General features: G+C 36.0%; 48 protein-coding genes and 1 pseudogene (2 of these 49 cut by a window edge). 6 read left to right on the top strand and 43 right to left on the bottom strand.

Features of this window, described 5'->3' with window-relative positions; translation table 11 throughout:
- From LD272_RS09375 to LD272_RS09365, 3 genes and pseudogenes are all read right to left on the bottom strand, one after another.
- Positions 1-1,116 (bottom strand): annotated as a pseudogene (locus tag LD272_RS09375) (CDP-glycerol glycerophosphotransferase family protein) (its annotated part extends 99 nt beyond the left edge of the window); the annotation flags it as partial.
- Between the two features lie 134 nt (positions 1,117-1,250).
- Complete coding sequence (locus LD272_RS09370) at positions 1,251-3,437, bottom strand: bifunctional glycosyltransferase/CDP-glycerol:glycerophosphate glycerophosphotransferase (RefSeq protein WP_226036369.1); 2,187 nt, start codon at positions 3,435-3,437, stop codon at positions 1,251-1,253.
- A 289-nt stretch (positions 3,438-3,726) separates the two neighbouring features.
- Positions 3,727-7,074, bottom strand: a complete 3,348-nt coding sequence (locus LD272_RS09365; protein WP_226036343.1) for a CDP-glycerol glycerophosphotransferase family protein — start codon at positions 7,072-7,074, stop codon at positions 3,727-3,729.
- A 419-nt stretch (positions 7,075-7,493) separates the two neighbouring features.
- Between LD272_RS09365 and LD272_RS21620 the strand changes: the two genes are divergently transcribed.
- From LD272_RS21620 to LD272_RS09350, 3 genes are all read left to right on the top strand, one after another.
- On the top strand, positions 7,494-10,022 hold the full coding sequence (locus tag LD272_RS21620) for a glucosaminidase domain-containing protein (protein WP_226036342.1): 2,529 nt from the start codon (positions 7,494-7,496) through the stop codon (positions 10,020-10,022).
- Positions 10,023-10,338: 316 nt separating this feature from the next.
- Positions 10,339-10,737 carry a glycerol-3-phosphate cytidylyltransferase gene (gene tagD, locus LD272_RS09355; protein WP_226036341.1) on the top strand — a complete coding sequence of 133 codons (399 nt, stop codon included), beginning with the start codon at positions 10,339-10,341 and terminating at the stop codon, positions 10,735-10,737.
- A complete protein-coding gene (locus tag LD272_RS09350; protein ID WP_226036340.1) occupies positions 10,730-11,911 on the top strand; it encodes a CDP-glycerol glycerophosphotransferase family protein in 1,182 nt (393 codons plus the stop codon). Before tagD ends, LD272_RS09350 begins: the two co-directional genes overlap by 8 nt.
- Before the next feature lie 163 nt (positions 11,912-12,074).
- Here LD272_RS09350 and LD272_RS09345 read toward each other — a convergent pair whose 3' ends face one another.
- The 5 genes from LD272_RS09345 to LD272_RS09325 all read right to left on the bottom strand — a co-directional run bounded on the left by LD272_RS09345 (position 12,075) and on the right by LD272_RS09325 (position 17,944).
- On the bottom strand, positions 12,075-12,866 hold the full coding sequence (locus LD272_RS09345) for a glycerophosphodiester phosphodiesterase family protein (RefSeq protein WP_226036339.1): 792 nt from the start codon (positions 12,864-12,866) through the stop codon (positions 12,075-12,077).
- A 248-nt stretch (positions 12,867-13,114) separates the two neighbouring features.
- Complete coding sequence (locus LD272_RS09340; protein WP_226036338.1) at positions 13,115-14,164, bottom strand: MraY family glycosyltransferase; 1,050 nt, start codon at positions 14,162-14,164, stop codon at positions 13,115-13,117.
- A gap of 426 nt (positions 14,165-14,590) precedes the next feature.
- Positions 14,591-15,874 carry a phenylacetate--CoA ligase family protein gene (locus LD272_RS09335; protein ID WP_226036337.1) on the bottom strand — a complete coding sequence of 428 codons (1,284 nt, stop codon included), beginning with the start codon at positions 15,872-15,874 and terminating at the stop codon, positions 14,591-14,593.
- A 130-nt stretch (positions 15,875-16,004) separates the two neighbouring features.
- Entirely contained in the window at positions 16,005-16,772 is a 768-nt protein-coding gene (locus tag LD272_RS09330) for a glycosyltransferase family 2 protein (RefSeq protein WP_226036336.1), read from the bottom strand.
- The gene (locus LD272_RS09325) at positions 16,772-17,944 is read right to left on the bottom strand and encodes a glycosyltransferase family 4 protein (RefSeq protein ID WP_226036335.1); all 1,173 of its coding nucleotides are present in this window, start codon (positions 17,942-17,944) and stop codon (positions 16,772-16,774) included. Before LD272_RS09325 ends, LD272_RS09330 begins: the two co-directional genes overlap by 1 nt.
- Positions 17,945-18,275: 331 nt before the next feature.
- Between LD272_RS09325 and LD272_RS09320 the strand changes: the two genes are divergently transcribed.
- Positions 18,276-19,061 carry a glycosyltransferase family 2 protein gene (locus LD272_RS09320; RefSeq protein ID WP_226036334.1) on the top strand — a complete coding sequence of 262 codons (786 nt, stop codon included), beginning with the start codon at positions 18,276-18,278 and terminating at the stop codon, positions 19,059-19,061.
- A 53-nt stretch (positions 19,062-19,114) separates the two neighbouring features.
- On the top strand, positions 19,115-20,476 hold the full coding sequence (locus tag LD272_RS09315; protein ID WP_226036333.1) for an O-antigen ligase family protein: 1,362 nt from the start codon (positions 19,115-19,117) through the stop codon (positions 20,474-20,476).
- Between the two features lie 107 nt (positions 20,477-20,583).
- On the opposite strand, the gene LD272_RS09310 is transcribed toward LD272_RS09315, so the two are convergent.
- Together LD272_RS09310 and LD272_RS09305 are read right to left on the bottom strand one after the other, a co-directional pair.
- A complete protein-coding gene (locus LD272_RS09310) occupies positions 20,584-22,002 on the bottom strand; it encodes a lipopolysaccharide biosynthesis protein (RefSeq protein ID WP_226036332.1) in 1,419 nt (472 codons plus the stop codon).
- An 8-nt stretch (positions 22,003-22,010) separates the two neighbouring features.
- A complete protein-coding gene (locus LD272_RS09305) occupies positions 22,011-22,907 on the bottom strand; it encodes a hypothetical protein (RefSeq protein ID WP_226036331.1) in 897 nt (298 codons plus the stop codon).
- A gap of 380 nt (positions 22,908-23,287) precedes the next feature.
- On the opposite strand from LD272_RS09305, the gene LD272_RS09300 reads away from it, so the two are divergent.
- Positions 23,288-24,262, top strand: a complete 975-nt coding sequence (locus LD272_RS09300; RefSeq protein ID WP_226036330.1) for an LCP family protein — start codon at positions 23,288-23,290, stop codon at positions 24,260-24,262.
- 6 nt (positions 24,263-24,268) lie between these two features.
- On the opposite strand, the gene LD272_RS09295 is transcribed toward LD272_RS09300, so the two are convergent.
- The 33 genes from LD272_RS09295 to LD272_RS21430 all read right to left on the bottom strand — a co-directional run.
- The gene (locus LD272_RS09295; RefSeq protein WP_439647391.1) at positions 24,269-25,342 is read right to left on the bottom strand and encodes an MraY family glycosyltransferase; all 1,074 of its coding nucleotides are present in this window, start codon (positions 25,340-25,342) and stop codon (positions 24,269-24,271) included.
- 313 nt (positions 25,343-25,655) lie between these two features.
- Positions 25,656-28,745 carry an efflux RND transporter permease subunit gene (locus LD272_RS09290; protein WP_226036328.1) on the bottom strand — a complete coding sequence of 1,030 codons (3,090 nt, stop codon included), beginning with the start codon at positions 28,743-28,745 and terminating at the stop codon, positions 25,656-25,658.
- Between the two features lie 2 nt (positions 28,746-28,747).
- Complete coding sequence (locus LD272_RS09285) at positions 28,748-29,614, bottom strand: efflux RND transporter periplasmic adaptor subunit (RefSeq protein WP_226036327.1); 867 nt, start codon at positions 29,612-29,614, stop codon at positions 28,748-28,750.
- Between the two features lie 15 nt (positions 29,615-29,629).
- The gene (locus tag LD272_RS09280) at positions 29,630-30,520 is read right to left on the bottom strand and encodes a TetR/AcrR family transcriptional regulator (protein WP_226036326.1); all 891 of its coding nucleotides are present in this window, start codon (positions 30,518-30,520) and stop codon (positions 29,630-29,632) included.
- Between the two features lie 175 nt (positions 30,521-30,695).
- Complete coding sequence (locus tag LD272_RS09275; RefSeq protein WP_226036325.1) at positions 30,696-31,337, bottom strand: hypothetical protein; 642 nt, start codon at positions 31,335-31,337, stop codon at positions 30,696-30,698.
- A 233-nt stretch (positions 31,338-31,570) separates the two neighbouring features.
- Positions 31,571-32,038 carry a competence protein ComK gene (locus LD272_RS09270; RefSeq protein WP_226036324.1) on the bottom strand — a complete coding sequence of 156 codons (468 nt, stop codon included), beginning with the start codon at positions 32,036-32,038 and terminating at the stop codon, positions 31,571-31,573.
- A 267-nt stretch (positions 32,039-32,305) separates the two neighbouring features.
- Complete coding sequence (locus LD272_RS09265) at positions 32,306-32,683, bottom strand: hypothetical protein (protein WP_226036323.1); 378 nt, start codon at positions 32,681-32,683, stop codon at positions 32,306-32,308.
- A gap of 673 nt (positions 32,684-33,356) precedes the next feature.
- The gene (gene fabZ, locus LD272_RS09260) at positions 33,357-33,779 is read right to left on the bottom strand and encodes a 3-hydroxyacyl-ACP dehydratase FabZ (protein WP_226036322.1); all 423 of its coding nucleotides are present in this window, start codon (positions 33,777-33,779) and stop codon (positions 33,357-33,359) included.
- Positions 33,780-33,896: 117 nt separating this feature from the next.
- A complete protein-coding gene (locus tag LD272_RS09255) occupies positions 33,897-34,253 on the bottom strand; it encodes a DNA-directed RNA polymerase subunit beta (protein ID WP_226036321.1) in 357 nt (118 codons plus the stop codon).
- 143 nt (positions 34,254-34,396) lie between these two features.
- Complete coding sequence (locus LD272_RS09250; protein WP_226036320.1) at positions 34,397-35,224, bottom strand: flagellar hook-basal body protein; 828 nt, start codon at positions 35,222-35,224, stop codon at positions 34,397-34,399.
- A 12-nt stretch (positions 35,225-35,236) separates the two neighbouring features.
- Positions 35,237-36,061, bottom strand: a complete 825-nt coding sequence (locus tag LD272_RS09245; protein ID WP_226036319.1) for a flagellar hook-basal body protein — start codon at positions 36,059-36,061, stop codon at positions 35,237-35,239.
- Between the two features lie 85 nt (positions 36,062-36,146).
- Positions 36,147-37,148, bottom strand: coding sequence for a rod shape-determining protein (locus LD272_RS09240; protein ID WP_226036318.1), 1,002 nt, complete (start codon positions 37,146-37,148; stop codon positions 36,147-36,149).
- A gap of 232 nt (positions 37,149-37,380) precedes the next feature.
- Positions 37,381-37,665, bottom strand: a complete 285-nt coding sequence (gene spoIIID / locus LD272_RS09235) for a sporulation transcriptional regulator SpoIIID (protein WP_369413957.1) — start codon at positions 37,663-37,665, stop codon at positions 37,381-37,383.
- A 423-nt stretch (positions 37,666-38,088) separates the two neighbouring features.
- On the bottom strand, positions 38,089-39,111 hold the full coding sequence (locus tag LD272_RS09230; RefSeq protein ID WP_226036317.1) for an AimR family lysis-lysogeny pheromone receptor: 1,023 nt from the start codon (positions 39,109-39,111) through the stop codon (positions 38,089-38,091).
- Positions 39,112-39,396: 285 nt separating this feature from the next.
- Positions 39,397-39,498, bottom strand: coding sequence for a hypothetical protein (locus LD272_RS21615; RefSeq protein WP_226036368.1), 102 nt, complete (start codon positions 39,496-39,498; stop codon positions 39,397-39,399).
- A gap of 40 nt (positions 39,499-39,538) precedes the next feature.
- On the bottom strand, positions 39,539-40,147 hold the full coding sequence (locus LD272_RS09220) for a spore coat protein (protein WP_226036367.1): 609 nt from the start codon (positions 40,145-40,147) through the stop codon (positions 39,539-39,541).
- A gap of 318 nt (positions 40,148-40,465) precedes the next feature.
- On the bottom strand, positions 40,466-41,320 hold the full coding sequence (gene spoIIQ, locus LD272_RS09215) for a stage II sporulation protein SpoIIQ (RefSeq protein WP_226036316.1): 855 nt from the start codon (positions 41,318-41,320) through the stop codon (positions 40,466-40,468).
- 409 nt (positions 41,321-41,729) lie between these two features.
- Entirely contained in the window at positions 41,730-42,800 is a 1,071-nt protein-coding gene (gene spoIID, locus LD272_RS09210) for a stage II sporulation protein D (protein WP_226036315.1), read from the bottom strand.
- 136 nt (positions 42,801-42,936) lie between these two features.
- The gene (locus tag LD272_RS09205) at positions 42,937-43,857 is read right to left on the bottom strand and encodes a S66 peptidase family protein (protein ID WP_226036366.1); all 921 of its coding nucleotides are present in this window, start codon (positions 43,855-43,857) and stop codon (positions 42,937-42,939) included.
- A gap of 814 nt (positions 43,858-44,671) precedes the next feature.
- Entirely contained in the window at positions 44,672-45,982 is a 1,311-nt protein-coding gene (gene murA, locus LD272_RS09200) for a UDP-N-acetylglucosamine 1-carboxyvinyltransferase (protein WP_226036314.1), read from the bottom strand.
- A gap of 34 nt (positions 45,983-46,016) precedes the next feature.
- Complete coding sequence (locus tag LD272_RS09195; RefSeq protein WP_226036313.1) at positions 46,017-46,739, bottom strand: YwmB family TATA-box binding protein; 723 nt, start codon at positions 46,737-46,739, stop codon at positions 46,017-46,019.
- Between the two features lie 100 nt (positions 46,740-46,839).
- Positions 46,840-47,076, bottom strand: a complete 237-nt coding sequence (locus LD272_RS09190) for a DUF1146 family protein (RefSeq protein WP_439647390.1) — start codon at positions 47,074-47,076, stop codon at positions 46,840-46,842.
- Between the two features lie 616 nt (positions 47,077-47,692).
- On the bottom strand, positions 47,693-48,097 hold the full coding sequence (locus LD272_RS09185; RefSeq protein WP_226036312.1) for a F0F1 ATP synthase subunit epsilon: 405 nt from the start codon (positions 48,095-48,097) through the stop codon (positions 47,693-47,695).
- Between the two features lie 393 nt (positions 48,098-48,490).
- Positions 48,491-49,891: a F0F1 ATP synthase subunit beta gene (gene atpD, locus LD272_RS09180; protein WP_226036311.1), complete on the bottom strand. Its 1,401-nt coding sequence runs from the start codon at positions 49,889-49,891 to the stop codon at positions 48,491-48,493.
- Between the two features lie 165 nt (positions 49,892-50,056).
- Positions 50,057-50,920: an ATP synthase F1 subunit gamma gene (gene atpG, locus LD272_RS09175; RefSeq protein WP_226036310.1), complete on the bottom strand. Its 864-nt coding sequence runs from the start codon at positions 50,918-50,920 to the stop codon at positions 50,057-50,059.
- Positions 50,921-51,205: 285 nt separating this feature from the next.
- Positions 51,206-52,714, bottom strand: coding sequence for a F0F1 ATP synthase subunit alpha (gene atpA / locus LD272_RS09170; RefSeq protein ID WP_226036309.1), 1,509 nt, complete (start codon positions 52,712-52,714; stop codon positions 51,206-51,208).
- A 22-nt stretch (positions 52,715-52,736) separates the two neighbouring features.
- Positions 52,737-53,279 (bottom strand): F0F1 ATP synthase subunit delta, encoded by a 543-nt coding sequence (locus LD272_RS09165; RefSeq protein ID WP_226036308.1) that lies wholly within the window; start codon positions 53,277-53,279, stop codon positions 52,737-52,739.
- On the bottom strand, positions 53,276-53,803 hold the full coding sequence (gene atpF / locus LD272_RS09160; protein ID WP_226036307.1) for a F0F1 ATP synthase subunit B: 528 nt from the start codon (positions 53,801-53,803) through the stop codon (positions 53,276-53,278). Before atpF ends, LD272_RS09165 begins: the two co-directional genes overlap by 4 nt.
- A gap of 213 nt (positions 53,804-54,016) precedes the next feature.
- Complete coding sequence (gene atpE / locus LD272_RS09155) at positions 54,017-54,223, bottom strand: F0F1 ATP synthase subunit C (protein WP_226036306.1); 207 nt, start codon at positions 54,221-54,223, stop codon at positions 54,017-54,019.
- Between the two features lie 52 nt (positions 54,224-54,275).
- Positions 54,276-55,001, bottom strand: a complete 726-nt coding sequence (gene atpB, locus LD272_RS09150) for a F0F1 ATP synthase subunit A (protein WP_226036305.1) — start codon at positions 54,999-55,001, stop codon at positions 54,276-54,278.
- Between the two features lie 23 nt (positions 55,002-55,024).
- Positions 55,025-55,393, bottom strand: coding sequence for an ATP synthase subunit I (locus LD272_RS09145; RefSeq protein ID WP_226036304.1), 369 nt, complete (start codon positions 55,391-55,393; stop codon positions 55,025-55,027).
- Positions 55,394-55,395: 2 nt separating this feature from the next.
- Entirely contained in the window at positions 55,396-55,617 is a 222-nt protein-coding gene (locus tag LD272_RS09140) for an AtpZ/AtpI family protein (protein ID WP_226036303.1), read from the bottom strand.
- A 302-nt stretch (positions 55,618-55,919) separates the two neighbouring features.
- Positions 55,920-57,671: the 3' portion of a S8 family serine peptidase gene (locus LD272_RS21430; RefSeq protein ID WP_304511937.1), read on the bottom strand. Its footprint extends 435 nt past the window's final position; the window shows 1,752 of its 2,187 coding nt (coding positions 436-2,187); its start codon lies beyond the right edge, outside the window; it ends in the stop codon at positions 55,920-55,922.

Genomic DNA, 57,671 nt, shown 5'->3' with positions numbered 1-57,671 from the left:
ATATCCCTCAATATCAATAGTCTTAATGCAACTGATTACCTCATCCGTCTCTCGAACTAAAGGTCCAGGCGCATTTTCTTCAAAGTCAAAATAAAAACCTCTTAGTTTATCTCGATATTCTTCTATATCATAAACAAAAAATATTATCGGCCGCTTTAAGTTCGCATAATCAAAAAACACAGATGAATAGTCTGTTATGAGTATATCAGATACTAAATACAACTCTCTTATATCCTCATAATAAGAAAAGTCATAAGCAAAACCCTCAAAAGGTGTTAGATCCATGTTCTCAGCGACTAAGTAATGCATTCGCAATACTATTATGTAGTTATCGCCTAACTCATTCCTGAGTTGTTCTAGGTCAAGTTGTAAATCAAATTTATACTTCCCTCGCTCATGAAACTGATTATCACGCCAAGTTGGAGCATATAAGATAACCTTTTTGTCAAATGGCAAATTATTTTTCAATTTTATTAAATCAATCGTTTCTGCTGTATTACTATTAATAAGAAAATCGTTACGGGGATATCCGGATTCAATCATTTCATTATTAAAAGCAAAAGCTCTTCTGAAAATATCTGTAGAATACCGATTCGGTGATATTAGATAATCCCATTTGTTTGATTCCTTTATGAAATCCTGCTTGTATTCTTTTGTATCTGTGCCCGGCATATGGATATCATTAATATCAATTGCAAGTTTTTTCAATGGAGTTCCATGCCAAGTTTGCAAGTACGTTGTATGTTTCGGTTTAGGAATCCATAGTGGTAATCTACTATTCGTAACCCAATACTTTGCCCTCGGCATAACTAATAACCATTTTAACGATAACCGCTTTATAGTATGGATCTTTTTATCTTCAAATTTGTCTGCATTACTTTTATCAAAACTCCAGAGTATTTTATAATCGGCATTACTTTGGACTAGATATTCATAAATAGCCCTTGGATTATCACTATATTGCTTTCCTAAAAAACTTTCGAAGACAATAAGTTTTTCATGTACTGGTAGATAGCCAACCAGCTTAAAAGCGAGATTATATGTTTTTTGTAATAGTATTGATCTTCTTATAACTATACTTAATTTAGATACAATTTTTAAAGGATTGCATTTCAATAAAGTCACCCCTAATTCCCCTAGAAACGGACTTGAATATATTAATTATATTAAATTTAGTAAAAAAGTTCGTTTCTTCTATAAGAATTAAAATTCCATCAAGTTAAATAGCCAAGTTTATAAAGTTTCAATTTTCAATTCTTATTAAAAACCTTTTTAACGACTTTTTCAGAAGCGTGACCGTCATCCCATGAACAAAATTTATCATAAAATCTTTGATATCTTTCTTTATAATCGACATTTAACTCGTCCACATTATGAATCGAATCAATCACTTGATTTGTTGTCTTTAATAACGGTCCAGGCGCTTCTTTTTCGATATCAAAATAGAAACCTCTTAGTGTATCTTGATATAACTCTAAATCGTAGGTAAAAAATAATATCGGCCTTTTAAGATTTGCGTAATCGAAAAATACGGATGAATAATCAGTTATTAAAATATCGGAGATTAAATACAATTCAGCTATATCATCATATTTCGACAAGTCATAGGCAAAGTTTTCAAACTCCGAAATATCAAGTTGATTTGCAATAAAGTAGTGCATTCGAAGAACAACTACATATTCATCGCCTAGTTGTTGATTCATTTTTTCTAAATCAAGTTTTAAGGTAAACTTATATTTGCCAGCACCAAAATACTCGTTGTCTCTCCAAGTAGGAGCATATAGTATGACTTTTTTGTTGGCAGGTATTTTAAGTTTCTTTTTTAATTCTTGAATTCGACTCGCATTATTTTGTGTATATAAAATATCATTTCTGGGATATCCGAATTCTAGTAATTTTTCTTCATATTTAAATGCACTTTTAAAAACTTCAGAGGAATATTTATTTGGAGATACTAAATAATCCCACCTTCTTGATTGAATATAAAAATCGCGTTTATAGTTCGGATTAGCTGAATGGACATCCTTCATATCAAATACTAACTTTTTCAAGGGTGTTCCATGCCAGGTTTGTAAATATATATTACCTTCTCGTTTGTTCAATTGTTTCGGCATTCTAGAGTTGCTAACCCAATACTTCGCTCTTGCCAAATAGTAATAATATTTCAAACTAGACCTTTTCACCTGCTTAGCATTTCCAGGGATTTCTTTATCTGTTTCATTAAAAATCCACACATATTCACAATTGTAATTATTTTTAACCATATATTCATATATGTGTTTTGGATTATCTGAATAATTCTTCCCTAAGAAACTTTCAAACACAACTAGATTCTCTTTAATCGGCTGTCTCATAAATATCGTTCTATATAGATAAAGATATAATTTTTGTCTACTTCTAATTGCTTGTTTTAGATATCTTAATCGATGATGATTTTTACTTATTGATTTATATTTATCAATGTCTCCAATTTTCAAAGCATTAACTTCTCGCCTTAAGATTATGCCATTCGACTTTATTCTTTTGGAATCTACTTTAATTATGCATTTTTTAAGTTGATCAAATAAATAGTCTATGTTTTCGGGGTTTTTAAATGCCGTTACGATTTGTTTTCTATAAATTTCCAGTAAATGATTATCTAAATATGCAGTTGCCACATCATCAGATTGGTACTTTTCTCTCAGTATTAAATAACTTGTTAAGAAATCACTTATCCTTTGTTCTATAGGCAACTGAGAAATTGATGGGTTTGAAATTGGGTCATTTCGCCTTCTTTTGAAGTAAACCGAGCTAGATTGATAAGGTATTTCCTCGTTGTGAACTAAAATAGGTATTATTAAGCTGAAATCGGAGTAGTTTGTAATTTCCTCAGAAAACTTTAAATCATACTTTTCAACAAATTTTTTAGCGATTAATCGATGTATTATAGACCCATTCCTAAAAACTTCCCCTCTTTTTTTTTGATACACATAAGCATCACTTATATCCAAGTTTACACTTTCACTGCCCTGGAGAGAAGGTATGTATCCTAATTCATTTTCATCTTCATTTAAGTCTTTTTCTAGAACCTCTGAACGACTCAAATTAGTCTTTTTCATTTTTCCTGAGATGATATCTCTTCCTTTAATGCTATTTACAAGTATTTCAATACCGTCCTCGGCAAGATAATCATCACTATCTAAAAAGTAAATATATTCTCCCGTAGATTTTTTAATTCCATAATTCCGAGCAGCACCAACCCCACTTTTCTGAGCAAGACTGAAATACTTTATCCGAGAATCCTTGTCTTGAATTTCTTTGCATTTCTCACTAGAAGATTCATCAGAACCGTCATTAACAACTAGAATTTCTAATTCCTGGTATGTTTGATTGATTATAGAACTAATGCAATCGTCTAGGAACTCAGAAGTATTATATACCGGAACTATAATAGACACTTTCTTCAAAATATTCACCTCGTGTTCAATTATCAATCTGATATAACATTTCATTTTATACTTTCTCTATTAAGTTATTCGCTTGAATTATATACTACACTAAGCATGAAGAGGAATGAATACTTCATTTTATACTTATAATCCAGTTTCATGATTTTTTAAATAACAGTTAATTGCTTTTTCTGAATATAAAACACTTTCTTCTTGCGTGTTGAACAATTATTTATATAAAAAACAAGTTGTTTCACAGAAAGAAACAATCAATAAACTTGATTGTTTCTTTCTAGTCCTATTTTGACTTATCAAATATTAAGTTTACTAAACGTGCACTAGCATTCCCATCTTCCAATGCACAATAATTCTCAACAAAGCTATCATATAAATCTTTATATTCATCTGAAACAGACTTTATATTGTTAATACTATTAACTACTTCATCGGTTGATTTTAAGAGTGGACCTGGCGCTTCCTTTTCAAAATTCATATAAAATCCTCTAATTTGGTCACGGTATAAATCTAAGTCATACGTGAAGTAAAGAATTGGCTTCCTAGTATTCGCAAAATCAAACATTACCGATGAGTAATCGGTAACTAATACATCAGTTATTAGGTATAGCTCTTGTATGTCTGAGTATTTCGAAGCATCAATTGCAAAATCAGTTAACTCTTTAGGGATTTTTAATTTATTACTAACCACAACATGCATTCTGAGTAATAAAACATATTCATCACCTAATGTTTCTTTCATTTTCTCTAGATCAAGTTGAATCTCAAATAAAAACTTGTTCTTTTTTGATGTTTGATCATCTCTAAATGTTGGTGCATAAAGAATTACTTTTTTGTCTTTAGGAATGTTCAATTTACTTTTAACTCTACTTGCTATATCTAAGGATGCACTATTATAAAAAATATCGTTTCTAGGATAACCTATTTCCATGATATTTCCTTCATATTTAAATGCACTTCTGAAAGCTTCCGATGCATATGGACTAGGTGATATCAGATAATCCCACGTTTGTGTAGCCCGGTAGACTCGATCCAGATAATCATCACTACGCCCTTGAACATTTTCTATATCAAACAGCATCTTTTTCAGTGGTGTTCCATGCCAAGTTTGAATATAAGTAGTTTCTGGCCTTTTTATAATATAAGTAGGGAAGTTCTGATTATTAACCCAAAACCTTGCTTTTACCAAATAATAAAAATACGATGGGCTTAACCGTTTGATTTTAATTGTATTATTGTCATGAAAAGGTATTTTTTGGTTGGTAACCCAGACAAATTTATAACCTAAATTCCTCCTTACTAATTCCTCATAAATGTAGCGCGGGCTGTCTGAGTATTGTTTACCAACCCCACTTTCAAACAATATTAATTTTTCATCTACCGGAAGAATTTTCTTACCTAAGTTATAAAACAATCGCATACTAGGATAATAATATTTGCTTTTTCTATAGCGTTTAAATATTTTTTTGTAAATATTGCTTTCTAGAATACGATTACCTTTATCTTTTGTAAAGTTGTCTATTGCCTGATAAATTCTTTCTGAAGATAATTGGTCTTTATAATCTAAGAATTTTGCTGCTCTAATTCTTAACGATTCCTTCATTTTGAAATTCGATTTAGCATACTCCTCAACCAGTCCTAATATTGCTTCATGTTCATAAACAATATCTCCAGGTAAATCATTATCTAAATCTAAATGAGAGCCTTTTTTTCCAATAAATCTTTGACGGTCAAATTGATAATACACAATTGGTTTTTCCAAGAAGCTAAAGTCAAAAGCTACACTTGAGTAATCAGTTATCATCATAGAACTTTCTTTTAATAAATCCTGGACATCCTCTTCCCCTTGATTAATTACTTTAACCGGGGCATCTTTAAAATATGATGTGAATTTTTGCATGTTCGGGTGTAGACAAAAAACAACTTCAAAATTGTATTCTTTAGCTAATTGATGCAAGTAGGGATCATTTACCAAGCTTCTATATCGTTCAAAATATATACTAGCTAAAAATTTTTCATCCGTTACTAACCACTCACGCCATGTTGGTATAATCAATAATTGACGTTCTTCTTTAATATCAGAATTAAATAGGGAATCGAATCTTGATAAACCCGTCACCTCTACTTCGCTTGGTTTATAACCGAAGTCGTTTATAATAAGATTTTTTTCGAATTTTGAACTTGTTAGAAATAAATCTGTATAAAAGCTAGGAGATTTTTTCCCATAAAAATGAACAGTATTTTTCGTTCCAATTACTCCATGTTGAAGAAAAACCTTATATGCTTTCACCTTATTCTTAAATTCACTTGTTCTTAAAGGATAAATGTAATCTGGATGATGAGAAGAAATAACACGTGTTGACATCAGTGTGTACTTAATATGCTTTTTGGATTTATAGTATAGAATGTTACCAAGATCTTTAATGTTTTTCAGTTCAGGTGAATTCTCATCAATGACATAATATATATTTTTATTCTTATGTTTTTCTCTTGAATATTTAAAAAAATGATATCCAGTATCTTGTGCTTTATAAGGTCTTTCTCCTACAATCCAAATGTTTTTGTTTTTATAAAATGGTCTGATTAACCAAGACCACCTCATCATTCTCTGTAAATAGTTGTATTCAGAGCGATCAAATTGGTCTATTTGTAAAGACAAATTAAATTTTTTGACAGTGTAGTATGGACTAATAGCAAAAACATCCCTATTTCTTATAGCACTAATATCTTTTTTAAACTTGATGTTTTTATACGTTGGATTACCAACTCTTATGAGTATGGGGTCTTCATGGTCATGTAATTCCAACTCCAAATATATATCATATATATCTTCGTTCAGTTGATTTTCGTTGAATAACTCATTGAAATTTATATGATTATTAAATTGATATCTATTTAGCCCAAATTTTCTCTTTATTTCTTCCACAATTGGATTAAGCGTGGTTGGATATTCTACTCTACTATTATTATCTCTACCCCTGATAACCAGCTTGGCATTTGTTACATCGGAATTTTTAGTAAATACTTTTCCACTTATGTCCATAGAATGTTTATTTGTAGTTATAGATTGTAGTTTCATTTTTAGATTTGGTCTGACATCATGATTTATTTTTACCGAGATATTCCCTTTTGTAGAGATATAAAACAAATACTTAGAATCAAAAATTTCAATAGGTTGGAATCCTTTACGAATCGTTTCTTCAAATTTCCCTAGTCTAACTCTATATTCAAAAGTTTCCTCAAGCTCTTGGATAACTGTTTCAGACTTAGTTTGTAATGAGTTATACTCCCTTTCATCAATATCATCTTTAGAAATTATGATATTCAAGTATAGATCAAAAACATCTCTTTCTCCCCATTGATTCATATCAATTAACTGTTCATAATCAATTTCAAAACTAAATTCAGAGGAGATTGATTTCATAGGTATTTTAATGACTCTACCTCTGTCGATACGAGATACAAACCATAATTCCTTAACCTGATAATGGGGTTTTCTCAAACAACCATTAATCGTCAATCTTTGATTAGCTTGTATAATAGTAAGTTTCTGCTTTAACTTTATAGGTGACTTCTTTGGACTTTTAGTTCCCTTCAAGATTTGACGAACCTTGGACTTTATTTTGTTCATACTAACCCCTTCTTTTTATGTAATCTTTATAGTTTAGTTTGATTTTTTATTTCTGAAAGATAATTATAATTCTTATCATCATTAAATTCAACTTATGTCACAATATGTATATTCCTTTTAATATTTAAGACAAAAACTACCAAAATAGACCATCAAAAGTTTCATTTTCTACAAAAAAAATTAAAGAATGTCAAAATATACTTAACATTTTTTGTAATAACTGGGATAATAGATTCTGAGAAATATTAACTTTAATATAGTAGGGAGGAATATAAATATAAACATCATCTTACATGTAACATTTCTAATGTTGGCATAGTGAATCTATTATTTTTCAAGATTATCTTTTAAAGTTGAATTCTCTTATTAATAGATAATCAACATTATAGAAATGAAACCATGGATTGGAGGCCTAATAAGTGAGTAAACTAAAATTAAATATCGTCTTTGTTATTACACTACTTTTAATCGGATTTATCTTTCCAACCAATACTTTAGGTGCTACAACTTATTATGGAGTTAGTATAGCTGAACAAACTATAGTTTATGCAAATACATCATCAAGTTCCGAAAAGTTAAAGTCGTATGACAAGGGATCTATCTTAAAATACCAATCCTATTCAGATGATTGGTATAAAGCCACCGTCTATATTAACGGAAAGCCTCATACTGGTTACATCCAGAAGAAAGATGTCGAAAATGGAGATGTTAATCCTAGTACGCTTCATGGTGTTACTACTGAAGCTCCGACTACTGTTTATTCAAAAGGGTCTACGGATTCTAATAAACTGAAGTCTTATGACAAAGGATCCATCTTAAAGTACGAATCTTTCACTTCTGAATGGTATAAAGCTAGTGTCTATATTAATGGTAGCCTTAAAGATGGTTACATCCAGAAGAAAGATGTCGAAACTGGTGATGTTAATCCTAGTACACTTTATGGTGTTGCTACTGAAGCTCCGACTACTGTTTATTCAAAAGGGTCTACGTATACTAATAAACTGAAGTCTTATGACAAAGGATCCATCTTAAAGTACGAATCTTTCACTTCTGAATTGTATAAAGCTAGTGTCTATATTAATGGTAGCCTTAAAGATGGTTACATCCAGAAGAAAGACGTCGAAACTGGTGACACTAATCCTAGTACACTTTATGGTGTTGCTACTGAAGCCCCGACTACTGTTTATTCAAAAGGGTCTACGTATTCTAGTAAACTGAAGTCTTATGACAAAGGGTCCATCTTAAAGTACGAATCTTTCACTTCTGAATTGTATAAAGCTAGTGTCTATATTAATGGTAGCCTTAAAGATGGTTACATCCAGAAGAAAGATGTCGAAACTGGTGACACTAATCCTAGTACACTTTATGGTGTTGCTACTGAAGCTCCGACTACTGTTTATTCAAAAGGGTCTACGTATTCTAGTAAACTGAAGTCTTATGACAAAGGGTCCATCTTAAAGTATGAATCTTTCACTTCTGAATTGTATAAAGCTAGCGTCTATATTAATGGTAGCCTTAAAGATGGTTACATCCAGAAGAGAGATGTCGAAACTGGTGACACTAATCCAGATACCTTGTATGGTTACGCTAAACCAACTACTATTTATTCCAAAGCTAGTACCTATTCAAATAAATTAAAATCCTATAGTAGGGGGGAAAAGTTGAAATACCAATCTTTCACTTCTGAATGGTATAAAGCTACCGTCTACATTAACGGAAAAACCCATACTGGCTACATTACTAAGTCAGATGTCAGTCAGGAAAAAGAAACTTCTACTACCACTACTTATAACCATACCTTAGACGAATTTGTTACTGCACAACTAAACAAAGGTGGACCACAAACAGATAAATATCGTAATAATCCCGCCTATGTTCACAGTTCACTTGTTAATATTGAAACTAGTGATGCTATCTCAGGTGATGGCGTTCGACTTCGTACAGAACCCAATACCAGTGGCGGGGATGCAACTGTAGAATATAAAGTTAACACTGGGACAGCTATTGAAGTTGTTAAAGAGGTTGAAGGTGAATCTATAGGTGGTGATACGAAGTGGTATGAGATAAAATATAAAGATGCCACATTGTATGTTCACAGCTCTTTAGTTGTTAAAGAAACAAAAGCAGCAAAATTAACTACTACCAGCAACATCCGAGAAGAAGCAAATACAAGTAGTCATATCTATGCTAAACTTAGTAGTGGAACTGAAGTCGGTATTCTCAGTGAAGTTACTGGTAGTGCGGTGAGTGGGGACACAAAATGGTACAAAATTGGCATTGGACCTTGGCGGAATGCCAAACGTAACGATGTAAAATATTATGCTAATCCAAGTAATCAAGATGAATTTCAATTTCTAGTGTTGTCAGGATCTGCTGGCTTATCAGCTAATGATTTAAAGCCAGTTTTAGCTAACAAAGGAATTCTTGACGGAACAGCAGAAACCTTTATTTCTGCTAGTAATAATTCCAATGTCAACGAAGTGTACCTCGTTGCTCATGCATTTTTAGAGACAGGTAACGGTGGTTCTACACTTGCCAACGGTATTTATGTAGATCAAAATGGTAATGTACTTCGAGATAGTAATGGTAACCTTATTACTAAGAGCAGTAGTGCTCCTTCTGGTTCAACCAAAGTTTATAATATGTTTGGTATAGCTGCCTATGATAGCAATCCAATCAACGGAGCAACAAAGAAAGCCTTCCAAGAGGGATGGACAACTAAAGAAAAAGCAATTATTGGTGGAGCGAAATGGATATCCAATAAATATATGGATAATAAATACAACCAAAACACTTTATACAAAATGAAATGGAATCCTATTAGTCCTGGAACTCATCAATATGCGACCGACATTGGTTGGCCGTCGAAGCAAGTAGCTAGAATTAAATCTTTGTATGATATGCTACCAAATGCAACCTTGAATTTTGATATACCTAAATTCAAGTAAATATCTAGCCTAAGTCTATATAGACTTAGGCTTTTTAAAACTCTATAATCCTCTATGATTCCTTCCATGCATGGAACTTATAATAATTTAATATTTTCACTCTCTTAAAATAAATGATAATTACATAGCAATTTTTCACTACTATCATCTAAACACAACTTTTACCACTTGTATGTTCAATCGAGAAAGATTACAATGAACTAATAAGAATTGTAAAGTTAGTGTAAACACACTGTAAAGTTCATGTGTTAATATAGTTTTAAGTTTTAATAGATATTTGATAATACTAATATCTTTATCTTAGGAGGAATAGAAATTGAAGAAAATAATCACTTATGGCACATTCGATTTAATTCATAATGGACATATAAATATTCTGCGTCGTGCTAAAGAGCTTGGTGACCATTTAACTGTTGCCATTTCTTCTGATGAATTCAATGCAATTAAAAATAAAAAAGCTTTTCATAGCTATGAAAATAGAAAAATAATCTTAGAAGCAATCCGATATGTAGATGCGGTTATACCTGAACATGAATGGGAACAAAAAATTGATGATGTGAAAAAACACGAGATTGATATATTTGTCATGGGAGATGACTGGGAAGGTAAATTTGACTTCTTGGAAGACTATTGTGAAGTTATTTACTTACCACGTACGGTTGGTATCTCCACTACTCAAATCAAAACTGAACTTGGTAAAGCAAACAATGGCTAGAGAATTAATTATCTCTAGCTATCTATTTATTTTCAGGATAATCTTTAACATTTGCAAACTATTTTCATTAAAAGAGAAAACAACTTTTGTTGCATCATTTGGTGATAATGTAGAATATGTTTCTGAACAACTACAGAAATCATCAAACGAACAGATCATTATTTTAAAGAAGGCTAGTTGTCGAGTAACATTCGAAGAAAGTGAAAATCTGAAAGTACTAGACTTTGAAACAGGGAATCTTAATCATTTCTTTCAATCAATCTATCACTTAGCCACGTCCAAAGTAGTGTTTACTGACAATTACTTTGGATTTTTATCTGTAACAGACTTTAAGTCAAACGTTGTTTGTGTACAATTGTGGCATGCAGCAGGCGCTATCAAGAAGTTTGGATTAATGGATCCCTCTATTCAACTTCGTAGTGAACGAGCAAAACAACGCTTTAAAGATGTATATGAAAGATTTGACTATGTCGTTGTTGGTTCAGAGAAAATGAGTACTATTTTCCGACAAAGTTTCGGATTAACTAATGAGAACATTTTGCGTACTGGGATACCACGGACTGACTTCTTTTTTGACACTGATAAGGTGAATAGGAGCAAAAGTGCTGTATATTCATCCTTGCCAGCTATAAAGGGGAAAAAGGTAATAATGTATGCACCTACCTTTAGAGATGGAGAGTTGAATTCTCCTAATATCTTTTTAGAGGTTGAACAAATGTATCAGGAATTAAGCGATGACTATGTGCTCTTACTGCGTTTACACCCAGCAGTCAAGTTTAGGTTAGAAAATAAATATCCTGATTTTGTTTATGATGTATCTGGTTATCAAAATATTAATCAACTACTTTTAGTGACTGATTTATTGATTACTGATTATTCGTCGATTCCATTCGAGTATTCACTTCTAGGCAAGCCAATGATATTTTTCACTTATGACTTAGATAGTTATACAACTTCACGAGGTTTCTGGGAAGATTATCAGTCCAATTTACCTGGACCAGTAGCTAAAACTACAGGTGAGGTTATCAAAGAGATCAAGAAAAATCAATTTGACATGGACAAAGTAAGTGCTTATGCAACGCAGTGGAACCAGTATTCCAGAGGGAATGCTAGCGAAAACATTATTAAATCGGTTTATGGTCAAGAAGAAGAACAAGTTGAGGCAACTAATTAAAATAGTATTTAAATTCGGATGAGAAAAGATTACTACCCCCTATAACAAATCAAATTCAAATTGTAATTGATTTCCCCTTGATTTTACCATAGGTAGAATCAAGGGTTTGCTTCATCCCTCTTACATGTACATTGATATGTCTCTCATCATCTCCAAATTCGTCTTAGAAAGTATCTGGTTTAACTAAATCCGTAAAATAGCCATGAACGCCTATCTCTTTATAACTTTTCATTTCATCTACATCATTAAGAGTGTAAATATAAACATTTATATCCTTAACAGCCAACTTTTGAATGAACCTTTCATTCGCTCTCTTTCGAGATAGGCTTACGACACGAATATCATTGTCTTCACAAAACTGAATAATAGAACTATTTGTGTACTCTTCACGACCTATTACATAAATCAAATCATGAAATCCATATTGCCTAATAACTGAAAGATTGTCTTCGTAAAATAATTGTGGAATAAGTCTGTTAAAATCACTCTTGGCCATATCTCTAGTAGCTTCTCCAACCTCTTTATAAATTACTTTTGTATCTTCTACAGATGTGACTTTTCCATCTAAAATTAAATAAATATCTTTAAATTCTTCTAACAATTTGATAATCATTTTAAAATCCATAGCCGTGTACTTGTCATAGTATGGAAGACTCATAAACTTCTCATAAGAAAGAGGTTTGTTTGTCACAAAATTATCCTGTCCGTAGTTTTCTTCCCAACCATGACGAGCAACTAATTCACCATCACTTGTTATTGAAATATCAATTTCAAATAACCTATAACCTTCCTCATAACTTTTTCGAAAGGCCTCAAGGCTGTTTGTGTACACGACACCATCTATATCACCAGCCGCATGAGCAATAAATTTATTTTCGGTCCAAGAATATGAATCATTTATTTCATTCCCAGTACAACCAGTGAAGATTAATAATAAAGAAATAACAATTATCATCTTTCCCAGAGGTAACCACCACCTTATAAAGAAGTAATTTCATTATATCAGAAGTTTTAGATACGATCTTTAGAGTATGAAAGATTATCTCTAAAGTAAATAGATAACTGAATATCGCACTAATGAATTCCAAATTCATACAACGTGAGATTCTACCGTTGAATCCTGCTAATGAAAGACTAGTTCTTACCAAGAACGTTACAGAAAGTGCTATGTAAATGCAAAAAAACCACCTCTTTTGAGATGGTTTATTTTTTCACTTTACTTCCTTTTACCAAACTAAGTATCGGTCTGTATTTATCACTAATAATACCTGTCATTTCAACTGTTATTTCAATAAGTAATGCAAGCGCAAAGAATGTAATCATTGATCCCCACATCGTCGACTTCGTGAAGATAATTGCTGCTACACTAAATAATGCGCTCATCGCATAAATTAAAATTACTGTTTGACGGTGTCCAAATCCAAGTTTAAGTAAGCAATGATGTAAATGTAACTTATCTGGTGAAGACAACGGCTTTTTTTGAATGTAACGACGGACAATTGCAAAAAATGTGTCTAAAATTGGTACACCTAAAATGGTAATCGGAACGATAAGAGAAAATAACGTTGCATTTTTAAATCCTAAAACAGACAAGACACCTATCATATAACCTAAAAATAAAGCACCGGTATCACCCATAAATATCTTTGCTGGATGGAAATTATACGCAAGAAATCCTAGTGTGCTACCTAAAAGCATAAATCCAATAAAGGCAACAAAAATATCTCCTAGTGAGATTGCCAGTCCTGCAATTGTAAGTAACGCAATTGAGGATACTCCAGCAGCTAACCCATCTAGACCATCAAGTAAATTTATCGCATTAGTAATCCCAACAATCCAGAGGATCGAAATAGGAATAGCAAAGTAACCAAACTCGAGTGTCTCTCCAAAAGGTAAGTTGATGAAATTAATTTGAGCTCCACCTAGAACGACAATGCTTGCTGCTACTATTTGACTTACAAACTTAATCTTTGCTGATAAATTATATAAATCATCTAGTATTCCTGTTGCCGTAATCAGTATTGCACCAGCTAGAATTGGCCAAAAGTAGGGACTATCTGGATTAAAGACCACAAACCCAACCATAAAGCTAATAAAAATCGCCAATCCGCCTAAACGTGGCATTGTCTTTAAATGGACTTTCCTATGATCTGGTTGATCAACTGCTCCAATATAAAGTGCGAATTTTTTTATAAATGGTGTTATCGAAATTGATATAATCAAGCATATTAATACTATAGCTACATATTCCATCTTAACTTTCCCCCTGAGACCATACCAAACTTAATATAACGTACATATAATTAGACGTTAACTAAGACTAAAAGTTTCATATATGAGTTAATTTCATAATCACAATATCAAGCCATATAGAAAAGGTAATCCTGGATGGCAGTAAATAAGTATTATGAAATTGATTATTAATTTTTTGTAAATTAATTCAAATGTGCTCTAGTTACTATAGCACATTTAAAAGTAAAATACATGTAAATTCTTAAGACAAGAATAGACCATTTCCCTATATCAGCCAAATTAAACACCAGTATTATTTTTCAACTGCCATCTCCATGCACCTTCACACATAGTCACAAGATCTCTATCTGCTGACCAGTCTAACTCCTGTTTAGCCTTGAATGTAACCTGCTCGACCAGTAACTACTATTATCAAAAGTCCCACTCCTAATCCAAATTAGAAACGAAGTCCTTCATCTTTCCATCTCTTCTTTCTATCTGATGTCCATCCTGCAGTTCAACTTTGACATCATGTTGTAAATATTTCTCGAATTCTTTTTTCACTAACATCTTTTCCTTACCGGTTAACTTCTTCTCGACGTAGACTAGTATTTCGCCAACTTTATCCTGGTGGGCTTGGTAATTTAACGTTAACTTTTCATTTAAGGCCAAGTTTTTAAATACATAATAAAAGACTAAGCTAGGATAGTTGTCTTTTTTACCTTTGATTGATTTTCCTATCCTTCCCATGACAGCTTCAATAATAGAATGCTCTCGTCCACACGAACACTTCTTTTCTTTATTTACCTTTATGTAATCACCTAATTTGTATCGAACAATTGGAAAGGATTTTGACAGTAAATTAGTTATAATTGCTTCACCATTTTCTTCTTCAACGATTACATTTTCCATCGTAATATGCATGTTCCCTGCTGGGCATTCAAATGCAATAATTCCCGCTTCAGCTGCACCGTATTCATTAATTATTTTCTTACCAAATGCCTTTCTAACTTCTTCATGATACTTATCAAAGATCTTTTCTGATGTGCCTTTAATCATTTTTAGATTGTACTTTTCAGGTACGCCCTTTTGATTAACTATTTTCGCCACTTGATAAATCATTGATGAATAGCCTTCAAGATAAGCCGCTTTCTTTAACTTATTAGTGAAATTCAGTACATCCTCTTCTTTATAGGAGAACAATCGAAATCTGTTAACTAAAAAATCTGCTAGCTTTATTTTTCTGCTTTTTTTGGCATCGATATTATAGCCCCAAAAGTAACCATTTCGCTCCCATGGTTTTACGTTATACCACGAGTAGCCTCTAAAAATGGCTGACCGATGTCTGGCATCCCATTCCTGGTCTCGATAAAAAACCAATGGTTGACCAGTGCTACCTGAAGTCTCCGAAAAAAATAACTTTCTAAAGCCTTTATTTATTTGTATGTCATTATTAAAATTTAATAAGTCCGATTTCTCTGTAACAGGAAACTTTTTTAAATCTGCTAATGTTTTAAGTTGGTCTGGAGTTACATGATATTCATTGAACTTCTCTCGGTAAAATTCAGAGTTATTATAAGCCCAATTTAATAATTCTCGACATTTTTTGAGCTGGTATTTCTCTAATTGTTTGATGTCCCATTTATCTGTTTTCCTTAAAAATCGTAGACTTGAAAATATCTTCTTATTTCTTATTAATGTACCAACTAAGAACACCAGTTTAGCTAACACTTGATTCACCTCCTCTTAACAAGCTTCATTTGTAACTTAGCCCAGAAAAATTTACGAGAACTATATCTGTTCAGGAAAAATACCCGGAACCAAAAATGCAGCACCGGGTGTAGTTTGGAGATCTCAACAACTAAAAATAGGTTTTTTTGATGGCACGAACAGCATAGTTAGCAAAATACCAAGAGGCGCTGACCGTATTTAATTTTTCCAGCCTGCGATACACATGCCAATTTTTTTGGGCTGCCTTTATTTTATTACTAGAAATAGAGCCTGATACTTTTCGGTAATGTGCTAACGTTTTGTTTAAACCAAATGCTTTTTTCCCGCTTCGAAGTATCTTCAGCCATAATGCAAAGTCTTGTCTTGATTTAATATTGGGCATCTCAACATCTTCTATTTTATCCTTATCTAGTATGACAGTTAAACAGCCTACTGTCCCAGGGCTCCTAAGCAATGATTTGTATGTAACTTCTTTTGGAACAAAAATCTTTTTAACTTGATTGACATTACCTTCTTCATCCATAATTGAATAGCTACTAAAAGTAAACGCATAATTGTTTTTAGTCATAAAAAGGATTTGTTCTTCTAATTTATTATCTGTCCATAGATCATCACTATCTAAAAAAGCTATAAATTTACCCTGAGCACTATTAATGCCAGCATTTCTAGCAACAGCTGCCCCACTATTTTCCGCTAGGCGAATCAGTTTAATCCGATCGTCTTTTTGCCTCTTCTCTTCCACAAGCTCAACAGTTCGATCAGTGGAACAATCATCAATGATAATCATTTCCCAATTTAAATACGTTTGTTTTTTTACCGAATCAATTGTCGATCCAATAAATCTTTCTGAATTAAAAGCTGGGGTAATAATGGATACTAATGACTCGTTTCTCGTCATCACCTAGGTCTCCTTATACGTTTTCCTTGTAATGCTTCTTCAATCCTTCTTGCATTCTGTTTCCATGTGTAGTTTTGTTCAATGAACTTGCGAGCTTTTATCCCCATATTCCTAGCCAAATGTTCATCCATTACTAGTGTTAAGATTGAATTGGTGAGACATGCATCCGTATTTTCCTTCAGCAAAATGCCATGGTCATGTCCAATTAAATCAACACATTGACCTAGCGCAGGAGCAACCACCGGTTTTCCTTTTGCCATGTATTCCATAACCTTAAGTGGAGAAAAGTGAAAGAAATCAATGGTATGATACGGAGCTACTGCAATATCAATCACATCTAGTATGGAAGGTATTATAGTATAGTCCTGAAAACCCGTTATATAAACATAGTCTTGCAAATTATATTGCTTAATTTTCGATTCAGTCTCAGCTCTTCTATCCCCATCACCAATGATTAAATACCTTACCTCTTTATTTTTTTCAAGGATGTCTGGAAAGATCTCAATGATTCTCTCTGCTCCATGCCAAGACTTCAAGCTACCTAAAAAACCAATGACCTTCTTGGTCGACCATAATTGTTTAATACTTTCTATTTCTTTTGGCAACGTGGTATTAACAGTAAATTTGTCCATATCTACGCCATTTGGAACAACTAAGGTGTTTTCAAGGTAATAGTTTTTATTGGAAAAATACCGTTTTAACTCATTTGATACTAGTAATACTAAGTTTGATTCGTTGAAAATATATTGTTCAGAAGCAGTAACTAATTGTTTAAGATAAAACCTATTGGCAATGTTCCGCTCATATTCAATCGAGCCATTGATTTCATATACAATTGGTACTTTATATAATTTAGCAGCTAAAATTCCGCTTATATCATAGATTGAGTACCGATAGATAATCAGTTCAGGCTTATACAGAATCAAATAGTAAATTAATCTTAAAAATCGAATCACCACCATTACTAATGATTTCAATTCTCTTAGTACACTTGAACGACGGTTTTTCTCCTTGTTCACTGAGTTATTGACATTTGTATATTGCGTGTTATTGATAGACAGGTCTTTTGTAATTACATCGTTTCCTAATAGCTCCATTGCATGAGCAAACTCTTTGGCATGAATTTTCGATCCTTCTCCTGATGAGAACCAAGACATGTATAAAATTTTCAACAAAATCATCCTTTGTGCTTACGTCTTCCTATAAAAGGTCATTTTCAAATAAGAATTCTGCACTCCCACGTTTGTTTTGTCTAAAGCATGTAAATAATAACATCAAATCTTCCATTTAATTTTTAAGTGTTGGTAAAGATTAATTGACTAAAACTTAATAACAAAAGACATCGTTTTTAGCATTCGATTGCTATAGTTGAAAGGACTACACTCTTTCTTTTATCGATTAACTTATAGATTCTATAGTTATTACCATTCCGACGAGGTTTTAAAATCCAAGTCAAAATAGATACCAATCTTGTATAAGGCTTTTAGATAAGGAGACTCGAAAATGATTTCACTCTTGTTACCAACACTCGGGACATCTCAACAAGACCTTAAGCAACTATTTAATAGTTTAGAGAGCCAGACGAATCAAGACTTTGAGCTAATTGTTATCAGCCAAGACAATCACAATGTCATAAACACCCTGCTAGCCGGATATAGTTTTTCTTTTAACCATATTGAACTAGACAAACGAGGGCTATCTCTTGCAAGAAATGTTGGTTTAGAACATGTAAACGGGGATATTCTTACCTTTTCTGATGACGATTGTTGGTATAAAGAAGATGCTTTTGAATATATAGAACAATTTTTTAAACGTCCTTCACGGCAAATAGCTTGCTTTATGCATAAGGATCCGATTAAAAACAGATATCCTAAAGTTTATCCCGTTGAGGAAGAAAACAATATTTCAAGGAGAAGAGTTTTACAACAAGCATCGATCGATATTTTCGTTCAAACGAAAAGAGTTCCCGATTATACCATTGGCTTTGATGAATCATTTGGACTTGGCACTAGATATAAGTCCGGGGAAGAAAACATATTTCTAATGGATTTAAAAAACAAAGGATACCAGATTGACTATGTGCCTAAACTACTATCGTATCACCCGATAAAGGATACTTTGCATATATTCGACGTGGAAACATTAGTTGGTAAGGGACCCATGTTCAAACGTTTGTTTGGAAGATTTCAAGGACTAGTACTGTTGGTAGCATTCATTATAAAGAATTATAATTTGATTAAAGAAAAACGCTCGATAGCTAACTGTTTTCTAGCATTTTTCAACTACTAATCTTTGTGTAATTATTATTGGTTACTTGTAGACGATAGGGAGATTTTTAAGCGATGAAGAATTTCAACTCAACACAAATCAGTTCCTTTTTGCTGTTAATGGTACTACTTGCTCCTGCCCCAGGAATTCTGTTTGGTAGTATCTCGATAAAGCTAATCGACCTGTCGATTCTTGGTATTAGCTTTCTTTTTTTATGCTATTATTTAATCCAAGATCGCCGTTTAAAGAATTGGATTACTATCTTGAAACGAGATTTTGTGGTCTTATTCCTTATTATTTCCTGCCTCAGCGTTACTATTTCAACCATTTATGGAAGTATCCTATTTCCAGAGGATACAGCACTGACCGATATTTATGAACTGTACAGATACGTTTATTATTTCACGTTTTATTTGTTCGCATTATTTTTTATTTATGATTTAAATAAATTCATTTCGATAGCGATGTGGACGATATTAACAATCGAGTTATTTGGTATTGTTCAGTTCTTTAATTTGTTTAATAGTAATAATCACATCGGTCTTTTATATACGAAGAGCAGTAGCCTACATATGATGATTGTTGATCAGCAACGTATCACTAGTACTTTAGGAAACCCAAATGTTTACGGATCGTTTTTACTCATTGTGTTGATTGGCTTATTGTCGATCCTATATATGTATAAAATAACTGCCAATAAACATGCGATAATGCTTTATAGCCTAACGTTATTAACTATCGTTAGTCTATTTCTAACAACTTCAAGAACTACGGTAATAACAGGATTTGGAATAGTAATATATATTGGTCTTTATCAGTTAATGATTAGAGTTACTTCTATTAAAAAGATCCTGATAAAAACAACCATTGCATTACTTGTATTTGTCGGAATTGGATTTATTTTAATACCTCACATTCCCTATCTTGGTTCAGCAGTAACTAGTATCACAAATACACTTGATCTCGGATCTGGAGGTTACTCAGACAACCATTCCTATGATGAGAGCGACTATGATAGACGACAAAGAGTAAAGGAATCACTTGAGTCGGTAGGAAGTTTCAAAAGTAGATATTATTACTGGGAAATTAACATCGATAAATTCAAACAATCCCCTATCGTAGGTATAGGACCTATGAAACAGGGGTTATCATTCGCCGATAATACTTATCTATATATATTAGCCCGATATGGAATCCTAGGTATGATTGTCTATGGACTATTTCTCATTTATCTACTCGTGCGAACTTTTTTAATTTCAATTAATAAAAGGAAGCGTATCGACAAAAAAATCCTTGCTGCTACGATAAACAGTATTGTTGTTGCTTATGCAGTGATGGGATATGTTGCAGAATCTTTCTTCAATATCGAATCAATGATCGTGTTCTTTGTCCTAATCGGTCTTTTGAATAATAAAGAATTGCGTTTTGAGGGTTAATCCAATGCTTAACACGGGGCATGGACTAAATCAGCATGTAAATTATAGTAAAAACAGCTTCTATAACCACCAAAAAAATGGCCGCGGTTTGCAACCATTTCTACTTTTCATCTATTAAATTTGAGCTTTGACAACGCCCAATTAAGCATGGTTTTATTGATCAAATTCGAGACGAGCATATATGTCAAAAATCCAACTACGATTGAGATGATAAAGGATACATAGAGGCTCCCAATAAACAACTGAATACCTTTGACAACACCAAACATTACTAGTGCTGAAAGTAAGCTTCCATAGATAACGCTAACAAGTTCTTTCACTTTCAAATTAATATGATTTATTAGGAATTTAACTTTAAATGACTCTAAGATGGAAAGTTTTATAACTTCTGCTATCGCAACATAAATAATAGAAAAACGTGTAGCGATAAAAAGTAAAAGTAAAGAGGAAACGAAAACGATACTACTTAGAATGAGTTCTATTTTCGGCCGGCCAGTTGCGCGGAAAACTTGTCCTCCAATACTACCCACTGCATTAATAGCACCTGAGAGTACTAGAATTTGTAATAGAGGACCAACGTTTTTCCATTCCACCCCATAAAAGATAACAATAAAGCTATCGGCTACTGCTGATATACCAAAGCATATCGGAAAAGCGATGAATGCCAATTTTCTTGTCAGGTCTAAATATTTAACTTTTATTGCTTCGTAATCATTGTTCAATCTAGACAATTCAGGAAAAGCTACTTTACCTATAGAACCCGCGATATAAAACCTTATTAATGAACCCCATTGCCAAGCCATTGTGTATAAACCTAACGTATAACTTCCATAGATTCTACCAACAAACAGATAATCGATATTATTGTTCATGTATGCCATCAATTGAGTACCTAATACATTACTACTATACGGAACAATAGATTTCATCGATTTGATATCAAACTTCCCTAATACGTCTTTTCCTTTTATTGATAGATAGATAATAGATTGTAATGCCGGTCTCATTACATACCTTACTGAAATCGCTAATAAATGATAGCCTAGAACAGCTAGGATAATTGCCGAAATACTAGCGATTAATTCACTAATTAAATCAACTTTTGCAATTAATTTGAAATTCTTTTCCCTCATTAAAACTGCACGACTTGTGATAAAAAATCCACCAAGGAATGAACCTATTGCAATAAATTTTACTATTGCAGTTACCTGGGTATTATTATAAAAGTCACCAATCAGTCCCGAGAGAGAAAATAATAATGCGGATAATAGAAATGATAAGATAACGTTCAACCAAAAGCTAGTACTAACCAAAGGTTTTGTTAGCGGCGTTTTATATACTATGTATGAACTCAGTCCAGCTTCTTGGGTAATGATAACAACACCCGCAAATACCATTGCCATCCCTAGTACACCAAAAATCTCAGGATATAGCATTCTTGCTAGCACAATGTTCGTTAATACTCCAAGAAACTGAATACCTACTTGACCTGTAAATGACCACAAGGAATTTTTAAAAAAAGACATATTTTCACCTAAGTTTCCAAGTTTTGTTTAGTTACAATATTCTTTTCGAAACCATTCGCTAGTATTAATAACGCTCGCAAAAAGTCTTTTCGAGTTAATTGTGGAGGTGGACCTGTCATTGTCTTGTTAACATCAACTATATAGATCCGCTTCGTTTTTTTATCTCTTAAGATGTCTAGTTCGCCAAGATTAAGTCCCATCCTATCAGAAAACTCTAAAATATTCGATTGCTCTTCCTTGCTAAAAAGCCTATCCTTATTTCCGATGATTATTGATTCGTTAACATTTGCAAATCTATTACTTATATTTCTTCTTTTCTGATAAACTAATGGAATTTGCCCTCCCATAATAGAAACCCTTAAATCTTCTACAGTATTGTCATCCTCGGTTATCGTATTATCGACAAGAACTGTATAAGAAGCTTCCTTATCCACTTTTGATTCCTCAACTGGACAGCTTATTATTTGCCCATCATGTAAACCATTTATATCTGACTTTTTTACAACTTCACCTGTAAATTCAGTAGGATCGACATTCAATGAATAATTAAAAACCGTTTTAAAAATTTCTCCTACGTAACTCTTACTTATATTGGTACAATCTACATTTAGGATGTCTGCAGTAAAATCGACCCTATGTGTTCGTTTTATATATTCATTAACATCTAAGTTGGATTCAGTGGAATCTTCAAAAGCAATTACTAATGGAGGGTTAATAGAAGAACTGTAGCCAATCATTTCTATTTTAAGAAGTCGACAAATTCTGCTTACACAGTAAAATTCCCGAGGTATTTCCGGAAAGAACATAATCCTGCGGTTTGATTTGTTAGACTTTAGTGCACCATATTTAAGTTGATATATTTTATTCAATGACTTATATGTTAAATATTTCACCGTTTTATTCAAGGTCCCTGCCTCCACTTATGTTTTTGATAGATTTAATAGTGATGGAAGTTGGGGAAATAAATTACGAAATTTGAGTGCCAAACTAACAGCTACTATTACTTTTATTTTAGACACGTTATGCAAATTATAAACGGATGCTATCAAAGTAAAATTATCTGAGGCGAATGAGTTATTAAGATATACACCGATTATAAGTATATACCTTCAGATAATAACAACTACGTTTATTACAGGAGGTCCATTGCTTTCTAATCCTCATTATAAATCTCCTATAATTGTATTAGCGTTTAGTATTTTCGGTTATATTAACATTAAAAAGCTAATTTTAATTTGCCAAACTTGTTTACTCTATTATTTTATACGATTTAAGGAGAATACTAATGGACAGACATGAACTAAAAACAAACAAGAAAAAGAAACATTTTATCGGAACATTAAAGATTGTCTTGCTACTATTAGCTATCGGTATTCTTGGCACGGTAAGCTACCTATTTTATCAAGGCTACGCTGCTACTGAGGATTCTTATGACGACTTAGGGAGAGAAAAATCTGATTTAAGAAAGAAAGCTGTATCTATTGCAAAAGACCCTATTTCGGTCCTACTCCTTGGGATAGAGGATTATTCCGCTACTGCAAGTAATGGTAGAGCTGACGCGATTATTGTGGTTACTTTTAATCAAAGTAATGAAACCATGAAAATGTTAAGTATTCCAAGAGATACGCTAGTTCCTATTGCTGGCATGGATAAAAAGGACAAGATTAATCATTCCTACGTGTTTGGCGGTCCTGCAATGACCATCAACACAGTAGAGAAATTTCTTAATATACCTATTGATTATTATACAACTGTTAATTTTGAAGGTTTTAAAAATGTAGTGGATATTATAGGAGGTATTAATGTTAATGTTCCGTTTGATTTCTCAGAAGATAGCGATGTAGATAACGGGAAACTGTACTATACAAAAGGCGATATGCAATTAGACGGGGAACAAGCTCTAGGATTTGCACGAATGAGAATGCAGGACCCAGAAGGCGATATAGGTAGAGGAGAAAGGCAGAAAGAGATTATAAAAGCAATTATCTCAAAATTAGCTTCTCCAACCACCGTATTCAAATTCGATGATTTAGCTGAAGAATATGGTAATACTATTGTCTCTAACATGAAGCTAAAAGAGTTACTAAATTTCTATCAAGAGTATGGAAGTTTTGATACATCTACGATTGAAGAACTTACTATTGAAGGACGTCCGGCCATGATTAATGGCGTCTCATATATCACCACCGAACAATCCTCTGTAAATGCAGTTAGCCGCACTTTAAGAGAGCATTTAAACTTAAGTGAAAATTCAACTTAAAATTATTCACATTAACTTTAACCTCTTAAGCATTTTTTTACTTAAATCCAATAAAGGCTTCCTTCCCTTCCCGATAACCCCTACTAGTTCCGCAAATAGCTGCAATAAGAAAAGAAGTATTAAGGTAATAATTAGAGATAAACCTAATGATGCATTAGAAAATAAGATAGCTAATGCTCCAAAAACGGCACTGAAGGCATATAAGAAGAGAACTGTATTTTTATGACTAAACCCTACTGCTAACAATTGATAATGGATATGCTTTTTATCCGGCATCATTATACCTTCTTTATTTACCATCCGTCTTAGAATAGAAAATAGTGTATCAAAAATAGGCACTGCTAGGACGATCACAGGAATTACGAAGCTAAACAATGTAACATTTTTGAATAACCCTAACATGGATATAACTGCGATTGAATACCCTAAAAACATCGAGCCTGTATCACCCATATATATTTTTGCTGGGTGGAAATTGTGAAAAAGAAATCCGAGATTACTTCCAATTAGAACAATACAGAAATAAACCACAATTAAGCTATGGTCTGCTACTGCCATAATAAGAATACTTGTCAGAGCAATTGTTGAAACTCCAGATGCTAAACCATCTAATCCATCAATTAGATTTATTGCGTTGGCAATTCCTACAACCCATAGAACGGTAATAATAATGCTGAAATTTTGAAGTTCAATTAGACCAATAAATGGCAGTGTGATCCTTTCAATAATTAATCCACTATAAACTAAAACTCCTGCTGCCAACAATTGACCAGACAGTTTTATGATAGGTCTAATCTGAAATTTATCATCTAAAATGCCGGTTGCTACAATAATTAATGCGCCAATAATAATCTCAGGAAAATGTTCATGTGTAGGTTGTAAATAAACTAATCCTATACAAGTTCCTAAAAATATTGCTAAACCACCGAGCCTAGGCGTCGGTGTAATATGGATTTTTCTATAATCGGGTATATCCATTACTTTAAATTTCATCGCCAGTTTCTTTATCGGATAGACGAGAAGTAATGTTGATATTAATGATAATAGAAATGCTATTATGAGGTTGTTTATATTTAACAAAAGATAATTTAACATTAGATATCCCTGCTTAATTTTGATAGTTGTCGATCTTTAAGATTAATTTGATTATGAATTCGATTTTCATTTATCTTAACATAATTCGAGGGCCTCCTTGTATTATTGCCCGTTTTAGGCGAATAATTTCAAGTTTGGGGCGAATTCCTGTGAATTTGGGGCGAATAATCTGAAGTTTGGGGCGAATCACCGAAAACTTAGGGAGAATCCTTCCAAACTTGAGGCGAATCACGTTCGGACCGCACGTCATTACTTAAAAAAAGTGAGCATCCACCTCTGGATGCTCCTTCTTTTTTGCTTATACTTCAGTCGTTTTATCTTTTTTAGTAAATAATCCTTTAATTTTGTCTGATAGGTCATCAAATAACGTGTAGACAACCGGTATTAGCAGTAATGTAAACAGACTGGATACTGCTAGGCCGAAGATAACGGTGATTGCTAATGGTTGTTGTGTTTCGGCACCTTCACCTAGTCCTAATGCTAATGGAATCATCGCTAGGATTGTGGTTAGTGTTGTCATTAGAATTGGACGCATTCTGCTGACACCTGCTTCTAGTATTGCTTCATACCGCTCGACACCTCGACGTCTGACGATATTGATGTAGTCAACGAGTACGATGGCGTTGTTAACTACGATACCGGCGAGCATAATGATCCCAATGAAGGCGGTTATGCTCAGTGGTGTGCCTGTTATAAATAGTCCTCCTAGTACACCGACGACAGTTGCTGGCAACGAGAACATGATGATTAATGGGAATAGGAAGTTCTCAAACTGGATTGCCATCACTGCGAAAACTAGGAAAATCGATAGGACAAGCGCAATGGATAGGTCACCAAAGGCTTCTGCCATATCTTCCGCTTCACCACCGACAGAGTAACTGTAATCGTCTGGGAAGTTCATATTATCAAGTGCAGCTTCAACATCGGCACTAACACTTCCTAGGTCGCGGTCGACAATTTCTGTTGTTACATTTACTTGTCTTTGTTGATTTTCTCTAGATAAACTTGATGGTCCTTGTATTTGTTCAAAGTCTGCAATGGATGAAAGTGACACCATTGTTCCTTGTTGATTTTGAATCATCATAGTTTCTAAATCACTAATGGTACTGCGTTCATCTTCAGGGTAGATGAGTGTTACGTTCATCTCATCTCCATCTTCACGGTATTGCATGACCGTTTGACCGGTGAATCCCGTGCGGACTTGATTCATGACTTCTTGATGGGTTAACCCGTACTGAGCGGCAACCTCTCGGTCAACAGTCACGTTTAATTCTGGCTGTGTATCTGACACAGATGTTGACGGGTTAATAACCCCTTCTACATCTGAAACAGTATAGATTACTTGCTCTGCAAGTTCTCTTAATACATCATGCTCTGGACCATTAATGCTAATTGAAATTGGATTACCTGATCCCATGGCACCAGCGCCCATAGCACTTACGGTAACTTCAGCACCAACGATGTCGCTTAAATCCTGATCAATTTTTTGCATAATTTGATCTGTTGACTGTTCACGTTCGCCTGATGATACAAGTTGAATGGTATAAGAAGCTGAATTACTACTTCCTCCGCCCATCATGCTAGCAGACGGATCACCACTTGCCATTGTCACGTAACTTACGTCAATGACATCTTGATAGGCTTCTAATCGGTCATTAACTTGCTCTGCTATTTCTTCTGTTTTTTGACTGGATGTTCCAACTGGTGTTTCTAAATTAACACTTAGTTGGCCTTGATCTCCTTCTGGAATGAATTCAGTTCCAATCAATGGAAATAAAGCAAGACTAGCTACAATCGCTATAACTGTAGCAGCAATTGTTGTTTTTCTGAATTTCAATACTCGTTTAAGAATTGATTTATAGCCGTTATTGACTTTGTCTAAAAATCGGTCAAACCAATACCTGCGGCCATTATCCTCCATTGCTTTTGACAATAGCTTCGATGAAAGCATCGGGATTAATGTGATGGAAACAATTAGTGATGCGATTAAAGCAAACGCTACTGTCAGCGCGAGTGGTGTAAATAGCTCTGATGCAATTCCATCTACAAACACGATTGGTAAAAATACGACCAATGTTGTTGTTGTCGAGGCAATTACTGCAGGAGCTAATTCAGACGCACCTTTTTTGGCGGATTCTACCATACTATAGCCACGTTGTCGGTAGGACACAATATTTTCCAAAATAACAATCGAGCTGTCGACCATCATACCTACCCCGAGCGCTAATCCACCCATGGTTAATACGTTTAATGTTTCTCCTGTAAAATACAGTAATGTAAAAGTTGAGATAATTGCAATTGGAATCGATACTCCAATTACAATTGTTGCGCGAAAACTCTTTAAAAATAGCAACAGAATCAGTAAGGCAAATACCCCACCTAGAACCATGTTTTGGATAACTGACGAAATCGACTGTTTAACAAATGTCGATGTATCTACTACCACTTCAAGGTTCACATCTGACGGCAGGTCTTTTTGTAACTCTTCAATACCTGCTGCGACGTTGTCAGATACTTCTACTGTATTTCCATCCGACTGTTTCAATATTGATAATACAACGGCCTCTTCTCCGTTAACAAGCGATCTCCCTGACTTTTGGAAGGTGTCATTTACGGTTGCGACATCTTCAACATGAATGGTAGCTCCTTGTGGTGTTTGAACAATTGTTTGTTTAATATCGTCAACAGAGGTATAGTCTCCGTTTATTCGAACTTGTAAGTCCTTATCACCTTTAGCTACAACACCTGCGGATCCGGATTGATTTGCACCGCTTAATGCCTGCATGATGACCCCGGAATTCACACCATATTGCGCAAGTTTCGCTCTATCTAATTCTAGTTCAATGACGCGTTCTTCCCCACCTTCAATAGTAACAGAAGCTACGCCACCTTGACGTTCAAAATGTGGTACGATTTGGTCTTCAGCAATTTGCTGTAATTTAACGGTATCGTCACCTGTTAGACCAACCCACATAATTGGCAATTGATTCGGATTAAATCTTAGTACACTTGGATCTCCCGCACTTTCCGGTAGCATTCCTTTTACCTGATCAACACTTTCCCTTACCTCGAGTAAGGCATTGTCAAGATTTGTTCCATTATCAAACATCATAATCACAAGCGATGAGCCTGATTGCGATTGTGATTGAATTGTTTGCACCCCTTCTATCGTACTTAATGAGGCTTCAAGTGGTTGACTAACTTGTTTCTCTACCTCTTGTGGAGCTGCATCTTGGTAACTGGTTGCGACTACAGCAATTGGTAAATCAATTTCCGGAAAAAGATCAATTGCTAAGTTTCTAACTGAAATAAAGCCGATTGCAATAATTGCAAGTACAATCATGATTACGCCGACAGGGCGCCGGACGGAGGTATCTACTAACTTCACGGTTAACCTTCCTCCTTCATGATGTCTACTTTACTGCCGTCTGTCAGGGTTAGTTGACCACTTGTTACTACTGTATCCCCCGCACTTATTTCTCCTTCAATTGCTGTTAGGTCTGACTTTGATTCGATAACTGTAATCTTAACCTTCGTTGCCTTATCATCTTCAATTTTATAAACATACGCTTGATCCGTTTCCTCAACTAAAGCAGTTGTAGGGATTTGTAATGAATCTTTAACAACACTTTCTGGCAAATAAACGACAGCTGTCATACCAGGCTTAATTTTCTTATCTTTATTATCTACAGATAGTTCTACTGTGTATAAACCTGTCTCACCAGCAACGGAAGGCACATAGTCTATCTCGGCTTTTTCTTCTAAATCAATTGAATCAAAACGAACAGTGGCTTCGTCATTATCTTCGAAGATAGAAAGATTTTCAGCCGTTACATTTAGTTGGATTTTAATCGTATCTATATTTACAATCATGGCAAATGGATCCGTATTTGATACCATGCCACCTTCTTTTGCATTTAAGGTTGATACTTCGCCACTAGAAGGAGCTTCAATATCAATTGTACCGCGTCCATCTGCTCGTTTAACTGTTGCCAGCAGGTCTTCCTCTTCGACTTGATCACCTTTAGCTACTTCTAGTGAGTCAATTTCCCCTGGAGCTTGTGATACGACTGGTGTATTTTCTTCAGGCATTGTTCTACCGTAGAATCTTTTCTCAACAACTAAGTCTTGTTGAATGACTTCGCCTACCTCTACCGGCGTTACTCTTTCTGTTTCTTGCTTATCTGATGTATCATCCTCTGTACATGCAGCCAGTAGCAGCATTAATGCAACCATTGGCAGTAAAAATTTCTTCATAATAATCCCCTCTCTTTAATCCTGCAATAATAAGTTAATAGTTAAAATGTTAGCAATTTGTTCGCATTCAAGCTTTAATTCTGGGATTGCTTGAAAATGAGTAAGCATTCCTTGGATAATAACCATTTTCGGATTTTGCTTAGCTAGTTCACTAGTTATTAATTGAGCAGCTTCTTTCAGCTGTTTGTTCGTATCGACATCTAAAGGTAACTGGTTTAATTTCTCTTTGATTTGATCGATTAGATCATTTACTTGGTCACTTTCTGTTGGACTTTCATTCTTACATAAGCTGTGATAGCTTAACTGTTCAACGGTAAATTGAGGCGTATCTCCACTGTTGAGCATTCCTTGGACGAGATCATCTAACCGCTTAACAATAAAGGCAGCTAATCCTCCTGAATTTATTTTTAAATCATGGAGTACTATGCTCTTGCAATAACTTTGTAGCACGCCATCTAACTGGATTGACGCATCAACTATGTAAGGCTCAACATCATCACCATAGATTTGAAGTAAATTCATTTTTGTCCATTCATAGCTCTGCTTATTCATGTTCAAAATGAAATGATCTAATTTGTCGCCTAACTGTAGATTATCCCTGAAGTGCATAATAATGTATTCTTTGTGATCACTTAACATTTCTAAGAAAACCTCAGTTTGGCGGATAAGACTTTGTGTCGGATCTTTTTCGTTTGCTACTATTTTGCCTATCCTTTCAAAGATAACGGATGAATAATACTCAAAAATGGCTACCGTTAAATCTTCTTTTGACTTGAAGTATAAATAAAAAGCTCCTTTTGATACGTTGCTTTCATCAACGATTTGTTGAATCGATGTCGCATGAAACCCTTTTTTGGCAAATAATTTAATGCTTTCTTCGATAATCTTCTTCTTTTTTTCGTTCATCTATTTCTCACCTATTTTCATTTCACGGTTATTTTTGTGACTGACTAGTCAGTCACATCTGTTCAAACAAAAGAAATATGACCGATCCGCTTTTGTGGTTAAATCACCACTCACTGACCAGTCAGTCATCACTTTTTATACTATACCATTTTGTACAATTCGTTTGCAACTGTTGTTACTTCAATAATTCTGTTGCCTCGTTAATAAGCAAATCTAACTTCTTTATCTTTGGTAACCGACTATACTTGTTATCGTTCATTTTTTTCTCGATTTGATTAATTAAATTAATGATATCAGAATCACCAAGCAATTGTTGGTAGGTAACAAATAAATGGCGGTATTGTTCAATCAACCGTTTCATTTTTCTATTAAATCCTGCTAAGTGATTAGTAGATGTAAACCCAAATAAAGTTGCAACATTATTATCAAAGGTTGGGAAATAGGGATTTTTGAGATGGAGCATACTGATCACGAGCGGAAACTTCATGGATGGATTGCCGTTCCTATTTTTAACTTGGTAAAGAGCATTCGTTATCTCTACAATATTTGGCCTGTTGTCGTTTAGTCTTTCTCGTTCAATCAGTTCAAAATACTTTTGCTCAAATTCAGCTGTTACACTAAGATTGTCCAGATTGTAGAAGGACCGGCAGACAAAATGAAATAGTCCGTTGTTTTTAGTGTCACCGCTGTGAAACTGTTCATGTAAAAATGTATATACTTGATAATTTTGCCCATTTGTATTCTCGACTAGTTGCTTTTGATTATCGATTAACACCTTTTTAATATCACCAGCAGCATGATAACCTTTTTGTACCATCTCGTATTCCTCCTTTTTATTTGAAGTATTTCTGGGAGGCTAATGATGCTTCATTCTATGATACCATACGGGAATCGATGCTTAATATTAAAATCCGTTAACAATTTTATTAACTCTATCTAAATGATGATTCAATCATTTAAAAGGCTTGTTTAGAAAGCGTTTACAGTTTCTTGCAAGCCTTTTTGTTATGACTAGCTTTATGCTAAGTATGTTTTAGGGACACTTGTATCTTAAAATTGATTTTTATAATTAAAGTAGACCATTATGTTTGACGTGCGATTATATAATTGATTAAACGATTTTCTTGAGGTATCAACGATTATCTTATACCCATTGTTAAAAACAACCAGCGTTTTCTTGTCTTGTTCAGAATAGTGTTTAATGTGGATAAATGAAATATATGCACATTCTTTTTCTTTTATTGCACAAGTTGGCATCAAATAGATATTTTGCTCTGGACTTACTGGTACTGGAATCTTTTTGCTTGTTTCTAGTATTTTTCCTGCTGCCATTCTTCTCCCATCTAAAGATGCACCAGATCTGATGCAGCTATCATTTAAAATTTGATTTAGGCTTCTCGTTGTGTAAATTTGTTTACCCGGTTCTACAATTAGTGTTCGATAATTTTCAACAGACTTTGGTTCAATTGTCATTGTATCGTTCGAAATATGATACTGTTTTGTAAATATTTGTTCCATTCTCTTTCCTCCTGGTGTCTTTTTTAGTGTTAAAATATTATGTTACAAGAAATATAATACTATATAACTAAGAAATTGGTTATAATTTGTAAATTAAATGGTGTTTTTGTTGTATAAATATGTCAATTTTTTAAAAGTTACTAAAAATAGATTCAAACTGTGCGTCTGTTTTGCTATGATATAATTTTGGTTACTAGAAAAATTTTACATTTACATCAAAAAGAAGAGAGATCCAGTAAAACTGGATCCCTCAGTCTGTCAAGAAGATTAATTGTTTCCATTTCCTTCTTCGTCACCCATAGTATCTTCGTTGGTAATATCATCACCCATGTTTTCATCTGTCAGGCCATTGTCTTCACCTTGACCTCCGTTTGTACCCTCTTCGCCTTGTCCACCATTCGTACCTTCTTCACCTTGATTTCCATTTGTACCTTCATCTTCTAAATTTTGATCTGTTTCTCCATTCCCGCCATCTTCTCCACCGTTTTCAGGATCGACCGCATCGTCCATTTCTTCTTCAATTTCGTCGGCTGGCGCCTCTTCATCTGTTGGTGGGGTTTCTTCTTCTTCGTTACCAGCACATGCTGTTGCTAGTGAAAGTGCAAACAATGGGGTACCAATCTTTAATAACCATTTTTTATCCATTGGGTTTTTCCTCCTTGTAACTTTAGTCTATATTAGCTTTCCCAATTCCCGAGAAAATTTCCGAATACCTGCTTAATGATTTCTTCCAAGGTAAGATATCCAGTTTCACCTCGTTAAAACTGACCGGTTTTATCGAGTTGAGATATAAAACGGTCGCGATTAGATTTCTTCAGAATGGACAAAAATATACATGTGGGTAAGGAATATCTTGTGATTAACCAAGACTTTTTAATGATTTTTATTTTTGACATAAAGATATAGAATGCGCCACAGTTGCGACCAAACCTCGCCAAGTATTCCACTTTGTAAGGCGGATGAGAAGAGTGGTGCGTGCTATTGGCAACAATCTCCTAGCAGAAGCCAGGCGACTGCTATAAAGGCGAATAAATGCATGTTTGGGGCGAATCTTTGCTCTTTTGGGGCGAATAAATGGGTATTTGGGGCGAATAGTTTAGTATTAGGGTTGAATTCACACATTTTTCAGGCGAATCAACGAGAGGAGGCTCACTGATCTCCAGCAAAAAGCGTAATTTTCCCCAAAGTGGTAGAAATCGTTATATTTTGTCGCAATTTCTATCAACTGCGGATCCTTATAAGCCATAATACTTTTGAAATTAGCCTTTACCAAAAATAAAAAACAATCCTTGATATGGATTGTTTTTATCTTTGGTTATTATTTTATCGCAAACATTATTTCTGCTTCACAAGCTAATTCTCCGTCAACAGTTGCTGTCGCTTTCCCTTTGCCGATTGGGCCTTTGAGACGGACGATTTCAACTTCTAGTTTTAATTGATCACCTGGTTTTACTTGGCGCTTGAAACGACACTTATCGATGCCGGCAAGAAATCCAATTTTCCCTTTGTTTTCTTCTTTGTTTAAAATCGCAACTGCACCTACCTGTGCTAGCGCCTCTACGATTAAAACTCCAGGCATTACTGGATAATCCGGAAAATGCCCTTGGAAAAATGGTTCGTTAATTGTGACGTTTTTCTTACCCACCACCCGTTTATCATCCTCAATTTCTGTAATTTCATCGACGAGTAAAAAAGGGTAACGATGTGGAATTGTTTCTTTGATTTTTTGAATATCAAACAATGTACACCTCTCCTTTCTGATAAAGTTTTATCTAGTTTGAAAACAGTAAAAAGTTAATCGTCTATAAACAGGGATGCTTTATTACCCGGGTACGATTAACTTCTTTTGATTGTTAGATTATCCTTCACCAATTACAATATCCAATATATGCTGCCAAGTATCAAAATTAAGTACCTCTGTAGGATTGCCATCGCCTAAAATGCCATAACCGACCACAAGACCAATAATTAGCGCTACAAATGAAAGGACCAAAACCAAAATCACTTTTAACCAGATTGGTAAAATACGTCGGATAGGCCGTTTGTTCATTTTTTTCTCTTCACGACGTTTTTTTCTTTGATCTTTATCTCCATTGTTAGACTGCTTGTTTTGTTGTTTCCCTAATTTTTTTTCTTGTTTCTGAAGTTGCTTTTGCTCTTTACGTTTAACGGAATCTTGCTTGGCTTCAGATTTTTTCGATTCGGTGGTTGGCATGGTTCGATTGACTCCTTACTTAATAATTCCTAAAGTGATGTTCAACAGACCAAATAATTGTTATTTGGTCCTCACGTATCAATAAGATACTTTAGACATTAAATTGTGCTTGTTCGTCAACTTTTGAACTCTATTTAAAGATGTTACCGTAATTGATTAACTAATCCCATCATTTGATCATTCATAGAAATGGTTCTAGCGTTAAATTGATATGCACGTTGTGTCAGCGTAAGTTCGGACATTTGTTTAGCGAGATCGACATTTGATGCTTCTAATGACTTGCTTTTCACTTCAACGTCATTCTGTGCAATTTGCGTTAGTATCTCGTTAATATCAAACTGTTGTCCCTCTGTATTAGCAAGTCTGAAGTTATTGTTGCCAACTGCTTCTAACATACGGGGGCGAACTGCCTCAACAATTGCTAATTGCCCCACGTCTTGGGTTACCCCATTTCTAGTGGTTTGAACTATTCCGTTGCCTGATATTTGGATTGATTCAAAATCATCAGCAAAAATAATTGGTCCGTTGTCTCCAACAACTGGGTGCCCCTGTTTGTTGGTAAGCATGACTGTTCCATCATTTAAAGGATTGACATAAAACGTCCCGGAACGAGTTAATTGTGTTTCCGTATTTCCATTTTCAGTAACATCTACTTGAAAAAGGTGATTATCTTTTAATAAAGCAAGGTCAAGCTCTCGGCCTGTTTCGGTAATTTGTCCTTGCGCAAAATTAAGATTAGTTTGTCCTAGTTTCGCTCCATTACCAACCCTGATTCCGTCTGGTGTTAACCGCTCGTTTTGCTCCGGTGGGCGTGATATGTTATCTAGCTGTTGAAATAATAGTGACGAGAATTCAGCTTGACGACTCTTATACCCTGTTGTATTCGAATTCGCCATATTGTTTCCAATCGTATCTAATTTATTTTGCAGCTGCCCCATTGTGACCGCAGCCTGAATTGCCATTCTACTCATAACAAACCCTCCCTACCGTAGTCGTGCGATTTCATTAACAGCCTTATCCATGCTTTGGTCGTAAGCCTTTAAGACATTTTGATTCATCTCAAATGAACGATATGCTTGCATCATATCTGTCATCGTTTGATTGGCATCGACATTCGAGGTTTCAAGAAATTTCTGTTGGATAGTAAAAGTCGTTGCTGGATTCTGACGCGCATCGACTAACTCTTGTCCATCTTCTGCTAGTCGAAACAAATCCTGACCTTCTTTCACCAACTCATTGGCATTTGAACTATATGCGACAGCAAGTGGTATATTTTCGCCATCTAGTTGGATGGTTCCCTCTGCTGTTACATTGAACTGCATTCCATCTGTTGCAATTCTATCTCCTGCTTGGTCTAGTATGTAGTGACCATGGTTAGAAACCAAAAATCCCTGTCCATCGACAGTAAAATTCCCATTCCTAGTGTAACGTTGTTCACCGTCTTGATTTGTGACGGTAAAGAATATATTTCCGTTTTCATCAGGCATCTGACCATTAACAAGAGCCATGTCGGTGGTAATCCCTGTTTCTTTCAGTCCACCTTGAGCAAAATCAGGAGTAATTTCTTCTACGTATACGCCAGAATTAATTGATCCAATCCGAGACTGCATGGGAATGTTTAGATTCGTTGACGTTGGAAGTCGCTTTGATTCCATTCGCTCGATTAACAGCTCTGGAAATGCACGCAATGACGCTTGATCTTGTTTATAACCTGGGGTCGTCGCATTCGTTATATTATTGGATAACGTTTCTTGACGACGTTGCTGTGCAATCATTCCAGCTGCCGCAGTATAATAACCTCTTAACATAGATACTCCCCTCTCCTAAGCTCTAAGTGTGTATGACTGATTCCTACAAATTTTGCAAATAATTTCTGCTAAACACTAATTTTAGTTAACTTAGTTTCTTTTTTTCAATGCGATCAATGTTCTCTAACATAATGCCAGTACCCTTAGCAACACAGTCCATCGGATCCTCCGCTAAAAAGACAGGCACTTTTAATTCATCTGCTAATAGTTGGTCTAATCCGTGTAACATTGCCCCTCCACCGGTTAAAATCACTCCACGGTCGATAATATCTGCAGATAATTCTGGTGGCGTTTGTTCTAACACAACTTTGGCTGCTTGGATAATTAGCGCTACTGATTCCCTGAGCGCCTCTTCTATTTCGCCTGAATGAAGTGTGATTGTGCGTGGTAATCCACTAACCATATCACGTCCGCGAATATCAATTTCTTCATTACGAGAACCTTTAAAAGCAGTTGCTATATTTATTTTAATATCTTCTGATGTACGTTCACCAATAAGAAGTTTATATTTTCTTTTCACATAATTAAGTATTTCAGCATCAAATTTATCACCAGCCATTTTTATGGACTGGGCAGTAACAATATCTCCCATGGAGAGCACTGCTACGTCAGTAGTTCCACCACCGATATCAACAATCATATTGCCGCTAGGTTGGAAAATATCCATGCCTGCGCCAATCGCCGCTACCTTTGGTTCTTCTTCTAAGTATATTCTTTTACCGCCTGATTTCTCAGCCGCTTCTCTTATTGCTTTTTGTTCCACTTTTGTAATATTTGTCGGGCAACAAATTAGCATGCGGGGCTTGGAAAGAAATCCTCGAACATTAATTTTATTTATAAAGTAGCGTAACATTGCTTCAGTCACATCAAAATCAGCAATTACTCCGTCTTTTAACGGGCGAATTGCTTCGATATTCCCTGGTGTTCGTCCGACCATTCGTCTGGCATCTTCACCAACTTCAAGTACCTTGCCTGTCATACGATCCATGGCAACAACCGAGGGCTCATTTAGTACAATTCCTTTGCCTTTTACGTGTATTAATACATTAGCTGTTCCAAGATCTATCCCAATATCCCTAGCAAACATGAGTTTTGAATCCTCCCTGCCTAATTTAGCTACTATGTATCCGTCAAGAGGACACAATGCCTCTAACTATATATAATATCACAAATTGTAAATTTTAGTAGTTTAAAATTAAAAACGTACAATTTGTAATTCACAGCTAAAAGATGGATAGATTAATGCAGACAAACTGCATATCCAGATCGTCTGCATTAGCTACTATAAATGCATATATCAATAGGGAGGATCTTACCCTTTAACCTACTGGTTCGCTTGGAGGTCGTTCTAGTTCTGTACTGAGCTTGTATTTCATTTTTGTTGCTTCACCACCACGCAAATGACGGATTGCCTTATGATGATCGAGGATATTTTTTACTTCAGTAGCTAGTTCGGGGTTTATTTCTGGCAATCTTTCTGTTAAATCCTTGTGGACCGTGCTTTTGGAAACGCCAAATTCCTTTGCAATAACGCGGACAGTTTTCTTTGTTTCCACAAGATGCTTTCCGATCCTGATCGTTCTCTCTTTGATGTAGTCATGCACACCACTCGCCTCCCTGAGTTGGATGTCCAAGGTGTAAAATGAGACAAAAAAACTTTATGATTGTGGGCGCTTTAGCTAATGGTATATGTACTAATGAAGTGTGGTACCGCTGCTGTGTTCTATTCGATGATTAATTACACTCTCACTCACCTTAGACCTTTCTTGATTGCTTGGTTTGTAACATTTTATTAACATAACTGAATGAATATGAATAAAATTATTTTAATCTGACAAGTTTGTAACATTGACAAGCCTGATGACCTAGCTCTTTTTAGCTATATACGAGTAAACGATGCTACAATTTCCTTGATTATGACTAACAGGCTTGAAAGGATATACGAATAAAAAAAGCCCCACCAGTGATTTGGCGAGACTTGAGACGGATTATATATATCGTTTTTTTAGTTTATGTAAACCAAAGTTCTATTTTTCCATAGCAATAATCGGTAACTTAGCAAAGAAAAAATCGCTTCTTTGTTCAATAAATTCATTGCACGACTCTAACAATAGATTTTCACTACCCGTAGCTAAGCCCAGGTAATATTTTCTGAACGGTGTTGTTGGTATCGTTGTTAAAATATCCGTTGCTGCTTTTAAATTACCTTTTGCAATTTCAATATGAGCCATCTCACTGGGATCATTTGTCTGTAATTTACCAATTTTCCCAAAATGAGCACAGACAAACGGGTAATTTTTTTCAATAATACTCGTTGTTAACTGAGGCATATTAAACTTTTCAGTAATTTTCAGCGCTTCATTCAAATGGTATGCAGACGATGCAAAATCATCATAAATATATGTTAGACCAAGATTGATATGTACCTTTGCCTTTCTTTCAATACTAATTGTATTGTTAATTGCCTTGTAAGCATGCTTTCTTGCTAGAATTAACTGATTCCTTTTCCAGAAATAAGTAAACAAGACAGCGTTTAGTCTTGTTTCATAGAGTGAGGATAGTACTGGGCACTCTATTTCGTAAATTAATTCTTTTATCTCATCAAGGTAATAACCAAGACTGTCATACTGATATGCCATGTAGTCTATATTCACTTTTATAAAATGCAATAGGCATTTAAGCTCTGGTATAGTTGTATCTATTTTATATGATTGTTCTTTTAATTGATGTAAGGAAAGAATGCTCTCCTTCGAAGCTAGCATGAGCTGATAGACTTCTGCCCATTCTCGGTCAACTTTACTTACACTTTTACTATTCTTTAAAATTAATTGTTCTAGGTCGTCATAAAAACCATTCATATAGAGAAATTCCATCCCTGTCCGGCGAACAGACTCTATTTCAGATTGCAAACAAAAGACCCGACATTGTTCTATCATTGTTCTCTCATCCAAGGTCTTATTTAGGGTAATAAAATGATTTAAGCTTAGATACTCTCGGTAATCATCTGATAGGTTCTGTAATGCACTTGAATTACCTGTATTTCCACTCATGAGCTCACTCCTATGATCATTTATTCAGAAATGGTAAGTGCTATTCAAACCTACCTATGGATTTATCTAGCAACTCGCTCTTTAGATAGCAAAATTGTTAACCTATTGTGGATATTTGATTGGTTGTCATAAAACTACTACTTTTCAGACTATTTATTCATTATTTCACACTATTTTTTTAATTCAATAGATATAATCTACTATTCACAAAGTTTTTTTATTTAACATTTGGAAGTAACTTGAAATGATAGTTATAACTGTATAGTTAAATAGAGCTGCTTATTTTCAAATCATATCGATCATTGCATTATCCGTTACATGCCTCCTTGGACTCGTCAACGATCTGAATTGATTCGGGTGGAAGTTAACACGTAGGTTATAAAAAATGTAGGTATAAGGGAAAATCCCTTCTACCTACATTCATTACTTAATGCATCCCTTGTTGCGGGGATTTCGTATAAGCCTGCAGCATAATGTTCATATCTTGCTCTTTTAGTTGTGGAACTTGATAATACCCTTTTTTGTTTTGATATAAGAATAGCTCATAGCTCATTTCAATTAGGTTCGGTACACTATCGCCAAGGACACGACGTAAGACTGGATTGTTCATCTCAGCTGCCGCCATGGTAAAAGTAGAGCAGGCTGCTTTTGTTTGACCTAACATGAATGAAGAATAACATTCATCGGTAAACTCGCTGACAGACTGTTTTGGTTTTTTCGGCTGACCAGCTTTCACCCCATAAGTAACCTCGTTGCTTTGCTGCATGTTATATTGCTGTGTTGGCACCGTTGGATCTTGACCAGTACTGAAACTTTCCACGACTGTGTTATACAGTTGCGTCATAAATGAAGATTGGCGTTGTAGAATATCCTTTAATTCCTGATCCTGAATCTGTTGATCGTACAGTTGATAGTGCTCCAACACACCGATTAAGCAACCAATTAATTCATGTGAGTCAAGAATCTCGTGAGCACCATGATTATGATTAATTGCTCCGCTAGCCATATTTTGTGGCATTTGCGTACCACTTTGCATTTGATTCTGATTTTGATTTTGATTTTGATTAGGCAAAATGAAGACCTCCTACTTTTTTAGATTCAATTATATACTTTCCTCGGAGGTGCCATTTATGTACAAAAATTTTCCCTTCTTTTCCGTATTATGATTTAAGATTTTCGGCAAAGAAATCTTACATATAGTGATGAGGGTGGTCGTTTGAGGTTCACTCAAGTAAAAAATACGAAAGCACATAGAAAAGAAGAGGATGTCTCAAAAAAGTCTAGCTTTTGGTGACACCCCTCAGAAAAAGAAAAAATAACCTTAGGTTCTCACCCAAGGTTATTTTTCTTCTATTTATGCGTTTGCCATTGCTGCTGAAGATTCTGTGTTTTCACCGCTAGTGCCTTCTTCAGCATCTCCTTCGGTTCCATCTTCTTCCTCAACTGCATCTGTTTCGCTTTCATCCATTTCTTGTTCTGTGTTGTCCTCGCTCTTATTTGGAGCTTCTACCTGACTTACCGGTTGGTTAAAATAGTTTTCTGGATTAACCGGCTCATCTTGTTTACGAACTTCGAAATGAACGTGCGTTCCACTTGCTTGACCAAATAGATTTTGTCCAGCTGAACCAATCACATCACCTTGCTTTACTTCGGCATCAACTTCGACTAGTACTTCTTCTAGGCTCGCGTAGTATGTTGTAATATCATTTTGGTGTTCCATTTTAATGACATTACCTAAAAGTGGATCTTCCTTCACTTCTATTACTGTACCACTTAATGCGGCCGTTACATCGAAAGCTTCGCCATCCGCAGACGCAACATCTACACCTTTACTCTGATAGTATTTATTGTTGTATAGAACAAGTGCTTGTAATTGATCCTCACTATCTGCGTTATAGTCGTAGAACTTCGTTACAATTTCTGACTGACTTTCTTCCGATACAGGCATCTTCAAAACTTCTTGTTGTTCCATTACTGCTTCAGAGTCTTCATCAAACCCAACTGGATTGTTACCCGTGATAAAATCACTGTCTAGTTCAGTCTCTGACTCTTCGGTTGCCTCAGGTACTTGATTATCTAAATTTTGATACCATAAGACCCCTGTTAATAGTAATGCCGCGATGGTAAGATATACTGCTGGAAAAAACCACTTCTTGCCCAAGATACGTCTCCAACCTTTTTTTGGAACGTTCTCATTTTCCTCTTTCATTGATCATCACCTCAGCAATCATTCTGATCAGAAACAGGAAGATATATACATGAAACACAAAATTTTTTTAGATTTATTTTTCGACAAAGTTTAAAAATTATACATTTTTTCATTAAAAACTTAAATTTGCACTAATTTAGTAGTGCGGATTACTGCTTTACATGTTGATTTGACGTGGTTTTTGATCGTTTACTGAGAAGTTATGAGCATTCGAAATTTGTTATGCATGTTTACTTAGGCTTATCAGCGCTAAACAGGGAATTATGCGCATTCGGAGCTTCATTATAAGTTTTTCCGGAGAGTTATAAGCATTCGAGGCTTTGTTATTCTCATTCACCAATAAAGAAGGGAGGGGCTTTCATTTTCTAAATAAATATAAAGCAGAGAGGTATTTAGCCTCTCTACTTCACTATTTCTTTGCTGCTAGCTTTGGTGCAGTTGTGGTCACTTCATCTACTTCCGCTCCTTGGTAGTAGTAGGTAATAATTTCTTTATAATTTTTTCCTTCTTTAGCCATTCCGTTAGCACCGTATTGACTCATACCTACTCCGTGGCCGAAGCCTTTTGTTGTAAATATCAAGTGATTATTTTTGTATTCTATTTCAAAATCGCTAGAGCGAAGTTCCAAGTCCTCTCTTACATCTCTACCTGTAAAGGTTTTACCCCCTAAAGCTATTTCTGCAACGCGGTTACTTTCTGTTCGTTTTATTTGAAAATCAGTGGACACATCAATTTGAACTCCTAGCGCTTGCTCCACCTGATCAATTGTTAGTACCTTTTGATCTAAATATTTTGGGGACTCTTTATCCCAAGGGCTTTCAACGCTTCTTAAATAAGGTAATTCATTCGCCCAGTATTTCTCTGAGTCCTCTGTGTACCCATTACTTGTTGAAAAAAAGGCAGGAGTTATTGGAACACCTTGATACGTTACGACTTCACCGATTGTTTCAGATACCGCTTTTTTAATTTTATTTAGTTTCCAGTTATAGTCCGTGCCCCACTGCGAACGCAAGTCACCATCATTTTTATATACTTGATGTTGTACCGTATCTGATACATCCGATCCTTCTGGTAAGTTATTTTCTTGTTTATACATCAAGTAATTGACGATATAAGTTCGTGCAGCCAGCGCTTGTGCTTTCAATGCTTCCAGTTCGAAATCAGCTGGCATTTCAGAAGCAACTACTCTAGTGACATATTCCTCGAGTGGAACTGTTTCTATTTTTTCCGACTTTGTTCGGAATACGTTCACCGAAAAAGGAGAATCACTTGCCTCTAGTACTACCGGATTATTTTCTTCCACTACTGTCGTGTTGACTGATTTTGATTGATCTGTGTCTGCTTGGATGAACGGGATAACAATAACTGTTGGGATTACTAGTATGATTGATACTAAACTTACAACTACTATGATACTTGGTATCTTCCATTCATATTTGCCATATCTAGTTGGGCGTTTTCTTTTTTTCCATCTTTTCATAGGTGGCCTCCTTCTCTAGCTCATCTATTACTTAAATTTATACAGTTAGATAAACTATTAGAACTAGAATTTAAAAGAGAATATATTTTTGAAAAGAATGAACGATTAAACACTAGTAAATGAACAAAAACTTTCTTTACATTACTCCTGGTGCTATCTTTAATGTCTTATTTTCAGTTGATAGTTTCGCCTGTACTCCTAACGGAATTGCTATATGAGGCAAACAGTGCCCAATATGAAACCCTTTTATTACTGGTTTATTCAAGTTTGCAAAATAATCATCCAATACTTGCTCTAATGTTAATGTTGGTTTTTTATGTTTTTGGATTGGGACTTTAAAGTTACCAATAACAATACCGACCGCATCAGCTAACTTACCCGCAAGTCGTAATTGATTAAGCATAGCGTCAATCCGGTATGGTTCTTCATCGACATCTTCGATTAATAGTAACTTACCTAATGTATCAATCTCGAAAGGTGTTTTTAAGCTACTTGTAAGCAAAGTTAAATTGCCCCCGACGATAACTCCGTTTGCTGTCCCTTCAGCCAACACATCTAACTTTGATATCTTTTCTGAGTAGATTATTTGATTTGGTGTAAATAATTGGAGGAACATTTGCTTTGATAGTCCATCAAATTCTTTTCCTGCGATATCTGAACTGAGCATCGGTCCGTGGAATGTTACTAATTCTGAATGTTTGTTTATGGCTGTGTGCAAGAAGGTGATATCACTATAACCCCAAAAAACTTTCGGATTGTTTGCAATAAGCGAATAGTCTAAGCCATCAGCTAATCTGGCAGTCCCATACCCTCCACAAGCGCAAATAATGCCCTTTATAGACTTATCAGCAAACATCGTGTGCAATTCAGCAATTCGAGCTTGGTCTGTGCCTGCGAGGTATCCATGGACAGCTGAGATATGGTTGCCAATTTTAACTTGTAATCCTAAAGATTTCAGAAATGCGATTCCAATTTGTAATTTCTCAAGGTCAGGAGGACTTGCTGGGGCAATTATTCCAATCGTGTCCCCTTGTTTAATCCTGCTTGGCAGTATGATAGCCTCACCTCATTCACTTTTAAAATTAAGGTACATATACGGCAATAACACAAATAAACGCACTTCTTCATCTATATGATGTCAGGTCAATAAATATTCGAGAAAATAGGAATATGGCCCGAACTATGCAAAGGAGTTTGTAATAAATTGATAAGTGGGATTATGGGGTTACTTGTGGGTTCGATAAGTTTAGAAAAAATATTATTTTCACATACCGATATTTTTTCAATTTAGATATTAAATGAACATGTATCTGCTTCACAAGTTGTTTTAAAATCTTCGTAGTTGACAGAAAAAGCGACGTAACTTCACTTTCTTCCACTTTAATTGAATCGAGTTTCCCTGTGTGAGAATAAATCCAGGGTGAGTGCGCATTCAGGGTCACGGAGTGAGAATAAATCCGGGGTGAGCGCGCATTCCGGGTCACGGAGTGAGAATAATTCCGAGGTGAGTGCGCATTCCGGGTCACGGAGTGAGAATAAATCCAGGGTGAGTGCGCATTCTGGGAAGCTGAGTGAGAATAAATCCGGGGTGAGCGCGCATTCCGGGACGCGGAGTGAGAATAAATCCGGGGTGAGCGCGCATTCCGGGACGCGGAGTGAGAATAAATCCAGGGTGAGTGCGCATTCCGGATCACGGAGTGAGAATAAATCCGGGGTGAGTGCGCATTCTGCAGCGCCGATTTACCACTCTTCTGATGCAGTTTTTGTGACAAAAACAAAAATCTTTTAGGAAAGAGCCTTATTTTAAGATAAACAAAACAAAGACTGCCTTAACCCGGCAGTCTCTGTGTTAGTTGTTGTTTATCAAATTATTAGGATACAGAACTATGTTGATGTTCAGCGGAATCGACAATGACTTCTTCTTCATCATTAACACGTTCAATATCTGCACCTATTTGTGCGAACTTCTCAGTTAAATCTACATAGCCGCGATCTAAATGCTTCAGTTCAGTTACACGCGTATATCCCTCTGCAGTTAATCCAGCCAAAATAAGTGCCGCCCCTGCTCTTAAGTCAGTTGCTGCGACTTCGGCTCCTTGCAGTGTTACAGGGCCTTCTACGATGACACTGCGACCTTCAATCTTGAGCTTTGCATTCATACGACGAAATTCTTCTACGTGCATGAAGCGATTTTCAAAGACAGTTTCTGTAATCACACTTGTTCCATGAGCATTCAACATCAACGCCATCATTTGCGATTGCATATCAGTTGGAAAGCCTGGGTGTGGTAATGTTTTAAGATCTGTTGATTTTAATCTTTTAGGGCCAATAACTCTAAGGCCATCTGCTTCTTCTTGTATCGTAACACCCATTTCTTCCATCTTCGAAACTAAAGAACGTAAATGCTCAAGTTCTGCACCTCTAACTAAAACGTTACCACCTGTAATTGCAGCTGCAACCATAAATGTTCCTGCCTCAATGCGGTCTGGGATAATTGTGTGTTCTGCACCGTGAAGGGTTTCAACCCCTTCAATTTTAATTATTTCAGTACCAGCACCAACAATTTTGGCACCCATTTTATTTAGGAAATTTGCTAAATCTACAATTTCTGGCTCTTTGGCACAGTTTTCTAGTATTGTTTTACCTTCTGCTAATGCAGCTGCCATAATGATATTTTCAGTGGCACCTACACTTGGAACGTCTAAATAAATTTTTGCGCCTTGCAAACGACCATTAGCATGAACTTCAACAAATCCGTTGCCAACATGCACCTTTGCTCCCATCGCTTCAAAGCCTTTCAGGTGAAGATCAATGGGACGGGATCCAATTGCACATCCCCCAGGCATCGCAACCTTAGCATGACCATATCTTGCTAGTAATGGACCTAACACAAGAACGGATGCACGCATTTTTCTTACGTATTCAAATGGCGCTTCGGTTTTAAGTGGTTGTGTTGCATCAACGGTTATTTTATTGTTATCAAAACTTATATCTGCGTTCATGTGACTTAGAACTTCTTTAATGGTAAAAACATCAGCAAGGGCTGGAACTTCATGAATAACGCTTTTTCCTTCACTTGCAATGATACTTGCTGCGATGACAGGCAATACGGCATTCTTTGCGCCTTCTACTTTGACTGAGCCATTTAACTGCCTTCCACCACGGACGATGATTTTCTCCAAGGTTCATTCTCCTCTGCGTCCAATTTCACTATTATTAATATTCAGTAGTAATGATAGGTGTTCCTATTGTAACGATTGTTTTCCCGCCCAATCCTACGCGAGCGGCTAATTGTACATTCATTGGTTTGTCCGAGATGGATAAGAAATAATCCCAATGATCTGTATATCCAGATAGGACTGCTAAATTTTCTTCTTCTATATAATCTAGTGTTTGAACATTTAACTTTTCACTTACTCTTTCAAACAAATAATCACTACTCATAATACCATTTGTTTGTACTGATACACAAGAGAATATTGTAGATTTCCCTGTAAATACATTATTTAAAAATCTTTCCATTTTTTTTGAATAGTAGATTTCAACTTGCTCGTCCCAGATGGACCCGCTAAGCATATAAATAATCTCTGCATCGTGATTGGTATTAGACGGAACGATTACCTCAAAACGTTCGTGAATGTCGCCATTTTTATGGAGGTCTATCGAAAACTTTGTTACTTGTTCCGTCTTTTCTACTTTAAATTTTGATTTCGGATAAATCTTTTCTATCTTTCTCTTAATCTCTAACACTCTATCTCTACCCATTTTTTCTTTGGTTATAACTTCCCACGTTTGCAAACTAAGATTATCTTGATCTAATAGATTTACCATGTCATCAATTTCCCTTAGTGGAGACGCTGTTGACGCATTTGTATTTGGGATAAAAAATAGTATTAGTAAAGTGATCGTGAATAAAACGAGAATAACCTTTGAATTCATAAAAAACTCCCCTTTAATTACTTATTAGTGATAAGTATGGTCAGGAGAGTTCATATACATACAATTTAGTTATCAACAATCTATGACAAGAAATCAAAGATTAGAAAAGTAGATTTAGTTGTTGAGACCACTGCAAGAAGTCTAGGAAAAATCTACTTACTGATGTACCGATTGTAATTGTTAAAAATATCAGTAAGATTCGCGCTTCAAATACACGCTCTTTCTTTAGCAATGGATCGATTTTAACAGCTTGTAGTACTTGCCATGTAATAATAATAAAGATAATATGTGAAATCATACTAATCAATGCTGTTTGACCTAATGTTTGCATTAGCATCCTATAACACCTACTTCCACTTAGTTTAGCCAATTAAACTTTGCCACGTACGTAAGCATTTGTCAATTGATGCATCTATTTGGTAAATTTTTTAGTTTTATAAACAAATCAACGAGTAGTTACCAACATTAACCGACAAAAACTGATATTTCCCGGGAAATTCCTACAAAATACGATATAACTGATGTAATTAAAATGTTTACTTTTTAAAGATTGAGACCGCGGTTACTCGTGCCACCGAAATTATTTGTTGATTGTGACGCGCCAAGTATTCCAGTTACTGGACAAGTTGCCAGTTACTACTATAAAGGCGAATAAGTGGCGGTTTGGGGCGAATCTTTACTCTTTTGAGGCGAATAAATGCGTATTTGGGGCGAATAATTTAGTATTAGGGTAGAATTCACACATTTTTGAGGCGAATCAATGTGAGGAGGCTTACGGATTTCCTGAAAAAAGTGTAATTTTTCCCAAACTTGTATAAAATCGGTATATTTTGTTTCGTTTTCATATCAACTGCGATAATTTAAAAGCAAACATGTAGGAAAAGAGCCAAAGAAAAAGACTTCAAACCTGGACTTTCCAACGTTTGAAGTCTTTTACATTATTTTACAATTAACTATCTTTTTTCTTCAATCACTTCTAGACGATTTATTGCACGTCTAAGTGAATACTCAGCCCGTCTGAAATCAATATCATCTTGTTTGGCTTGAAGACGTCGTTCTGCACGTTCTTTTGCCTTACGCGCACGCTCTACGTTAATATCTGAAGGCTTTTCAGCAGATTGAGCGAGAATGGTAACTTTATCAGGTCTAACCTCAAGAAATCCACCACTCACAGCTATTCTTTCTGTATGATTATTACCTTTCAAACGCACTGCACTAATTGTTAACGGTGCAACGAGCGGAATGTGTCCTGGCAAAATACCAAGCTCACCATTCTCAGCCTTACAACTTACCATTTCAAATGTATCTTCCAAAACAGGGCCATCAGGAGTGACAACACTCACAGTTAGTGTTTTCAATGCAACCCCTCCTTGGGCTTGGAATGAAGGATGTTTTAAGAAACATCACATCTATTGCTTAGGCACTATGGGATATCAATCCAGTGTTTAGGTCTTAATTGGTTCGTTTAGTTAGTTCAGCTGGGCGAGCCCATTACGCTTACTTAGATTAGCTTCATGGGCTAGATGCTCGCGTCATAAGCAATTCACCTACAAGTCCTAAGAACGTGGACTTGTAGGTGCCTTGCTTATGCGTGTCGCATCTTGGCGAGCCCATTACGCTTACTTAGGTTAGCTGCGCGGGCTAGTCGCTCGCGTCATAAGCAGTTCACCTCCAGTGACCAATTGCAGGTCACTTGCGGCGCTCTGCTTATGCGTTTCGCGCCTGACCAAGCCCGCTCCGCTTACTTATATTTATGCCATTTGTTTTGCTTTTTCTACTACTTCTTCGATGCGTCCTACTAGACGGAATGCGTCTTCTGGAAGATCATCGTATTTACCATCAAGAATTTCTTTGAAACCATTAACGGTTTCTTGTACTGGAACATACGAACCTTTTTGGCCTGTAAATTGTTCAGCTACGTGGAAGTTCTGAGATAAGAAGAATTGAATACGACGCGCACGAGATACAGTTAATTTATCTTCATCAGATAACTCATCCATACCAAGGATTGCGATAATATCTTGTAATTCTTTATACTTTTGTAATGTACGTTGAACTTCACGCGCTACGTTGTAGTGGTCTTCACCAACTACTTCAGGGTCAAGAGCACGCGATGTTGATGCTAGTGGATCCACGGCAGGATAGATACCTTGCTCTGAAAGTTTACGGTCCAAGTTTGTTGTTGCATCTAAGTGCGCAAACGTAGTTGCTGGCGCTGGGTCTGTATAGTCATCGGCAGGTACGTAAATCGCCTGGATCGATGTAACAGAACCTTTTTCCGTAGATGTAATACGCTCTTGTAATTGTCCCATTTCAGTAGCAAGTGTTGGTTGGTAACCAACGGCAGATGGCATACGGCCTAGTAGTGCTGATACCTCTGAACCTGCTTGTGTGAAACGGAAAATGTTATCGATAAATAATAGAACGTCTTGTCCTTGGTCATCACGGAAGTACTCCGCCATTGTAAGACCAGTTAGTGCAACACGCATACGGGCTCCTGGTGGTTCGTTCATTTGACCGAATACCATCGCTGTTTTTTCGATAACGCCAGAATCTTTCATTTCATAGTAAAGGTCATTACCTTCACGAGTACGCTCACCTACACCAGCGAATACCGAAATACCACCGTGTTCTTGAGCAATGTTATTGATAAGCTCCTGGATAAGTACTGTTTTACCAACACCTGCACCACCGAATAGACCAATCTTACCACCTTTAATATAAGGTGCGAGTAAGTCTACTACTTTGATACCTGTTTCTAAAATTTCAGTTTCTGTAGATAAACTTTCAAATTTTGGAGACAGGCGGTGGATTGGATCACGACGAACGTCGCTTGCTAATTTATCATCTAAGTCAATTTCTTTACCTAGTACATTAAAGATCCGACCTAATGTAACATCACCTACAGGAACCGTGATTGGAGAACCAGTATCTACTACTTCTGCACCACGCTGTATACCTTCAGTTGATGACATCGAGATTGTACGGACACTATCGCCACCAAGGTGTAAAGCAACTTCTAACGTAAGGGTAGTGCCTTCTTCATTCTGTAATTGGACTTGCAATGCGTTATAAATTTCGGGTAGCTGTCCATCTTCGAACTTTACGTCGACTACAGGTCCCATGACTTGCGTAACGCGTCCTTTGCTCATCGATTTCCCTCCTAACTTTCTTTCATCAATCATACTTACCAATAATAGTCTAGCTCCAGCGCCTACCCCTCGAGGTCTTAAGTCAATCCTCTTTGTGGCAAATAACGCCACATAGAGGCTCGTCTTAAGCTAGTCGGGGTAAACAGGCGCTTACGCTTTCTTTGATTATTCTTGGGCTGCTGCTCCCCCAACAATTTCGGTAATTTCTTGAGTAATTGCAGCTTGTCGTGCTCTGTTATATTGCAATGACAGATCGTCAATTAGATCATTTGCATTATCTGTTGCACTTTGCATTGCCGTCATACGTGAAGCATGCTCACTTGCTTTACTATCGAGTAGAGCACCGTAAATCAAGCTTTCAGCGTATTGTGGTAATAAAACATTTAAGATTTCTTCTTGATTTGGCTCGTACTCATAGGAGCTAACTGCCATACTACTACCTTCACTCAAGTTAGTAAGTGGTAATAGCTTTTTAGAAGATACTTCTTGTGAGATGGCACTAATATAGTGATTGTAGAATATGATTAATTCATCAATTTCCTCATCCGTATATAACTGGACAGTCTCGGAAGTAAGATCTTTAATGTCTGTAAAATCTGGTTGATCAGATAGTCCAATAATTTCGTTGGAAATTGGAATGTCACGCTTTTTGAAGAAGTCACGTCCGACACGGCCAACGACAATTACTGTATATTCATCTTGAGATGTATGACGTTCCTGAATTGTTCGGTAAACAGCCCTAAGTACATTACTATTGTAAGGACCTGCTAAGCCTTTATCAGATGTAATAACGAAATATGCTGTCTTTTTCACATCCCTTTGCTGTAGCATTGGGTGTTCAGCATCCTCGCCACTACCGGCAATCCCCGTCACAACCTCTTGTATTTTTTCACTGTAAGGAACAAACGCTTTTGCATTATTTTCTGCTTTGTTTAGCTTAGAGCCAGAAACCATCTGCATTGCTTTGGTGATTTGTTTTGTTTTTTTCGTTGAGCTTATCCTTGTTTGGATACCTCTTAAAGATGCCACTTATGTTTCACCGCCCTTTCTTAAAAAGGTTTACGTAGCAGTTGTTTAAAAAGTGAAGTTAAAACCAAAATTGATTTCACCCGATACTTTTTATTCAAATTTATATTTTGTCTAGGAAATTATAAAATGGACTGCTGTGGATAATTAATTCCAAAGCTTTGCCACGTCCAGCTCCGGCGCCTACCACCTCGAGGTCTTAAGAAAATCCTCTCTGTGGCAGAGAACGCCACGCCGATGCTTTTCTTAAGCTTGTCGGTGGTGAGCAAGGCGCCTGCGCTTTTGTTCTTATTCTGAGATAACAAATGTTTTCTTGAATTCTTCAACTGCACCGTTCATGTCTTCTTTTTCACCAAGGTTACCAGTCTCACGGATTGATTTAAGTAGATCAGATCTATTTCCATCTAACCAAGCATGAAATTCCGTTTCAAAACGAGTAATATCCTCTAGTGGTACTTCATCTAAGTAGCCATTAACTAGTGCATAAATAATCATTACTTGCTTTTCAACAACAAGTGGCTTATGCAAGCCTTGTTTTAATACTTCTACTGTACGTGCACCACGGTTTAGTTTCGCTTGAGTAGCTTTATCAAGGTCAGATCCAAATTGTGCGAATGATTCTAGTTCACGGAACGAAGCTAGGTCTAGACGTAGCGTTCCGGCTACTTTTTTCATCGCTTTAATTTGGGCTGAACCACCAACACGTGATACCGATAGACCTGGGTTAATCGCAGGACGTACACCTGAGAAGAACAAGTCAGATTGCAAGAAGATTTGTCCATCTGTAATCGAAATTACGTTTGTTGGAATGTAAGCTGAAATATCACCAGCTTGTGTTTCAACGAATGGAAGGGCTGTTAGCGATCCTCCACCCTTATCATCACTTAACTTAGCTGCACGCTCTAATAAACGAGAGTGTAAGTAGAATACGTCACCTGGGAATGCTTCACGGCCTGGAGGACGTTTTAATAGTAGAGATAACTCACGGTAAGCATTCGCTTGTTTCGAAAGGTCATCATATACTACTAGTACGTGTTTTCCGTTATACATGAACTCTTCACCCATTGAAACCCCAGCATATGGCGCTAGGTACTGAAGTGGTGCAGGTTCAGATGCACCAGCATTTACAACGATTGTGTAATCAAGGGCACCGTGTTTACGAAGTGTTTCCACTGTTCCACGTACTGTTGAATCTTTTTGACCAATCGCAACATAAACACAAATCATATCTTGGTCTTGTTGGTTGATGATTGCGTCAATTGCAACAGTTGTTTTACCTGTTTGACGATCACCAATAATTAGCTCACGCTGACCACGGCCAATTGGTACCAATGCATCAATTGCCTTGATCCCTGTTTGAACTGGTTCATGTACTGATTTACGATCCATAACACCGGGTGCTGGCGATTCAATTGGTCGTGTTCTCGTTGTTTCAACGGGACCTTTTCCATCAACTGGTTGGCCAAGCGAGTTAACAACACGTCCTAGAAGTTCCTCACCTACTGGCACTTCCATGATACGTCCAGTACGACGAACTTCGTCACCTTCTTTAATTTCTGTGTATGGCCCTAAAATAACAATACCGACATTACTTTCTTCCAAGTTTTGTGCCATACCCATGACACCGTTTGAGAATTCAACGAGCTCACCAGACATAACATCGTCTAGTCCATGAGCACGTGCGATACCGTCACCAATTTCGATAACTGTACCAACATTATTGACTTCAATGTCAGACTCGTAATTTTCAATTTGCTGCTTAATCAGCGCACTGATCTCTTCAGCTTTAATGCTCATGCCATTTCACCCCTATCATTTGTTAATTAGCAGATACTATATTGCGTTCGAGTCGCTCTAATTTACCTTTGATTGTTCCATCGTAAATCGTGTTACCAATCTTAAGTCTTACTCCTCCAAGAATGGTTGGATCAACGAAGTTCACCATATTCAAAGATTTTAAATTGAGCTTTTTCGAAAATACATTCGATAACTGATCCATTTCTTGATCTGACAGTTCACGTATCGAATATACTTTTGCTTCTGCAATTCCCTTCGCATCGTGTACTAATGTAATAAAATGATCAACAACAGATGAGACAGCCTCTTCATTATTACGTTCAACAAGCACTTTAAGTGTGTTGATTACTTCTGAAGAAAAACCTTTAAAAGCTTCATCGATAAGCTGCTTCTTTTTATCACTTCTTACTTTTGGATGCTTCAAGAATGCAAGAAGATCTTTGTTATTTTGAAAAACTTCTTTAACAGTTAGAAGTTCAGGTTCTAGAAAATCTAATTTGTTTTTTTCGTTTGCTAGTTGAAACAGAGCCTCGGCATAACGTTTTGATACAGTTGCTTTACTCATCGTTCTTCTCCTAGCTCTTTAATGTATTCACTAATCAACTTCTCTTGATCCTGTGCATTAATTTCTTTCTCAATTACTTTAGTTGCAATTTGAACAGATAAAGTAGCAACCTGATCTTGAAGTGCTTTGATTGCATTTTCTTTTTCTTTTTCGATATCTTCTTTTGCTGACTTTTTAATGCTTTCTGCTGCAACACGTGCCGCTTCAATAATCTGTTGTTCTTGCTTTTGGCCAGCAAGTCTTGCATCCTCGATAATTGATTGAGCTTCTTGGCGAGTTTGCTTCAATTCTGCTGAAGCTTCACGCGACGCCTTTTCAGCATCTGTACGATTTTTTTCAGCAATATCTATTTCATTTGAAATGTGGTTTTCACGTTCTTCCATTTTATTCATTAATGGTCCCCATGCGTATTTCTTTAAAAGGGCCAATAGAATTAAAAAGGATACTAGTTGCACAAGCATGTTTCCTACTTGTAGTCCACCAACATCTGCACCTATGACAAGAAAGCTTGCATATGACTGCACAGTCTTCACTCCTTTCAGGCTATCGGTATCGCTTTTTACAGGTTATTTCATATACTAAGTATTAAAATAAAGTAAAACACAAGGAATGGCGAAGATTGTCTTAGACGAACTTCGCCACTTTATTTATTAGAAAAACTGGGCTTCTCGCCAGTGATGACGAAAGCCTACGTTTTTCTTATACTATCAACAGCACTGATAGTATATAAAGTTAAATTACATAACCATAAATGCAATTACTACGGCGAAAATAGGAATCGCCTCTACTAGTGCTACACCAATAAACATTGTTGTTTGAAGTGGTCCGCGAAGTTCTGGTTGACGCGCGATACCCTCAACTGTACGACTTACAATCATTCCGTTACCTAAACCAGCACCAAGTGCCGCTAATCCTACTGCTATTGCAGCTGCTAAAGCTCCCATTATAAATTTCCTCCTTTAAAATATATACCCTATAAATTTTGTTTACTAATTATTAATGGTCTGAACTCACTTTGTGAGACATGTAAACCATTGTTAACATAGTGAAAATAAATGCTTGGATTGCTCCAATAAACAAACTAAATCCTTGCCATGCAATCATAGGGATTATTGCACCTACGATACTGATTGCACCAAAAGAAAATGCCAGTTTGGCGATCAATGAGAGAAGTATCTCACCGGCAAAAATGTTACCAAACAGACGTAAACCGAGTGTTAAGGTATTTGCAATCTCCTCAACTACTTTTAGCGGGAATAAAAATGGCACAGGTTCGACAAATGTTTTTCCATATGCCTTGACACCTCTAATTTTAATTCCATAAAAATGTGTTAAAACGATAACCATAGTCGATAATGTTAATGTAAGACCAGCATCAGATGTTGGCGATTTCCACCATAACTCATGATCATATACCCCCATGGTTATAACACCTAAGATGTTACTGACAAAGATATATGCCATCAAGGTAAGACCTAGTGGTAAAAATACTTTACCAGTTCGCCAATCCATCGTGTCCCCAATAATGCCTTTAACGAAATCTACAATCCATTCCATAAAGTTTTGGAAACCAGTCGGCTTCATTTGAAGTTTACGACTTGCTAAAACACAAATTATAAAGACTATGATCGATGAAATAATAGTCATGGCGACTGTCGACAAGTTAAAGTCAAGCCATGAAATACCCCATAAATCGTGGTACAACGGTGATTCATGATCCAATTGCTTCACCTCTCTTCCCTGTGCTAGTCTCTAGATTTAAATAGTGCAAAATCTATCATAATGACAAAGTAATGTGCCACTAATCCAATAATTACTGCCATCAGGTGGAATTGTTCCTCAAAACGGAGGGCAATCAATACAGCTAGTGCAGCAGTAGCTAATCGGGTGAATGTTCCTATTCCACCCCTATAAGAGCGATTACCTGCGACTGCCTGTCCAAATTGGTTGATTTTCCTTTGCATTAGCCATAAGTTATAAAAGCTTAATACAGCTCCTAGGAGGAGGCCGAGGAAAATACGAGGGTACGGAGTTAATCCGGCTCCAAGTACGATGGCGGCGAGAAGATAGAACATCCATTTACGCTGACGGGTTATCATGTTATCATACTGCATTTTTATTCGTCTCCCGTGTATTTTCGAACTAAATGAATGGTTCCATATGTACCAGATCCCATACCTAATAAAAGCATGAGCACTAAAAATAGTGGTTTTGTAGAAAATTGGTCATCAAGCCATGTTCCTATTAATATCCCTACGAGTGGTCCACCGACAAGTTGTGACAAAATTCCACTTGTCAAAGCCATACCTCGAAACGGGTTATCTTTATTTTGGCTCAAGTACAACCTCCCCTATCACAGTTTGGTTTGTTTCGCAGTGATATTTATCACAGTGAAACCCTTATCATTCCACACTAAATTAGCATACAATAGGGGTGCTACAATGTCAATTGGTTTGGCGGTAAAACTACCAATGGAAAATATTATCAAAAAACCATCTATTTATAAGATTTCCCTTACCAATTTCTTATCATGCTCTGCCTTTCATTATAAGCGAAATCAACCTGTGAATATATCAACAATTCTGTGAACTTTTCTAAAAACAGAACTCACTTTTTTGCACCCTACGATCACTTCTTTAGCTATTCTGGAAAATCAATCACTAATTCCGTTTGATAATCAGATTTTTCGCCATCGATTGTTTCAATTGTAACGTTCGCCAAATAGTTACCTGATGAACCTGCATCTCTTTTTTCAATAGTCCCTTCAACGATTCCTTGTCCAACCTCCTCCAACTCAAGTAATGTCCGGTCAAATGCTAATGAATGTGGATTGTATAGATCAACTGTAAGTATTTTCACTTTTTCTGGTAAATAAATTCGGTACTGGTATTGATCATCAGAGAAGGTTTTCAGTGAAAATTCAATTCCCATCGCTTTTGGAAAATCTCCTTCTTTATTAAGGAACAAATATGGTAAACGATACGATGATGACTGTTGTTTTAACGTCAACCAACCTTGATGTAACCCTGTCTTTAGCTTAGAACTGTTAATAGAAACTTCTACAGGCACTGTTTTGGTCTCATTTTTTTTGACAGTAAATTTCTTCGGCAGATACCAACGAAGCCCACCTGTTTGTTTCGGAATCTGAAAAAAATAATCTTGATCCTGGTCAGATACATTCTCAATTTCTAGTTCGACAGTCTGTGTTTCTTTGTACTCTTCTATTTTACCGAACGAAAGCAGTGGGTTATGAATGATTGTATTCGTTTCGATTGCTTGTTGTGGTTGCATTCGCCCCATTCCTTGAACGATTGGATCGTACAGCTTCGTTCCTTTTGAAAGCGGTAGTGCCGAGGTTAGCAGCGCCCCCTTCAACTGTTCCGGTGACCAGTCTGGATGGGCCTGTTTGATTAGCGCGAGCCCTCCTGCTACATGGGGTGCCGCCATGCTCGTTCCTTGTAGCTCCATGTAGCCACCAGGTACGGTGCTGGTAATCGCTGCACCAGGGGCAACGATTTCAGGTTTTATTTGCCAATTGGCTGTAACCGGACCACGGGAGCTAAAATCAGCCATCTCATCCTCGGACTTTTGATAGTTTGTGTCAATCCACTTGTCCTTTTCAACGATATGTTTCTTTAACCATTCTCCTTCTTTTTTCGAAATAGTGGTTGCCGGAATTGTTACCTCCTCTTGTCCATCATCAACAGACCCTTGAAACAAACCATCTTCATTATTGTAAATAATCACCGCTTTTGCGCCAGCCTGCTCGGCCATTCTAACTTTTTGGGCAAATGGAATTTCTCCTCGTTTGAACAAAACTATTTTATCTCTTACGTTAGTCAGTTCTTGTTCACCTGCTCCACCATCGATGATTGGGTAATCTTTGGATAGGTCCCATACTGGTGCTCCCATTAATGGTGCCATCATAATTTTTTTATTTAAAAATGTATCATGAAGATATGGAACCTTGAGCGGAGGTGTCGATGCCCCGACTGAAATTGCTGTGGTGGAAGTAGCCGGTGATCCAACTGTCCAGTTATTCGGCCCTGCATTCCCATTAGCAATCACGAGCGATACACCAAACTCGACAGCGCGATTGACAGCAATGCTAGTCGGCCAGTCCGGACCATTGACTGAGTTACCGAGGGATAAGTTGATGATATCCATCTCATCCTTCACCGCTTTTTCAATCGCGGCAATCACCTGAATCGATGTCCCCCGCCCACCCGGACCTAGCGCTCTATATCCATACAACTCAGCTTCAGGTGCCACCCCTTTCATCTCGCCATTTGCGGCAATGATTCCAGATACATGTGTACCATGAAGTGTTGGCTCCCCCTGGTCACCTTGAGTTTCCATTGGATCGTCGTCTAAATCAACTACGTCATAGCC

The sequence above is a fragment of the Aquibacillus saliphilus genome (genome assembly GCF_020404745.1).
In the GTDB taxonomy this organism is placed as follows: domain Bacteria; phylum Bacillota; class Bacilli; order Bacillales; family Amphibacillaceae; genus Aquibacillus; species Aquibacillus saliphilus.
This window is presented reverse-complemented; position numbering and strand designations above follow the sequence as displayed.

Coding starts and splice junctions, on each gene's coding strand:
- LD272_RS09300 (WP_226036330.1), top strand. CDS start 23,288: ATGGACAGACATGAACTAAAAACAAACAAGAAAAAGAAACATTTTATC.
- LD272_RS09275 (WP_226036325.1), bottom strand. CDS start 31,337: ATGGTACAAAAAGGTTATCATGCTGCTGGTGATATTAAAAAGGTGTTA.
- LD272_RS09345 (WP_226036339.1), bottom strand. CDS start 12,866: ATGATAATTGTTATTTCTTTATTATTAATCTTCACTGGTTGTACTGGG.
- LD272_RS09230 (WP_226036317.1), bottom strand. CDS start 39,111: ATGAGTGGAAATACAGGTAATTCAAGTGCATTACAGAACCTATCAGAT.
- LD272_RS09145 (WP_226036304.1), bottom strand. CDS start 55,393: ATGCAGTATGATAACATGATAACCCGTCAGCGTAAATGGATGTTCTAT.
- LD272_RS09280 (WP_226036326.1), bottom strand. CDS start 30,520: ATGAACGAAAAAAAGAAGAAGATTATCGAAGAAAGCATTAAATTATTT.
- LD272_RS09315 (WP_226036333.1), top strand. CDS start 19,115: ATGAAGAATTTCAACTCAACACAAATCAGTTCCTTTTTGCTGTTAATG.
- LD272_RS09165 (WP_226036308.1), bottom strand. CDS start 53,279: ATGAGTAAAGCAACTGTATCAAAACGTTATGCCGAGGCTCTGTTTCAA.
- LD272_RS09245 (WP_226036319.1), bottom strand. CDS start 36,061: ATGTTAAGAGGTTATTATACTGCGGCAGCTGGAATGATTGCACAGCAA.
- LD272_RS09270 (WP_226036324.1), bottom strand. CDS start 32,038: ATGGAACAAATATTTACAAAACAGTATCATATTTCGAACGATACAATG.
- LD272_RS09265 (WP_226036323.1), bottom strand. CDS start 32,683: ATGGATAAAAAATGGTTATTAAAGATTGGTACCCCATTGTTTGCACTT.
- LD272_RS09195 (WP_226036313.1), bottom strand. CDS start 46,739: ATGAATTCAAAGGTTATTCTCGTTTTATTCACGATCACTTTACTAATA.
- LD272_RS09310 (WP_226036332.1), bottom strand. CDS start 22,002: ATGTCTTTTTTTAAAAATTCCTTGTGGTCATTTACAGGTCAAGTAGGT.
- LD272_RS09350 (WP_226036340.1), top strand. CDS start 10,730: ATGGCTAGAGAATTAATTATCTCTAGCTATCTATTTATTTTCAGGATA.
- LD272_RS09320 (WP_226036334.1), top strand. CDS start 18,276: ATGATTTCACTCTTGTTACCAACACTCGGGACATCTCAACAAGACCTT.
- atpE (WP_226036306.1), bottom strand. CDS start 54,223: ATGGGAGCTTTAGCAGCTGCAATAGCAGTAGGATTAGCGGCACTTGGT.
- LD272_RS09250 (WP_226036320.1), bottom strand. CDS start 35,224: ATGAGTAGAATGGCAATTCAGGCTGCGGTCACAATGGGGCAGCTGCAA.
- atpA (WP_226036309.1), bottom strand. CDS start 52,714: ATGAGCATTAAAGCTGAAGAGATCAGTGCGCTGATTAAGCAGCAAATT.
- LD272_RS09240 (WP_226036318.1), bottom strand. CDS start 37,148: ATGTTTGCTAGGGATATTGGGATAGATCTTGGAACAGCTAATGTATTA.
- LD272_RS09220 (WP_226036367.1), bottom strand. CDS start 40,147: ATGCAAAGTGGTACGCAAATGCCACAAAATATGGCTAGCGGAGCAATT.
- spoIID (WP_226036315.1), bottom strand. CDS start 42,800: ATGAAAAGATGGAAAAAAAGAAAACGCCCAACTAGATATGGCAAATAT.
- atpD (WP_226036311.1), bottom strand. CDS start 49,891: ATGAGCAAAGGACGCGTTACGCAAGTCATGGGACCTGTAGTCGACGTA.
- LD272_RS09285 (WP_226036327.1), bottom strand. CDS start 29,614: ATGAAGAAATTTTTACTGCCAATGGTTGCATTAATGCTGCTACTGGCT.
- LD272_RS09365 (WP_226036343.1), bottom strand. CDS start 7,074: ATGAACAAAATAAAGTCCAAGGTTCGTCAAATCTTGAAGGGAACTAAA.
- spoIIQ (WP_226036316.1), bottom strand. CDS start 41,320: ATGAAAGAGGAAAATGAGAACGTTCCAAAAAAAGGTTGGAGACGTATC.
- LD272_RS09190 (WP_439647390.1), bottom strand. CDS start 47,076: ATGCTAATGCAAACATTAGGTCAAACAGCATTGATTAGTATGATTTCA.
- LD272_RS09255 (WP_226036321.1), bottom strand. CDS start 34,253: ATGCCAACCACCGAATCGAAAAAATCTGAAGCCAAGCAAGATTCCGTT.
- LD272_RS09330 (WP_226036336.1), bottom strand. CDS start 16,772: ATGACGAGAAACGAGTCATTAGTATCCATTATTACCCCAGCTTTTAAT.
- LD272_RS09340 (WP_226036338.1), bottom strand. CDS start 14,164: ATGGAATATGTAGCTATAGTATTAATATGCTTGATTATATCAATTTCG.